A 57,671-nucleotide genomic window follows, 5' to 3' on the forward strand; every position below is an offset into this window, starting at 1 on the left:
CGCACCCGCGCGGGCGACGCCTGGGAGAAGCGCAACGCCGCCGAGGCGGCCAAGCCCGCGGGCGTACTGCTCGGGCTGCCGAAGATCGGCGTACCCGAGCCGCTGCCGGTGGCCGCGGGGAGCGGCTGCGGCTGCGACTGACCGACGGGAGCGCGCCCGACGTGCAGGTCCTCGCCATGACCGGTGTGCGTGGCGCGCAGATCGGGGGCTGACCCCGGGCGGCCGTCGCCCGCTACCCTGCCGATCATGCTTGTCGCCGCAGCAGTCTGCCCCTGCCCGCCGCTCCTCGTGCCCGAGGTCGCCGCGGGTGCCGCCCCCGAGCTGGACACCGCCCGGGACGCCTGTGCCGACGCGCTGGGCGTGCTCGCCGCGGCCCGGCCCGACCTGCTCGTGGTGGTCGGGCCCGCGGAGAAGTCCGGGCGGGGCGTGTTCCCGCAGGGCAGCCGGGGATCCTTCCGGGGCTTCGGCGTCGACGTCGACGTACGGCTGGGCAGCGGCGAGGCCGGTGAGCGGGAGCTGCCGCCCTCGCTCGCCGTCGGGGCCTGGCTGCTGGCGCGCACCGGCTGGGCCGACGCGCCGATCGAGGGGCTGGGCGTGGGCGAGCCCCTGGAGGCCGAGCGGTGCGTGCGTACCGGCCGGGAGATCGCCGGCCGGGCCGCGCGGGTGGCGATGCTGGTCATGGGCGACGCCAGCGCCTGCCGCACTCTCAAGGCGCCCGGCTACCTCGACGAGCGGGCGGCCCCCTTCGACGCCGAGGCGGCCCGTGCGCTCGGCACCGCCGACCTCGCAGCGATCATGGACCTGGACGCCGACCTGGCCTGCCGGCTCAAGGCATCGGGCCGGGCTCCCTGGCAGGTCCTGGCCGGCGCGGCCGAGGGCGCGGGCCTCGCCGGTGCACTGCTCCACGACGACGCGCCCTACGGGGTCTGCTACCTCGTGGCCACCTGGTCCTGAACGCCCCGGGAAACGGCGGACGGCCGGGAGTCGGGTGACTCTCGGCCGTCCGCCGATCTGCGTGGTGCGCCCGGCTCAGGGAGCCGGTGGCCGGTCCTCCGGCCGGGTCGGGGCGGTGGGCTCGTCCGGGTGCACAAACCGGTCCATGGCGTCCTTGGCCCTGCCCGTACCCGTCTGGATCTTGTCGCTGTACTTGCCCTTGGTCTTCTCGTCGACGACCCGCGCGGCCTTGTCGATGCCGTGCTGGAGCTTGTCGATCTTGTCCTCGTGCTGCTGCGCGAGATCAGAGACCCGGTCCCTGGCCGGGCCGAGCTTGGCCTTCAAATTGTCCAAAAGACCCATGGCTACCTTCCCTGTGGCTTCCCTCGCGGGCCGCTATGTGCGGGCGCCCTCGCCGACCTCGTTGTCGGCGGCCTCCTTGGCGGACTGCTGCTGGGGGATCTCGGTGCTCTCGGCGCCGGTGGCCGCGACGGGTTCGGGTGTGGTCCGTGCCGCCACGCTCCCGCCGCCGTCCTCACCGGGCCCCTTCGCCACCGAGGCCCCGGCCGCCTCCTCCGCCATGTTCTCCGCCGCGCCCTCCGGTGCGTTCTCCGTCGCGAACCCGTCCGGCTCGGCGGTGGCCGGTGCCTCGGTGTCCGGCTCCTCCGTGACCTTCGGCTTCTTTCCGAGGAACCGTGCAAAAACGCCCATATCCACTCCATACGTTACTCGTGCGAGCGAAATCCCGCGTGACCCGGTGCGTCCGTTTGCGCCACCGCGGTCACCGCCTTTCTTCGGCGGCGGGAACCTCGCAACGGGCAACGAAGGCGGACACGGACTGTCACGTAACTCGTTCGAGAGCCGCCGCCGAGGTTTGCGAGACTGGTGCGGTGAGCAGCGCACCCCCCGCCCCCCGTGTCATCGCCGTCGTCGGCCCCACCGCGGCCGGAAAGTCCGACCTCGGCGTCTTCCTGGCCCAACGGCTCGGCGGCGAGGTCGTCAACGCCGACTCCATGCAGCTGTACCAGGGGATGGACATCGGCACCGCCAAGCTGACGCCCGAGGAGCGCGCCGACGTCCCGCACCACCTGCTCGACGTCTGGGACGTGACCGTCACGGCCTCCGTCGCCGAGTACCAGCGGCTCGCCCGGGCCCGCATCGACGCGCTGCTCGCCGAGGGCCGCTGGCCGATCCTGGTCGGCGGTTCCGGGCTCTACATCCGCGGTGCCGTCGACAACCTGGAGTTCCCCGGCACCGACCCCGAGGTCAGGGCCCGTCTGGAGGAGGAACTCGCACTGCGCGGCTCCGGTGCCCTGCACGCCCGGCTGTGCGCCGCCGACCCGGAGGCGGGCCGCGCCATCCTGCCCAGTAACGGCCGCCGTATCGTCAGGGCCCTGGAGGTGATCGAGATCACCGGCCGGCCCTTCACCGCCAACCTGCCCGGCCACGACTCGGTCTACGACACCGTCCAGATCGGCGTGGACGTGGCCCGCGCCGAGCTCGACGAGCGCATCGCCCTGCGTGTCGACCGGATGTGGGAGGCCGGGCTCGTGGACGAGGTGCGCGCCCTGGAGGCGCGGGGGCTGCGCGAGGGCCGTACGGCGTCGCGTGCGCTCGGCTACCAGCAGGTCCTCGCGGCGCTCGCCGGGGAGTGCACGGAAACGCAGGCGCGCACGGAGACCGTCCGTGCCACCAAGCGCTTCGCGCGCCGGCAGGATTCGTGGTTCAGGCGCGACCCCCGGGTGCACTGGTTGAGTGGGGCCGCAGCGGACCGCGAGGAACTTCCGCGGCTGGCTCTGGCGTTGCTCGAACGACCGGTCACAGCCTGATCACGTCCTGGCATCGGGATGCGCCACCGGTCATCGGGGCCTCCGGCGCCGTGCCATCATCGAGCTTCGATCGCAAGTGGAGTCCTAGTTGGGAGGGCGCGTGGCGATGGAGGCCGGCCCTCGCGACACCGCACGAGACACCGAGCACGTCGTCGTGGAACCGGGTGATCCGGACGAGGGCGAGGACCGACTGACACCGGACGGTCCGGACGACACGGTGGGCGGCGGGGTGACCGCCGACGGCCCGGAGCCGGAGGAGATGTTCACCAGCGGCCCCGAGGTCGAGGTGGAGCTCCGCCCGCAGCGGCGGCTGCGCCTGTGGCAGCTGGCTCCGATCGTGGGTCTGGCCGCGGTGGGCTCCCTGATGTTCGCCTTCCCGCTGGCCTTCGACTTCGGCGACAGCGGCGCGGTGATCGCGATGCTGGGTCTGCTGATCTGCTCCTGCGCGGCCGGCTGGGGCATGATGGCGGCGCGCCGGGTGGGCTACACCCTGCCGGGCTTCCCGGTGAAGGGCTCGGGCCGCAGGCCCGACTGGCGCGTGGTGATCGGTTACGTGGCTCTGGTCGCGATCGTGGTCGTCCTGGCCGTGTGGCGAGTGGCGCGACTGCGCTGAGGCGCCCCCTGGCGGGCGCGGGGCCGTCTCGGGCCACGGCCGCGCCGGGTGGGGGCACGTTCAGCCCCCGCCGACCCGCGGCCGGACCACCACGCAGCGCTCCCGTACCCTCGAAGGATGCGCATCCCCTTCCTCAAGGGCCACGGCACCGAGAACGACTTCGTGATCGTTCCGGACCCGGACAACGCCCTGGACCTCACCCCGGCCGCCGTGGCCGCCCTGTGCGACCGCCGGTCAGGCATCGGCGCGGACGGCGTGCTGCACGTCGTACGGAGCGCCGCGCACCCCGAGGCCAAGGGGATGGCCGCCGACGCGGAGTGGTTCATGGACTACCGCAACGGCGACGGCTCGATCGCCGAGATGTGCGGCAACGGCGTCCGCGTCTTCGCCCGCTACCTCCAGCACGCAGGCCAGGTCACGGAGGGCGACGTCGCCGTCGCCACCCGCGGTGGTGTGAAGGCCGTCCACATCGCCAAGGAGGGCGACATCACGGTCGGCATGGGCCACGCCCGGCTGCCCGAGGGCGAGGTCACGGTGAGCGTCGGCGACCGCACCTGGCCGGCCCGGAACGTGAACATGGGCAACCCGCACGCCGTCGCCTTCGTCGCGGACCTCGCGGACGCCGGCGACCTCTACACGCCGCCGCCCTTCAGCCCGCCCTCGGCCTACCCCGACGGGGTCAACGTCGAGTTCGTCGTCGACCGCGGCCCCCGTCACGTCGCGATGCGCGTGCACGAGCGCGGCTCCGGCGAGACCCGCTCCTGCGGCACCGGCGCCTGCGCGGTCGCCGTGGCCACCGCCCGCCGCGACGGCACCGACCCGGCCGTTTCCGGAACCCCGGTGACGTACACCGTGGATGTGCCCGGCGGACGCCTCGTCATCACGGAACGGCCCGACGGCGAGATCGAGATGACCGGGCCCGCCGTGATCGTGGCCGAGGGCGGGATCGACGCCGAATGGCTGGAAAACGCCGCCCGCTGAACCGGTTGGACGACGTGAACCGTGGTCCGGGCCGTCGTACAACACCCGGATCCACGGCCCGTGTTGCCTCTGGTGGCAGGAAACATCGGCCACCCCCCGAACAGGTGGCGCAAAAACGTAAACCTCCAAGTCGTCGCTCGAATGGGTGATCCGTTTCACGCTCGGCGGGAGGCGGTCAGTCGGGCGTGTTGGGCTCGGTAGCATCAAGCACCGGCACGGACGGGGGAACGTCACCAATCCCTGAGCCATGTATGCCCTGGGGCCCAGTCCGCCGGTCACGAGCCGGAGGTGCCCATGAGTGCGGAGGCCACGAACCCTGCGACGCCCGGACCTGTAGTGCCCACAGCGGCCCGCAGGAAGGCCCGCCCACGGATCGACCTGCGCCGGCTCGGCCGGGCGGCGCTGCTCGGCAACGCGGCCCGCGGCAAACTCCCCGACGCCATCGGCCATGTCGCGGAGGCCCACCGCGCCCACTACCCCGACGCCGACCTGGAACCCCTGCGGCGTGCCTACGTACTGGCCGAGTCCTCGCACCGCGGCCAGATGCGCAAGAGCGGTGAGCCCTACATCACCCACCCCCTCGCGGTCACCCTGATCCTCGCCGAACTGGGCGCCGAGACCACGACCCTGACGGCCTCACTGCTCCACGACACCGTCGAGGACACCGACGTGACCCTCGACCAGGTGCGGGAGCAGTTCGGCGAGGAGGTCCGTTATCTGGTCGACGGGGTGACGAAACTCGAGAAGGTCGACTACGGGGCCGCCGCCGAACCCGAGACGTTCCGCAAGATGCTCGTCGCCACCGGCAGCGACGTCCGGGTGATGTCGATCAAGCTCGCCGACCGGCTGCACAACATGCGCACCCTCGGTGTGATGCGCCCCGAGAAGCAGGAGCGCATCGCCAAGGTCACCCGTGACGTCCTCATCCCGCTCGCCGAACGGCTCGGCGTGCAGGCACTGAAGACCGAGCTGGAGGACCTGGTCTTCGCCATCCTGCACCCCGAGGAGTACACCCGCACCAGGGATCTGATCGCCGAGAACGCGGCCCGCGCCGACGACCCCCTCGCCGAGATCTCCGACGAGGTGCGCGGGGTGCTGCGCGAGGCCGACATCCCCGCCGAAGTGCTCATCCGGCCACGGCACTTCGTCTCCGTCCACCGCGTCAGCCGCAAACGCGGCGAACTGCGCGGCGCCGACTTCGGCCGGCTGCTGGTGCTGGTCAACGAGGACGCGGACTGTTACGCCGTCCTCGGTGAACTGCACACCTGTCTGACCCCGGTCGTCTCGGAGTTCAAGGACTTCATCGCCGTACCGAAGTTCAACCTCTACCAGTCGCTGCACACGGCGGTCGCCCGTGCCGACGGGCAGGTCGCCGAAGTCCTCATCCGCACCCACCAGATGCACAAGGTCGCCGAGGCCGGCGTCGTCGCCCTCGGCAACCCCTACGCCCCGGCCGCCGACGCGGCCGTCTCCGACGCCCCGGCCGACGGCGAGCGCGCCGACCCGACGCGTCCCGGCTGGCTCTCCCGCCTCCTCGACTGGCAGAAGGCCGCCCCCGACACCGACACCTTCTGGTCCACCCTCCGCGAGGACCTCGCCCAGGACCGCGAGATCACCGTCTTCCGCCCGGACGGCGGCACCCTCGGCCTGCCCGAGGGCGCCACCTGCGTCGACGCCGCCTACGCCCAGTACGGCGAGGACGCGCACGCCTGCATCGGCGCCCGGGTCAACGGCCGTCTGGCCACCCTCAGCACCGTCCTCAAGGACGGCGACACCGTCCAGCTGCTGATGGGCCAGGACCCGGCCTCCGAACCCTCCCGGGAGTGGCTGGAGCACGCGCACACGCCCGCCGCGCGCATCGCGATCCAGCGCTGGCTGGCCACCCATCCGGACAGCGCCGAAGAACCCCACGCCCCGGTGACCGTACCCTCGCGCCCGGCCCCGGAGCCCCAGGCCGTCACGCCGCGCACCGCCAGCGCCGTGGTCGTCGACCGGCCCGACGCGACCGTACGGCTGGCCGGCTGCTGCACCCCCGTACCGCCCGACGAGGTCACCGGCTTCGCGGTGCGCGGCGGAGTGGTCACCGTGCACCGGGTGGCCTGCGCCTCGGTGGCCCACATGAAGGGCACCGGCCGGCCCGAGACCGTCGTCAGCTGGGGCGACAGCACCGCCTGCCGGGTCACCCTGGTCGCCGAATCGTTCGGTCGTCCGCATCTGCTCGCCGACCTCACCGAGGCGATGGCCCAGGAGGGCGCCGAGATCGTCTCGGCGACCGTCGAACCCCCCACCCAGCAGCGGGTCCGCCACACGTACACCGTCGAACTGCCCGACGCGGCCCACCTCCCCGCCCTGATGCGTGCGATGCGCAACGTGGCCGGGGTGTACGACGTGGACCGAGCGCAACACCAGTAAGTACCCGTTCGAGTGGATTAGGTGGGCCGCGTCGCCGTGACCCGGTAGCGCGCTGGTAGCGGTGATCCATGTCGCTCACCCTCCGCGCCCGTCGGCCCCGGCGCCGGCACGCCGCGCTGCTCGCTTCCGCCGTCTCCGTCGCCCTGCTCGGCGCGAGCGCCCCGCCGGCGCCGCTGGGCATCGGCGACCGGCTCTTCCCGTACCTCGGAAACCCGGGGTACGACGTGGCGTCGTACGACCTCTCCTTCACCTATCCCGGCAGCAACGACAAGCCGCTCCAGGCCGTCACCACCATCGACGCCTGGGCCACCACCGACCTGGACCGGATCAACCTGGACTTCGCGCACGGCAAGGTCGAGTCCGTGCAGGTCGACGGCCGGGCCGCCACCTTCGACAGCGCCGGTGAGGACCTGGTCGTCACCCCGGACCAGCCGCTGCGGCGGGGCGGCTGGACGCGGATCACCGTCAAGCACACCAGCGACCCGGTGGCGGCCAAGGGCCAGGACGGCGGCTGGGTGCAGACCACCGACGGGCTCGCCATGGCCAACCAGGCCGACGCCGCCCACCTGGTCTTCCCGTGCAACGACCACCCGTCCGACAAGGCGATGTTCACCTTCCACGTCACCGCCCCGAACGGCTACACCGCGGTCGCCAACGGCCTGCGCACCGAGTCCGTCCGGGTTGGCGGGCAGACCACCTGGACCTACCGCCCCCAGCACCCCATGGCCACCGAACTGGCCCAGGTCTCCATCGGCCGCTCCGCCGTACTGCACCGCACCGGACCGCACGGCCTCCCCGTCCGGGACGTCGTCCCGAGCGCCGACGCCAAGAAACTGGAGCCGTGGCTCGCCAAGACCCCGGACCAGATCGCCTGGCTGGAGGGCAAGGTCGGGACCTACCCCTTCGAGACGTACGGCGTGCTCATGGCGCAGGCGTCAACCGGCTTCGAACTGGAGACCCAGACTCTCTCCCTCTTCGAGAAGGGTCTGTTCACCGAACCCGCGTATCCCAAGTGGTACATCGAGTCGATCATGGTGCACGAGCTGTCCCACCAGTGGTTCGGCGACAGCGTCAGCCCGCGCGTCTGGTCGGACGTCTGGCTGAACGAGGGCCACGCCACCTGGTACGAGGCGCTGTACGCGGAGGAGAAGGGCAAGCAGCCCATGATCAACCGCATGAAGGCCGCCTACGGCGCCTCCGACCGCTGGCGCGCCGCCGGCGGGCCGCCCGCCCGGCCCAAGGTCCCCGTCCCCGGCCAGAAGATCAGCATCTTCCGCCCCGGCATCTACGACGGCGCCGCCCTCGCCCTCTACGCCCTGCGCCAGGAGATCGGCAGACCCGCCTTCGAGCGGCTGGAGCGGATCTGGGTACAGCGCCACAAGGACGCCAGTGCCACCACCGCCGACTACGTCCAGCTCGCCTCCGCCGTCGCCAACCGCGACCTCACCGGCTTCTTCGACGCCTGGCTGTACGGCGAGAAGACCCCGCCGATGCCCGGCCACCCGGACTGGAAGCAGACCCCGGCACCGGCCAAACACACCAGGAAGTGACCGCCGGGCGACCCCCCGAATAACACGGTGCCGCACGAGTGCGTACCGTGCGACCATCATGAGGTCGGCACCGTACGGGTCACGGGGAATCTCCCGGGGTACTCGTACGTTGAGAAAGTGAACGCCGATTTCGGCATCCCAGCTACGTAAGGACCCAATGACCTCCTCTTCTTCCCCTTCCCAGGACACCAGGCGCCTCGCGCAGGACTACCCCGAAGGTCTTCGGGCCGATGCCCTGATGGAAGAGGACGTCGCCTGGAGCCACGAGATCGACGGAGAGCGGGACGGCGACCAGTTCGACCGCTCCGAGCGCGCGGCCCTGCGCCGCGTGGTGGGCCTCTCCACCGAACTCGAGGACGTCACCGAGGTCGAGTACCGACAGCTGCGCCTGGAGCGGGTCGTGCTGGTCGGGGTGTGGACCACGGGCACCGTGCAGGACGCGGACAACTCCCTCGCGGAGCTGGCCGCCCTCGCCGAGACGGCGGGCGCGCTGGTGCTCGACGGTGTCATCCAGCGCCGCGACAAGCCCGACGCGGCGACCTACATCGGCTCCGGCAAGGCCCTGGAGCTGCGCGACATCGTCGTCGAGACGGGCGCGGACACCGTCATCTGCGACGGTGAGCTGAGCCCGGGCCAGCTGATCCAGCTGGAGGACGTCGTCAAGGTCAAGGTCATCGACCGGACCGCCCTGATCCTGGACATCTTCGCCCAGCACGCCAAGTCCCGGGAGGGCAAGGCGCAGGTCGCGCTCGCGCAGATGCAGTACATGCTGCCGCGACTGCGCGGCTGGGGTCAGTCGCTGTCCCGGCAGATGGGCGGCGGCTCGGGCGGCGGCCTCGCCACCCGTGGCCCCGGTGAGACCAAGATCGAGACGGACCGGCGGCGGATCCGCGAGAAGATGGCGAAGATGCGCAGGGAGATCGCGGAGATGAAGACCGGCCGCGACATCAAGCGCCAGGAGCGCAAGCGCCACAAGGTGCCGTCCGTCGCCATCGCGGGCTACACCAACGCGGGCAAGTCCTCCCTGCTCAACCGCCTCACCGGCGCAGGTGTCCTGGTCGAGAACGCCCTGTTCGCGACCCTGGACCCGACGGTCCGCCGCGCGGAGACCCCGAGCGGCCGGCTCTACACGCTGGCCGACACCGTCGGCTTCGTGCGCCATCTGCCCCACCACCTGGTCGAGGCGTTCCGCTCCACGATGGAGGAGGTCGGCGACGCCGACCTGATCCTGCACGTGGTCGACGGCTCGCACCCGGTGCCGGAGGAGCAGCTGGCCGCCGTGCGCGAGGTGATCAGGGACGTCGGTGCCACCGACGTACCCGAATTCGTGGTGATCAACAAGGCGGACGCGGCGGACCCCCTGGTCCTCCAGCGGCTGCTGCGCAACGAGAAGCGCTCCATCGCTGTCTCGGCCCGCACCGGCCAGGGCATCCAGGAACTGCTCGCCCTGATCGACGACGAGCTGCCCCGCCCGTCGGTCGAGATCGAGGCGCTCGTCCCCTACACCCACGGCAAGCTGGTCGCCCGCGCCCACAACGAGGGCGAGGTCCTCTCCGAGGCGCACACCGCCGAGGGCACCCTGCTCAAGGTCCGGGTCCACGAGGAACTCGCGGCGGAACTGACGCCGTACGTGGCGGCTCCGGCTGCGTGACAGGCCGTAGCGAATGGGCCGCCCCCCTTTTTCGGGGGCGGCCCATTCGCCTGCCTGGGGGCGCGGGGAACCGTGCGGTCGACCACGATGACGAGTGACCCGCCGACGCACCTCGTCCATCGCGGCGCGAGGGCGGGACTCACCCCCTCACCGATCAGCGAACTCCTTGCTGACCCCCTCGTACACGCCCTTGGCCACGTCACCGAACCGCGGCCCGGCCAGCCACCCCGAACCCACCGGTCCGATCGACGTGTTGGACACCAGCGCCGCCTTCCCGTCGGCACCCGTCTCCACCCAGCCGCCGCCCGACGCCCCGCCGGTCATCGTGCAACCGATCCGGTACATCGTCGGCGCCGACGCATCCACCGACAGCCGCCCCGGCTTGTCCGCGCACTGGTACAGCAGCGACCCGTCGTACGGCTTCGCCGCCGGATACCCGGTGGCCGTGATGCGCGACACCTTCGGCACGGCCGGACCGGCGAAGTTCACCGGAAGCGCCGAACCGACCGTCTCCTCAAGGGACTTGCCGCCACTGCCCTGCTCCGGTGTCACATGGATCACGGCGTAGTCGTACGACGCGCCGTCGCCGCCCGTCTCCCCGCCCTGGTCGATCCACTGCTGCGAGGTCTGCGCCCCGTCACCCCACCAGACCCCGTACGGCGCTATCCGGGAGCGCGTCGCCTGGGTGAGCGCGGTGCCCGTCAGCCCCTGATCGTTGTACGACGGCACGAACGCGATGTTGCGGTACCAGCCGCCGTTCTTGCCGGCGTGTACACAATGGCCCGCCGTCCACACCAGGTTGGACTTGCCCGGGTGTGCCGGGTCCTCCACCACCGTCGCCGAGCAGACCATCGTGCCCTCGGGGGAGTCGAAGAACACCTTCCCCGCGGTGGCCGCGTTGGCGTGGTACGCCGGCCGCACGGCCTTCGCCTCGACCGGGTCCGGCGTCGGGTCCGTCACCCCCTGGTCACCCGAGAGGTCGTTGTCGTCGACGCCCTTGTCCTTGTCCGGGTCGTCGGCGTCCCGCATCCGGTCCGGGTCCCACAGGCCCTTGATGATGGGGTTGATGAAGTCGTTGGCCTCGCGCAGCCAGTCGTCCCTGTTCCAGTTCCGCCAGGCGCCGTTCTTCCACTTGTCGACGTCGATCCCGTGCTCTTTGAGCTTGTTCTTGATGTCGTCCGGGATCTTGATCTTGCCGTCGCCGGTGTCGGCCGTGGCGGACGCGGCCGCCGGGCCGCCCGCGTTGTCGTCGCCGGAGCTGTCGCAGGCGGTGGCGGTCAGTGCCAGCGCCGAAGCGAGGGCGACGGCCGCCAGCGCCCGGGGCGCGCCCCTTCGACGGGTGAACGACGGCCGGATGGATCGCATGCTGGTGACTCCCCCTGTCGGTAAGGAACTTCAGCGTCACACTATGCGGTCGCTGTGCGGGCCCACCCATGGAAGGGCAACGGTTTCGCTACGGGCGGGCCGGGCACTGTCCCTCGTGCTCCGCCCGGCGCACCAGCCCCGCCGGGGCGCTGTCATCGCCGTGCAGGGCGTGCCGCGAGAGCGGCCCACCGCGGCCCTGGTGCTCTCCGGTACCACCCCGCGGCACGCCCGCGGCACCTGGGTCGAACTGGCCTCCCGGCGCAGACTTCGGCGCGTTTCGGAGGCGACGGCCACGCCGAGGGCGGCGGGGGCGCGAGCCGGTCACCTACCGCATGCCACCGCCGACCGTCTGCCTGCCGCGCCGGCGGACCAGTGGGCCGGGTGCGGACGCCCACGCTCGGAGCGGATGCGCACGCTCGCAGCGGAGACGGCCCGTCGGTACCCGCGTCTTCGTCGGGCGCCGCGCCGGGGCCGGCGCCGGTGTTCGTCGGTCCGGTCTCGGCAAGGATCTTGAGGCAACCCGTAACCCGTCGGCCGGTCGAGGGTTGGTAGCGGTGGGGGTCCCGCTGCCTGTGCCCGGTGCCCACCGATCAACTCGCCTCTGGACAGCGGGGAGGACAGCGAGCCGTGGCCGTTACGGAGTCGGTGACCGGGGAGACGTCCGGGGGAGCGCACGAGGCGCACGAGGGGATCCTGAGACGTCAATCGTCGCGCGAGTCGCGGGCGCGGACGTATGCGCGCGCCCTCCCCATCGTGCCGGTGCGGGCTCGCGGCCTGACCATCGAGGGCGCGGACGGCCGCCGCTACCTGGACTGCCTCTCCGGCGCCGGTACCCTCGCGCTCGGCCACAACCACCCGGTCGTGCTGGAGGCGATCCGCAAGGTCCTCGACTCCGGCGCCCCGCTCTCCGTCCTCGACCTCGCCACTCCCGTCAAGGACGCCTTCATCACCGAACTGTTCCGGACCCTGCCGCCCGGCCTCGCGGATCGCGCCCGCGTGCAGTTCTGCGGGCCCGCCGGGACGGACGCCGTCGAGGCCGCCTTCAAACTGGTCCGAGCCGCGACCGGCCGCACCGGCATCCTGGCCTTCACCGGCGCCTACCACGGCATGACCAGCGGCGCGCTGGCCGCCTCCGGCGGGGCCTGCGACGTACGGGTCGCCCGGCTGCCCTACCCCCAGGACTACCGCTGCCCATTCGGTGTCGGCGGTCCGGGCGGCGCCGAACTCGCCGCCCGCTGGACCGAGTCCGTCCTCGACGACCCCAAGTCCGGCGTCCCCTTGCCCGCCGGGATGATCCTCGAACCCGTCCAGGGCGAGGGCGGCGTGATTCCGGCACCCGACGACTGGCTCCGGCGGATGCGACGGCTCACCGCGGACCGCTCCATCCCGCTCATCGCGGACGAGATTCAGACCGGGGTGGGCAGGACCGGCGCTTTCTGGGCCGTCGAGCACAGCGGGGTCACCCCCGACGTGATGGTCCTTTCCAAGGCCATCGGCGGCAGCCTCCCGCTCGCCGTCGTCGTCTACCGCGACGACCTCGACGTCTGGGAACCCGGCGCCCACGCGGGCACGTTCCGCGGCAACCAACTCGCCATGGCCGCCGGCACGGCCACCCTCGCCCACGTCCGGGAGAACGGTCTCGCCGAACGCGCGGGCCGGCTCGGCTCCCGCATGCTCTCCCATCTGCGGACCCTGCAATCGGAGTTCGCGTGCGTCGGCGATGTGCGGGGGCGTGGGCTGATGATCGGGGTGGAACTGGTGGACCCGGAGCGAGACCGGGGTCCGGGGGTCGCGCAGGACGGATACGCACGGGCCGTGGCGGAGGACGAGTGGCGCGTGGGGGCCCCGCGGGACGGTGAGGGCGCGGTGAGCGGGAGGGACGGTGCGGGCCGGCACCGGCCGCTTCCGGCCGCTCCCGAACTGGCCACCGCGGTGCAGCGCGCATGTCTGGACCGCGGACTGATCGTCGAGCTCGGCGGTCGCCACGCCGGTGTCGTACGGCTCCTGCCGCCCCTGACCATCACCGACGAACAGGCCACCGCCGTCCTGGACCGCCTCGCCGACGCCGTGGCCGCGGTGGCCCGCGACCCGGCCGCCCACGGCGTCGGACTGCCCCGCCGGCCCGACGGCCGCAAGGAGCCGGCCGGCTAGCCCGCCCACCCGGAGCAGGCCGACCGGCCGCCGGCCCCGAGACGGACGAGCCGAACGGCCCGCTCGGAGGGGACCGGCCCCCCGGACCACGTGGACGGCGCACCCCACCGAACCCTGCCCGGCCGACCCGCACTCCGGTGCTCCCGGACCGCCGTGAACAGGCCGGCTGCCCGCCGCCGAACCGAATCAGCCGCCCGATGTGCGCGAACCGAGCGGCCCGACCCGACCGGGCCGCGCCTGAAACCCCACATCGTCCACCCCTCTCTCGCAAGGACAACCAGCACCCGACCCACCCCCGAGACAGCCGAGTTCGCCGTAGGCGACGGCCGGCGACCGACGGCCGGCCCCGCACCGCCCAGCCCCGAGGAACGCCTTGAACGCCACACCCGCCCCAGACGACCACGCAGACCAAGGTCCGCAGGGACGCTCCGTTCCGCTCGCCGAGTCGGTTCCCCAGCAACGCAGTCGCGCCATCCCGCCCGAGCAGCCCCACGACGAGACCGGGGACCTTCTGGAACACCCCGACCCGCACGTCGCCGCCCAGGCCGCCGCCGTGGAGAACCTGCTGCGCTGCTGGGTGCGCGAGACGAACTTCCCCGCACCCGACACCGGCACCCTCCGCATCCCCCTGCCCGCCAGCGGTACGGCCCTGATCACTCCGGTCCGCCACTGGTCCCCGACCGGCTGGCACCGCTTCGGCCCACCCCGCCTGGCCGGCGTCCCCGCCCCACCCGTCGACGCGCTCACCCTCGCAGCCCTGCTCGGCAGGGAGACGGCGGGCGCGGCTGGGGGCATGGCAGGCCGACCCGAGACTGTCCCCGGTCCGATCTACGGCGTCCCCGGTCAGACCGATGGCGGCGCCCGTCCGGTCGACGGTGTTCACGGCCAGGCCGGTGGCAGCGCCGGCAAAGCCGACGGCGCCGGTCCGGTCGACGGCAACCTCGCCCGACCCGATGGCGGCCTCCTCCGTCTCGGCGGCGAACCGCCCCGCCTCAACGGCGGTCCCTTCCAGCCCGACGACCGACCCCGCCTCGCCGAAGACGCTCCCCGCGCCCAGGCCGCCGCCCCCGACGCTGGCGACCTCGTGGCCCGCGTCGCCGACTCCCTGCGCCGCACGGTCACCTTCATCGCGGACCGGCGAGCCCGCCCCGCCGACGGCCCCGACCGGTTTCTCGCCGCCGAGCAGGCCCTCCTGCTGGGCCATCCACTGCACCCGACCCCCAAGAGCCGCGAGGGGCTGACCGACTCCGAAGCCCGGCTCTACTCGCCGGAGTTGCGTGGCTCCTTTCCCCTGCACTGGATGGCGGTCGCCTCCTCCGTGCTCGCCACCGACTCGGCCTGGACCGAGCGCGGCCGCCCCGTCCCCGTGCCGCACCTCATGGAAGGCCTGGCCGGTACGGCCCTACCCCTGCCCGACGGCTGTGCCGCCGCCCTGCCCCTGCACCCCTGGCAGGCCCGTGAGGTCCGCCATCGCGAGTCGACGGCCGCCCTGCTCGACGCCGGACTCCTACGCGACCTGGGCCCCCTCGGCGCACCCTGGCATCCCACCTCCTCCGTACGAACCGTTCACCGCACCGGCGCCCCCGCGATGCTCAAGCTGTCGCTGGGGCTGCACATCACCAACTCGCGGCGGGAGAACCTCCGCAAGGAGCTCCACCGCGGTGTGGAGATGCACCGTCTGTTGCGCACCGGCCTCGCCAAGCAGTGGCAGACCGTCCACCCGGGCTTCGACATCGTGCGCGACCCCGCCTGGCTGGGCGTGGACGGCCAGGACGGCCGACCGGTGTCCGGACTGGACGTGGTGATCCGGCACAATCCGTTCACCCCGGCCGAGGACGTGTCCTGCCTCGCCGGCCTGACCGCACCCGTCCCCGTCGACTCCCGGGCGGGGGACGGCGGTACCCGGCCGAACCGGTCCCGGCTCGCCCAGGTGGTCGCCCGGCTCGCCCAACGCACCAGCCGCCCCGTCGGTGCCGTCAGCGCCGAGTGGTTCCTGCGATACCTGGAACAGGTCGTCCGCCCGGTGCTCTGGCTCGACGGCGAGGCCGGTATCGCCTTGGAGGCGCACCAGCAGAACACCCTGCTTCTGCTGGACACCGACGGCTGGCCAGCCGGCGGGCGCTACCGGGACAACCAGGGCTACTACTTCCGCGAGTCCCGGCGGACGGAACTCGACGCCCGGCTGCCCGGCGTCGGAGAGCACAGCGACACCTTCGTCTCCGACGAGGTCGTCGACGAACGCCTCGCCTACTACCTCGGCATCAACAACGTGCTCGGTCTGATCGGCGCGTTCGGCTCACAACGGCTCGCCGACGAACGCCTGCTGCTGGCCGCCTTCCGGCGGTTCCTCACCGACGTGGGTTCCGGACCCGCCCGGCTGCCCACCACCCTGCCCGGTCGCCTGCTCGACTCACCGGTCCTGCGCTGCAAGGCCAACCTGCTGACCCGGCTGCACGGCCTCGACGAACTCGTCGGCCCGGTCGACACCCAGTCCGTCTACGTGACCATCACCAACCCCCTCCACCCCTGACCGTCCGACCCAGGCCGTCCTGCCCACGCCGACTTCATCTCCGGCCCTCCGCCCGTCCGACCTCTGCCCCTTCGACCATCCCCGGCGTCGACCAGGTGCTTCCGACAACTGCCCTCCACCCACCGTCGGCCACCGACCGTCCGCCTCCCATCGCCCGTCATGCACCGACCTTCAATCACCGACCTCCATTCACCTCGCCGACCGAGGAACATGACCCACCTCGTCTCCTGAGAGGAGCGCACCATGCCTCCCACCGACGCGAGCGCCGACGCAGGCCCCGTACCGGTCCACCCCGTCCATCCCGCCCGCTCAGGTCCCGCCGAAGACACCCGGGACTGTGAGGACACCCTGGACCTCCGGCTGCCCGCCGATCTCCTCGCCCTCTTCGCCGGGAAGGTGAACTCTGCCGCGCCCAGCCACGACGGACAGACCTCCTCCCAAGACCAGCTCGGCCCACTGGACACGCTCGACCTGCTCGATCAGCCGGCCAACTGGGGTCCCACCGAGACCCCCGTCGGCACCTTCCACCTCGTGCCGGCCCACGTCGAACGCGACCTGCCGATCATCAGCCGCTGGATGAACGACCCCGCCGTCGCCGCGTTCTGGCAGCTGGCCGGTCCACAGGCGCAGACGGAGGACCATCTGCGCGCCCAACTCGCGGGAGACGGACGCAGCGTGCCCTGCCTGGGCAGCCTCGACGGCACGCCGATGAGCTACTGGGAGATCTACCGGGCCGACCTGGACCCGCTGGCCCGCCACTACCCGGCCCGCCCGCACGACACCGGGATCCACGTCCTCATCGGCAACGCCGCCGACCGTGGGCGCGGACTGGGATCCGCCCTGCTCAGAGCCACCGCCGATCTCGTACTCGATCACCGCCCCGCCTGCGCGCGCGTCGTCGCGGAGCCCGATCTTCGCAACACCCCCTCCGTGGCCGCCTTCCTCGGTGCGGGCTTCCGCTACGCCACCGAGCTCGACCTGCCTGCCAAACGAGCCGTCCTCATGATCCGGGACCGGTCCCTACGTCATCTGATGTAGCGCTGAGTGATGGCGCGTACACATGTAGTACGAAGCGGCCGCCGATCAAGTTCCCGGGTCCCGGAAGAATTCGGCAGAGCCTGCGTTCCGGCCATCCAGGACGACTGGAGGACATGAGGACATGAGGACATGAGGATGAGGACGGCAGGAAACGACACGGGCGAACACCCTGGCCTGCCCTTCCCTGCGCGGCGCCGCCACGGTGTCCTCGCGGTCCCGGCTCAGCCCACCCGTCCAGGAGCGCCCCGCTTGATCCCGCCCCTCGTCCTCGCCTTGATCGCCCGATTGTCAGTGCCGGGCCGTAGGGTGGTCGCGCTATGACGAAGCCCTCACTCCCTGAACTCCTGCATGCCGCTGTCACAGCTGTCGGCGGTACGGAGCGCCCCGGCCAGGTGACCATGGCCGAATCGGTCGCCGAAGCGATCGACGACGGATCCCATCTGCTGGTCCAGGCCGGCACCGGCACCGGAAAGTCGCTCGGCTATCTGGTGCCCGCGCTGGCCCACGGGGAGCGGGTCGTCGTGGCGACGGCGACCCTCGCCCTGCAGAGACAGCTCGTGGAGCGGGATCTGCCGCGTACCGTCGACGCCCTGCACCCGCTGCTGCGCCGGCGCCCGGAGTTCGCGATGCTCAAGGGCAGGTCGAACTACCTGTGTCTGCACCGGCTGCACGAGGGTGTGCCGCAGGACGAGGAGGAGGGACTCTTCGACCAGTTCGAGGCGGCGGCACCGACCAGCAAGCTCGGCCAGGACCTGTTGCGGCTGCGGGACTGGTCGGACGAGACCGAGACCGGTGACCGTGACGGACTCACTCCGGGAGTCTCCGACAAGGCCTGGGCCCAGGTGTCGGTCTCCTCGCGGGAGTGCCTGGGCGCGTCCAAGTGCGCCTACGGCGCCGAGTGCTTCGCCGAGACGGCCCGTGAGCGGGCCAAGCTCGCGGACGTCGTCGTCACCAACCACGCGCTGCTCGCGATCGACGCCATCGAGGGAGCCCCGGTGCTCCCGCAGCACGAGGTGCTGATCGTGGACGAGGCACACGAACTGGTCTCGCGGGTCACCGGCGTCGCCACCGGCGAGCTCACCCCGGGTCAGGTCAACCGTGCCGTCCGGCGCGCCGCCAAACTGGTCGACGAGAAGGCCGCCGACCAGCTCCAGACCGCCGCCGAGGGCTTCGAGCGGCTGATGGAGCTGGCCCTGCCGGGCCGCCTGGAGGAGATCCCGGAGGATCTCGGCTACGCCCTGGCCGCCCTCAGGGACGCCGCCCGCACCGTGATCTCCGCGATCGGGACGACCCGCGACAAGTCGGTCCAGGACGAGGACGCGGTCCGCAAGCAGGCCCTGGCCTCGGTGGAGGCGGTGCACGACGTGGCGGAGCGGATCGTGAACGGCTCGGAGTGGGACGTCGTCTGGTATGAACGCCACGACCGTTTCGGGGCCTCCGTGCGGGTCGCCCCGATGTCGGTCTCGGGCCTGCTGAGGGAGAAGCTCTTCGCGGACCGCTCGGTCACCCTCACCTCCGCGACCCTCAAACTCGGCGGCGACTTCAACGGCGTGGGTGCCTCCCTGGGCCTCGCCCCCGAGGGCACCGAGGGCGACGACCTCCCGCAGTGGAAGGGCGTCGACGTCGGTTCGCCCTTCGACTACCCGAAGCAGGGCATCCTCTATGTCGCCAAGCATCTGTCACGCCCCGCGCGGGACGGCGACCGCGCCGACATGCTCGATGAACTGACCGAACTGATCCAGGCGGCCGGAGGCCGCACCCTCGGCCTCTTCTCCTCGATGCGGGCCGCTCAGCAGGCCGCCGAGGAACTGCGCGTCCGGATCCCCGAGTTCCCGATCCTGCTGCAGGGTGAGGAGACCCTCGGCGAGCTGATCAAGAATTTCGCGGCGGACCCCCGGACCTGTCTCTTCGGCACGCTGTCGCTGTGGCAGGGGGTGGACGTCCCGGGCCCCAGCTGCCAGCTCGTCGTCATGGACAAGATTCCGTTCCCGCGCCCTGACGACCCGCTGATGAGTGCCCGACAGAAGGCCGTCGAGGACGCCGGCGGCAACGGCTTCATGGCGGTCGCCGCCACCCATGCCGCGCTTCTGATGGCCCAGGGTGCGGGCCGGCTGGTCCGGGCGTCCGGGGACCGGGGCGTGGTCGCCGTACTCGATCAACGGCTGGCCACCGCGCGGTACGGCGGTTACCTGAAGTCGTCACTGCCCGACTTCTGGTACACCACGGACCGTAACCAGGTCCGCAAGTCGCTGGCCGCCATCGACGCGACGGCTCGACAGGCGGAGACGAACTGATCGTGGGTCGGCCTGACCCGCGCCGGGGCAGGCCGACCCACGATCCGAAGAGGCGGCCACAGGGCTCCGGACAGTGCAAGACCCCGGAACCGGCGCAGGGGTTCCGGGGCCCGATCGGAGGGCGGGCGGAATGACCGCCCGCCGCAGGCGTCAGACGCGCCGCAGTACCGCGACGACCTTGCCCAGGATGGTGGCGTCGTCGCCGGGGATCGGCTCGTAGGCCGAGTTGTGGGGGAGGAGCCAGACGTGGCCGTCCTCGCGCTTGAAGCGCTTGACGGTGGCCTCGCCGTCGAGCATGGCGGCGACGATGTCGCCGTTCTCGGCGACCGGCTGGCGGCGGACGGTGACCCAGTCGCCGTCACAGATCGCGGCCTCGATCATGGAGTCGCCGACGACCTTGAGGACGAACAGCTCGCCGTCGCCGACCAGCTGCCGAGGGAGAGGGAAGACGTCCTCGACCGACTCCTCGGCGAGGATCGGGCCGCCGGCGGCGATCCGGCCGACCAGCGGGACGTACGACGCCGCGGGCTTGCCAGCGGTGTCCGTGGGCTGCACGGACACCGCCTGGTCGGAGCCGCGGACCTCGTACGCGCGCGGGCGGTGCGGGTCGCGGCGCAGGAAGCCCTTGCGCTCCAGCGCCATCAGCTGGTGTGCCACCGAGGACGTGCTGGACAGGCCGACGGCCTGGCCGATCTCCCGCATCGACGGCGGGTAACCCCGCCGCTGCACCGAATCCCTGATCACCTCGATCACGCGGCGCTGACGGTCGGTGAGGCCCGAGCTGTCCGCCCGGATGCCTGGAGGTCGGCCCGGTAGGGAACGCTTGTGTCCCTCGGGGTTCACGGCTTCGTTCATGGCATGCACCGGGTCGAGTCGGCCCTGGGAGCGGTCCTGGGCGGTGATGGTGGCACTGTCTGCGGTCGTGGTCACGTCGGCCCCTCTCGATGGTCTCCCTGCTGGACAACGGTAGTTGCTTTCGAAAGGTTGCGCCAAACACACGTTCGAGTGAAAAAACGCGGTTCACCGTACGCGATCGCATGTCTGGGTGTATGGCTCACGCGGTACCCGGCAGACAAAAGGTTCCATCGCTGTAATCTTCACCGCCGGGCCGATGGTCCGGCGGGTGTGCTCAGTCTGCCATCCGGACCGCCGCCGGCCGGGACGGCTGTCCCCATCTGCTCCGGAGTCGCACGTGACCTCCGTGCGGCGCCCACGGTATCTCCGTATCCGCCGTAGCGGTACGTGTGCGACACGCGCAACCTGGCGATGTATCAGCCAATCACCACATCTAGTGGTTGGATTCTCGAGGCAGCCCACAAGTTGTGGTCCCCCGGGTCTCCGGTGGCTCTGAGATCGCCTATGCTTGGGGCTGCTTCGTGGGGCCCGGGTGGTCCAGCGAGGTCATTGAGTCTGCTGTGAGGAGGGTTGGAGATCATGCACTGCCCCTTCTGCAGGCACCCCGACAGCCGTGTGGTCGACAGCCGTACGACCGACGACGGCACGTCGATCCGCAGGCGCCGCCAGTGCCCCGACTGCTCCCGTCGTTTCACGACCGTGGAGACGTGCTCGCTCATGGTGGTGAAGCGGTCCGGAGTGACCGAGCCATTCAGCCGTACCAAGGTCATCAATGGCGTGCGCAAGGCGTGCCAGGGGCGGCCTGTCACCGAGGACGCACTCGCCCAGCTCGGCCAGCGGGTCGAGGAGGCGGTGCGGGCCACCGGAAGCGCCGAGCTGACCACCCACGACGTGGGGCTGGCCATACTCGGCCCATTGCAGGAACTCGACCTCGTCGCCTACCTGCGATTCGCCTCCGTCTACCGGGCTTTCGACTCGCTCGACGACTTCGAGGCCGCGATCGCGGAGCTGAGGCAGGCGGCACGGGGCCCCGTCGCGGACGACGAAGACGCGGGAACGGGGAGCCAGGAAGACGATCACGGGCCGGGCGGTGCCACTCGGACGCCCGAGCCCGTCCATCTCGCCGGCTGACGGGCGGACCGGAACCGGGCGGAGGACTCGGATCCGGTTGTCGGACGGTGATCCAGGACTTGTCGCGGGTGGCAGCTGAGGGTGCCCGCGGCGTGACTACAGAACAGCGTGTCACGGGAACATCGTGGCATTTCAGGGCGTTTTAGCCCGTAGAGGGAGGCGGCATGACAGAGACGGCGAGCGGTCCGGCACGGAGTTCCCGCGCGAAGGGGACCAAGGCCACCAAGGGGCTGCGTATCGAGCGCATCCACACCACCCCCGGCGTACACCCGTACGACGAGGTGAGCTGGGAGCGCCGTGACGTCGTCATGACCAACTGGCGCGACGGCTCGGTCAATTTCGAGCAGCGTGGCGTCGAGTTCCCCGACTTCTGGTCGGTGAACGCGGTCAACATCGTCACCAGCAAGTACTTCCGGGGTGCCGTCGGCACCCCGCAGCGCGAGACCGGCCTCAAGCAGCTGATCGACCGCATCGTGAAGACGTACCGGAAGGCCGGCGAGGACCACAAGTACTTCGCCTCGCCCGCCGACGCCGAGATCTTCGAGCACGAGCTGGCCTACGCGCTCCTGCACCAGATCTTCAGCTTCAACAGCCCCGTGTGGTTCAACGTGGGCACACCGCAGCCCCAGCAGGTGTCCGCCTGCTTCATCCTGTCCGTCGACGACTCCATGGAGTCGATCCTCGACTGGTACAAGGAAGAGGGCATGATCTTCAAGGGCGGCTCCGGTGCCGGCCTGAACCTCTCCCGGATCCGCTCCTCCAAGGAGCTGCTCTCCTCCGGCGGCAACGCCTCCGGCCCGGTCTCCTTCATGCGTGGTGCCGACGCCTCCGCCGGCACCATCAAGTCCGGTGGTGCCACCCGCCGCGCCGCCAAGATGGTCATCCTCGACGTCGACCACCCCGACATCGAGGACTTCATCGAGACCAAGGTCAAGGAGGAGGAGAAGATCCGGGCCCTCCGCGACGCGGGCTTCGACATGGACCTGGGCGGCGACGACATCACGTCCGTCCAGTACCAGAACGCCAACAACTCGGTCCGTGTGAACGACGAGTTCATGAAGGCGGTCGACCAGGGCGGCCAGTTCGGCCTGCGCGCCCGGATGACGGGCGAGGTCATCGAGGAGGTCCAGGCCAAGAGCCTGTTCCGCAAGATGGCCGAGGCCGCCTGGGCCTGCGCCGACCCCGGCATCCAGTACGACGACACGATCAACCACTGGCACACCTGCCCGGAGTCCGGCCGGATCAACGGCTCGAACCCCTGCAGCGAGTACATGCACCTGGACAACACGTCCTGCAACCTCGCCTCGCTGAACCTGATGAAGTTCCTGAAGGACGACGGCCAGGGCCACCAGTCCTTCGAGGTCGAGCGCTTCGCGAAGGTCGTCGAGCTGGTCATCACCGCGATGGACATCTCCATCTGCTTCGCGGACTTCCCGACCCAGAAGATCGGCGAGAACACCCGCGCTTTCCGCCAGCTCGGCATCGGCTACGCCAACCTCGGCGCGCTGCTGATGGCGACCGGCCACGCCTACGACTCCGACGGCGGCCGCGCGCTGGCCGGTGCCATCACCTCCCTGATGACCGGCACGGCGTACAAGCGCTCCGCCGAGCTCGCCGCGGTCGTCGGCCCGTACGACGGCTACGCCCGCAACGCGGACGCCCACAACCGCGTCATGAAGCAGCACGCGGACGCCAACACGGCGGCCGTCCGCATGGACGACCTGGACTCCCCGGTGTGGGCCGCCGCCACGGAGGCCTGGCAGGACGTGGTCCGCCTCGGTGAGAAGAACGGTTTCCGTAACTCCCAGGCGTCCGTCCTCGCCCCCACCGGCACCATCGGTCTGGCGATGTCCTGCGACACCACCGGTGTCGAGCCCGACCTGGCGCTGGTGAAGTTCAAGAAGCTGGTCGGTGGCGGCTCGATGCAGATCGTCAACGGCACGGTCCCGCAGGCCCTGCGCCGCCTGGCCTACCAGGAGGAGCAGATCGAGGCGATCGTCGCCCACATCGCCGAGAACGGCAATGTGATCGACGCCCCCGGGCTCAGGCCCGAGCACTACGAGGTCTTCGACTGCGCCATGGGCGAGCGTGCCATCTCCCCGATGGGCCACGTCCGCATGATGGCCGCGATCCAGCCCTGGATCTCCGGCGCCATCTCCAAGACGGTCAACATGCCGGAGACGGCGACCGTCGAGGAGGTCGAGGAGATCTACTTCGAGGCATGGAAGCTCGGCGTCAAGGCGCTCGCGATCTACCGTGACAACTGCAAGGTAGGCCAGCCCCTCTCCGCGAAGACCAAGGAGAAGGAGAAGGCCGAGGTCACCGAGAAGGCCGAGGCGACCATCCGCGAGACGGTCGAGAAGGTCATCGAGTACCGCCCGGTCCGCAAGCGCCTCCCGAAGGGTCGTCCCGGCATCACCACGTCCTTCACCGTCGGCGGCGCCGAGGGCTACATGACGGCCAACTCCTACCCCGACGACGGTCTGGGCGAGGTCTTCCTGAAGATGTCCAAGCAGGGCTCCACCCTCGCGGGCATGATGGACGCCTTCTCCATCGCGGTCTCCGTCGGTCTCCAGTACGGCGTGCCGCTGGAGACGTACGTCTCGAAGTTCACCAACATGCGCTTCGAGCCGGCCGGCATGACGGACGACCCGGACGTGCGGATGGCGCAGTCGATCGTCGACTACATCTTCCGCCGCCTGGCGCTGGACTTCCTGCCGTTCGAGACGCGCTCCGCGCTCGGAATCCACTCCGCCCCGGAGCGCCAGCGTCACCTGGAGACGGGTTCCTACGAGCCGTCCGAGGACGAGGTCGACGTCGAGGGCCTGGCCCAGTCGGCACCGCGCACTCAGGAGCTGAAGGCCGTCGCCTCCCCGAAGACCGAGGCCGTGGTGGCCAAGCCCGCCCCCAAGCAGGCCCACACCAGCGCCGAGCTGGTGGAGATGCAGCTGGGCATCCAGGCCGACGCCCCGCTCTGCTTCTCCTGCGGTACGAAGATGCAGCGGGCCGGTTCCTGCTACATCTGCGAGGGCTGTGGCTCGACCAGCGGCTGCAGCTGACGGGTTGACATGAAGTGAAGTAAGGGGCGTCGGCCGCGGCCGACGCCCCTTACCGCTGTTCCTGGTCGCCTGCCGTCACGGCCGGCCGAGGCCGCCCATGGCGCGGGTGAAGACCACGGGGTCGTCCTCGAAGCCGTGCAGACCGGGCCGGAAGCTCCAGTCGCCGGATCCGTCGCGTACGAACTCCGCGACGGCGGCGGCCGTCGCCCCGAGGACGGAGCCGAAGTCGTCCTCGGCCAGCACGTTGTAGCCCTCCCGGACGCGCACTTCCGGGTTCAGGACGTTCACGAACGTCCGGTGCGCGGACCGTTGTTGTATGACGGCCCCGACCACCACGCGTGTGTACCGGGCGTCGAGCCGGTCGAGTTCGAGCGTCATCACCTCGTCCCAGCCGAAGCCCTTGCCGTCCTGGCTGTCCCGGTTGAGGAAGATCGTGCCGTCCGGTGAGCGGCTGTCGAAGTGCACGAGATAGGCCGCCGTCCCGTACGGGTCGCCCGCCGTGTAGGTACCGGCGATGATGTCGAGATCGGTGGGCGGCTGCCCGGCCGGGCTGGGATCCCACTTCAGTGCGACCTCGACCTTGCTGATCGCCTTGCTGAAACCGCTCATCACGCGTCCCTTTCCCCCTAGAGGTCCCTGCCCCAACTGATCGGCTGCCAAGGCTCTTTACCCATCGTGCCACCTGCGCCGGGGCGCATGCGCGGGTGATCTCCGCCGGAGCGTGACCGGCGCCACGTCCCATGGCCTTACGATGGCGCGGTGCTGGTCAAGTGGATTCGCTGCACCGTGGTGGACCGCCGCGGGTTCGAGCGGGGGCAGCGGAAATGGGCGGGGCTTCTGGGGGAGCCGGGGTTTCGGGGACAGGGCGGGGGCTGGAGTCGGCAGCGAGCGGGGGTGGCGCACACCTTCGCCTTCTGGGAGAGCCGTGCCTTCTACGACTCCTTCATGGCGCGCTCACATGATCGTCTGGCCGCGTCCCAGTCCGGCACGTACAAGGACCAGCAGGTCAAACTGTTCGAGTACCGGTTCGATGTGAAGACCGGCTTCGAACCGCGGTTCACGGACTCCGATCTGGTCCGGGTGGCCCTCTGCCGGGTGCACGAGGAGCGCGTCGAGCACTTCACGCTCATGCAGGAGAAGGTCTGGAACCCGGCGATGGCCGGCTCGCCCGGCATGATCCGAGGCATGTTCGCGGAGGCCCCGGCGAACGAGTTCATGATCCTTTCGATGTGGCGATCGGCGGCCGAACACGGTAAATACCGCACCGAGCGGGTGGAGCGTCTGGCGTTGCGCGCCCAGACCGAGACCGACATCGCGGCCCTCACGGGCGACATCGTGGAGCTCGAACCGAGCTGGATCGTTTGATTCTCCAACCCTCGATTTGTGTGACCTACGCTGTACGGAGCCCATCCGAGTGCTCGACTTTCCGCCACTCGATCTAGGGTTTTGGCATGGCACGACCACGGCGCATCGTCCTTGTCCGGCACGGCGAGTCAACCGGCAATGTCGACGACTCCGTGTACGAGCGGGAACCCGACCACTCACTGGCCCTGACCGAGCGGGGCTGGCGGCAGGCCGAGGAGACCGGAAAACGCATCCGGGAGATCTTCGGCCGGGAGCCCGTCAGTGTGTACGTCTCCCCGTACCGCCGTACGCATGAGACCCTCCGCGCCTTCCACCTCGACCCGGACCTCATACGCGTACGCGAGGAGCCCCGGCTGCGCGAGCAGGACTGGGGAAACTGGCAGGACCGCGACGACGTCCGGCTGCAGAAGACCTACCGGGACGCGTACGGGCACTTCTTCTTCCGCTTCCCCCAGGGCGAGTCCGGGGCCGACGTGTACGACCGGGTCGGCGGCTTCCTGGAGAGCCTCTTCCGCAGCTTCGAGGCGCCGGACCACCCGCCCAACGTGCTCCTGGTGACCCATGGCCTGGCGATGCGGCTGTTCTGCATGCGCTGGTTCCACTGGACGGTCGCGGACTTCGAGTCGCTGTCCAACCCGGGGAACGCCGAGATGCGGATGCTCGTTCTCGGTGAGGACGGCAAGTACACGCTCGACCGGCCCTTCGACCGCTGGCGGGACCCGGAGGCCCCCTGGATGAGCGGCTAGGCTGACCGGGATGACCTTTTCCTCCGACACTCCGAACGCCGGGCGCCTGGACCGCGCCCTGGCCAGCCTGCGCGGACTCGCCACCGGCGACGCGCTGGGCTCCCAGTTCTTCGTTCCCGTGAACTATCCGCTGCTCCAGCGCCGCGAGCTGCCGCCGGGCACCTGGCAGTGGACCGACGACACGGAGATGGCCTGTTCCGTCGTCGCCGTCCTCGCCGCCCACCACCGCATCGACCAGGACGCGCTGGCCCACTCCTTCGCCGCACACCACGACTTCGACCGAGGCTACGGCCCCGCCGTCAACCGGCTGCTCCGGCTCGTCAGGGAGGGGGGCGACTGGCGCGAGCTGGCCGCCGCACTCTTCGACGGGCGCGGCTCGTGGGGCAACGGCGCGGCGATGCGGATCGCGCCCCTGGGCGCCTGGTACGCGGACGATCCGGAGCAGGCCACCCACCAGGCCGAGATCTCGGCCTACCCCACGCACCAGCACCGCGAGGCGGTGGTCGGGGCCATGGCGGTCGCCGCGGCGGCGGCACTGGTGGCGGCACCCGGTGGCCGGCCGACCCCCGAGGCGCTCCTCGACGGGGTCGTCGCGCTCGTCCCCAGGAGCGCCGTCGGGCAGGGCCTGCGACGCGCCCGCGACATGCTCGACTACGAGGACGCGGGCACCGTGGCGGCCGTCCTTGGCTGCGGACGGCGTACGAGCGCCCATGACACCGTCCCGTTCGCCCTCTGGTCGGCGGCACGTGCCCTCGCGGACTACGAGACGGCGTTCTGGGCGACCGCCCGGGTGGGCGGCGACGTGGACACCACCTGCGCCATCGTCGGCGGCGTGCTCGCGGCCGGCACGGCGGGAGCGCCCCCGGCCGCATGGACGGAACGGACGGAGGCGCTGCCGGAGTGGGCGCCGAAGGGTACGGGGACCGCGGTCGGCGGACTGCCGTCGGTGTAGGAAGGCCGCCGTCGGCTGTCGACGGGTCTCAGCGCATGAAAGCCGGCGGGGGACGGTCTCATGCGTGCGAAGCGTTTCGGTCCGGCTTTCGTGGTGCGCGAGAATCCCGGCTCGGAGGCTCCTGCGGTGCTGCTCGGTGCGGTGGCCTCGGCCGTCTCGGCGCCCTGGTGACTCTCGGGGACCCGGGTGGTCTCGACTCTCCGGGACCGGGCACCCTGGGCGCGATCGAGACTCTACGTCACCGGCGGGAACTCTCCGTGACTGTCGGCCGTTTTCCCGGTATCCGCTCCGCGCTCCGTCCGAGTGCGGACGGCCGGGAGGGAAGCGGAGTCGCGGGGGGCAAGGTGTCGGTGGTGTGGGTCGTAAAGGCCGTTCTGGTGGTGTCCGTGTCGCTGTCGGCCCTGATGCGGATGGCCGGACCTCTGCCTCTGCCGTCTGTCCCCTGGCGGCGGTCCGGCCATCCGCGGCTGCCCGTGGAGCCGGTGGGGTCAGCCCAGCCCGGGGCCGGCCGTGCCGGCGAGGGCTTCGAGGTCGCTCTTCCGGACCTTGATCACCAGCCAGGCGGTGAGCAGGCCGAGCGCGGCCATGGCGGCGGCGGGGATGAACGCGGTCGAGATCCCGTGCGCGAGCACCTCATGCCCCCAGGGCGCGGGCAGCTGGTGGGACCTGGCGAACTCCGCCTTCTGCTGTGGCGAACCGTCGGCGAGGAGCTTCGGCAGCTGCTTCTTCGCCTCGTCCTTGCTGGCCGAGCCGAAGACCGTGGTCAGGATGGACAGGCCCAGCGAACCGCCCACCTGCTGCATGGCGTTGAGCAGTCCGGAGGCCGCACCGGCCTCGTGCGGGGCGACCCCGGACACCGCGGTGACGGTCGCGGTGACGAAGTTCAGACCCATGCCGAAGCCGAAGATCAGCATGGGTCCGAGAACCCCGCCGAGATACGAGCTGTCCGGCTTGATGAACGTCTGCCAGGTCAGGCCGACGACCACGAGCGCGGAGCCGGTCATCATGAACGGCTTCGGGCCGAGGGCGGGCAGGAACCGCTGCGACAGCCCGGCGCCGACGGCGATCGCCACCGTCACGGGCAGGAAGGCCAGACCGGCCCGGATCGGGCTGTAGCCCAGCACGTTCTGCACGAACAGCACGATGTAGAAGAACATGCCGAACATCGCCGCGGCCAGGCTCAGCATGATCACATAGGTGCCGGAGCGGTTGCGGTCGGCGAACATCCGCAGCGGGGTGATGGGCTCCTTCGCCCTGGTCTCGATGAACACGAAGGCCAGCAGGAGGACGACCGCGACACCGAAGGAGCCGAGCGTCAGAGCGTCGCGCCAGCCCTCCTCCGCGGCCCGGATGAAGCCGTACACCAGGGAGACCATGCCCAGCGTGGAGGTCAGCGCACCCGCGATGTCGAAGCGTCCGGGATGCCGTTCGGACTCGTTGATGTACTGCGGGGTGAGGGCGACGATCAGCAGGCCGATCGGCACATTGACGAAGAACACCCAACGCCAGTCGAGCCAGTCGGTGAGCATGCCGCCGGCCAGCAGACCGATGGCACCACCGCCCGCGGAGACGGCGGCGAACACTCCGAACGCCCGGTTGCGCTCGGGGCCTTCCGGGAAGGTGGTGGTGATCAGGGCCAGCGAGGTCGGCGACGCGATCGCGCCACCCATGCCCTGGAGGGCGCGGGCTGCCAGCAGTTGCCAGGGTTCCTGGGCGAGGCCGCCGAGGAGCGAGGCGAAGGTGAACAGCAGGATGCCGGTCATGAACACCCGGCGCCGGCCGAGGATGTCACCGGCTCGCGCACCGAGCAGGAGCAGACCGCCGAAGGTGAGCGTGTAGGCGCTGACCACCCAGGTGAGGTCCGTGGTGCTGAACTTGAGTGCGTCTTGAATGTGCGGGAGTGCGATGTTCACAATCGTCGCGTCAAGTACGACCATGAGCTGGCAGGCGGCAATCACGGTGAGTGCGATGCCGGGGCGCCCCTGCCTGCGGGCCGCGCCGGGTTTCTGATCGGATATCAGTTGAGAGGTTGTCACTGTGGATCCCCCACGAAGGTGTTAGTGAACGCCCGCGTTCACTGTCGCGTCAACGGTAGTGAGTCCTCGGTAGAGAACGCAAGCGTTCACTTAAGTGCGCGTCGCGTGCCGCGTCCCCCCTTGTCGTCGCGCGCCGTGTCTGGTCCCCCGCTCCTGACTCCCCGCTCCCCTCGTTCGCTGGAGACACTCAGATGGTTACCTCGCGCTGGACTGCCGCTCCTCCCCAGGCGGCCTCCCCTCGTCGGCGCGGTGCGGTCCTCGAACGCGCGATCCTGGACGCCGCCTTGGAGCAGCTCAGTACGGTCGGCTGGAACGGCCTGACCATGGAAGGTGTCGCCGCCGGCGCGCAGACCGGGAAGGCTGCGGTGTACCGGCGCTGGGCCTCGAAGGAAGAGCTGGTCGCCGACGCACTGCAGGCGGGTCTGCCGCGTCTGGAGGAGGCCCCCGACCTCGGAAGTGTGCGCGAAGACCTGCTGGCCCTGTGCCGGCAGGCCCGGGACGCGATGTTCTCGCGCCCCGGCTTCGCCCTGCGGTCGGTGATTCACGAATGCGATCCGACGCAGGTCGAGCGGTTCCATGGCGTGATCTTCGACGGCGTCGTGGGGCCGACCACCCGGCTGATCGGTGACATCGTCGCCCGTGGCATAGAGCGGGGAGAGGTGCGCGCCGATGCGGCAAACGACTATGTCCTCGACGCCATTCCGGCCATGATGATGTACCGCAACAAGATTTCTGGAAGCGAATGGAACGATCAGGAGGTCGAGCGGATGATCGACCAGTTCATGCTTCCGCTGCTGCTGTCGCACGAGGCCTGATCCACCGCTTCGTCGGTCCCCGGCTCCCTTGGGGAAGCCGGGGTGTCGCTCGGGGATCGGCGCGGCGTACTCTAAGGGCGCCATGCCGTACGAACCGCCTACTCACACCGTCGAGCGCTCCCTCCGCGCCACGACCGGAGCGAAGGTCATCGCCGGTGTCGACGAAGTGGGGCGCGGCGCCTGGGCCGGGCCCGTCACCGTCTGCGCCGCGGTCACCGGTCTTCGCCGACCGCCCGAGGGCCTCACCGACTCCAAGCTCCTGACCGTCAAGCGCCGCACGGAACTCGCGGAGGTGCTGCGGACGTGGGTCACGGCCTACACCCTGGGGCACGCCTCGCCGGAGGAGATCGACAGTCTCGGGATGACGGCCGCGCTGCGGCTGGCTGCCGGCCGTGCTCTGGAGGCCCTTCCGGTCCGCCCGGACGCGGTCATCCTCGACGGAAAGCACGACTACCTCGGCACCCCGTGGCAGGTGCGTACGGTCATCAAGGGTGACCGATCGTGCGTGGCCGTCGCGGCGGCCTCGGTGATCGCCAAGGTTCAGCGCGACAAAATGATGGCCGAACTGGGTATCGACCATGCAGACTTCGGATTTGCGGACAACGCCGGGTATCCGTCGCCCGTGCACAAGGCCGCACTGGAGGAGCGGGGACCCACCCCGTACCACCGGTTGTCGTGGGCGTATCTTGATGCGCTGCCCCAGTGGCAGCACCTCAAGAAGGTCCGCAGCTGGGCGGAGGGAAGCGTTCGGGAGATCGAGGGTCAGCTCGGCTTCGACTTCTGACGTTCCAGTCGCACTGTTGTGCCACCCGGTTCACGTGACCTGCACCAACGTTTGATAGATATCAGCTCATGCCTCTCATTCCCGAGGAGCCTCAGATTCACGAGAGTGCCCAGGGTCCCCGCGCCACTCCGGCCAGTGGCCGTACCGCGCCGACCCCCCGTCCAGTACCCGGCCCCCGCCCCGCGGCTCCGTCGCGTCCCGGTCGTCCTGGCCCGCCGCGGCCTGCGCCGCCGGCGCAGCGCACGCCGCGTGACGTGGCCAAGCCAGGGCCGTCCGGCCCGGCCGTGCCCGCCGCGGCAGCGGCGGCCCCGCAGATCCAGCTGATCCCGGCATCGGTCGAGAGCGCTCTCGACTCCGCCGAGGAGGCGGTGGACCTGCTTCTCGACTCGGGCCGTGCCCCCGGTGACGTGCTGGTGATCACCACCGGCGCGCAGCATCCGTGGGCCGACCACGAGCTGTCCTTCGGCGAAGCCTCCTACTGGGCGCAGCACGACGCGGGCGACGACGTCTTCTACACGGACGCCGCCGTCGCCTCCCGTGCCGCGACCCGCCCCGTGGTCGTCGTCGCCGTCAACGGCGATTCCGACACCGTGGCCACCGCCCTGCCGCTGGCCCTGTCCCGGGCCGGTGCCCTGCTGATCGTCTGCGGAGACCCGCAGCAGATCAACTCGGTGCTCGGCGTCGGCGTCTGACTCCCTTCCGGCGCCTCCGGTACTCCGGAGGTACGGAAGGAGCCGTGGCGACGGACTCGCACGGTGGTGCCTCCGGCATGCCCGCACGCCGGGCGAGGAGCGTTCGCCGTCCGGCCCCCCGTTCGACGGACGGAAGATCCGGACCGCGGGCACCGGGCCGGATCTGTCGAGTGGTCGGAGACGGGGCTGCCCGTCACGGCCCGGAGTTCGTGAATGCCCCCGCAGCACGCCGTACGGCCCGTTCAGGGGGCCGTACCCGGCGGCGCGTGCTTCGGCCGGCGCCCCTGCACGGGGGCCGGCTTCAGCGGGCGGCGGCGCGGCGCAGTACCTCGGACACGGCACCTCCGGTGCGCGGTGACAGGGGCGTGGCCTCGGACAGGGCGAGAGGTTCGGGAGGCGAGTCGGCGTTCGGGCGCCGCCCGCCGCGGCCCTCACCGAGTACCTGCCAGCCGTCGTGGGTCAGTGTGATGTACGACCCGCAGCGCAGTCCGTGCAGCGTGCAGGCGTCCCGCAATCCCCACATCCAGGCACCGTCCTCCTCTGTCCAACGCGCGTCCCCCTCGCGGCAGTAGAGCAGTACGGCGGTCCGCACCGGGGTGCGGCGGCGCAGGTCGTGCGGGATCACCCGGCGCAACTGGGCCAGGAGCGCGTTGCGGAACATCCAGCCGTCGGCCGGGGCCGAGCGCCGGGTGAACGAGGCGCTGGCGCAGAGCCGTTCCTCCGGGTCGAGGACGGCCACGATCGCTGTAGTCGGCTTGGGGCGGTGCCGGGCGTGCAGTCCACTGACCACCTCACGGGGGTTGCGGAGCAGCGGTATTCCGGCGTCTGCCCACTCCGCGGGCTCGAGCAGGCGGCTGGCGGAAACGGCGGACGCGGACGTCGACAACGATGCTGCCGAGGACGGAGCGAATCCGAAGGTCACGTTCCTCCCTTCGGCTACGCGCCCACACAGCGGGCGAGATCGGATTCGGGGGAGCGCGCACCGCAGTAAGGCCCAACCGGATCACGGACGAGCCGTGCGGGGAGCGGACTTCAATTCTTCCTGCCGAACTTGATTGCGGCAACGAGCAAATGGGGCCACCGACGGTTATCTGGTGGTGCGTGGCTTATATCCCTACCCAGGGAGGCGCCGGAGAACTCTGCGACGTCCTGGTACGTCACGTGCGCAGGCCGTACCCGGTGCCGTATTCGAACAGCACCTGGCGGATCAACCCTGAACAGCCAGGACCAGCGGCAACACCCCACGCGCCCCGGACCTCCGCAGCAGGCGTGCCGCGACCGCCAGCGTCCAGCCGGTCTCGGTGAAGTCGTCCACCAGCAGCACCGGACCCTCGGCCGCGGCGAGCGCGGCGGACAGGGCGGGTGGCACGGTCAGCGCGCCGTCGAGGGCCTTCAGACGCTGGGCGCTGTTGCTGCGCGACACGTGCGGCGCCTCACCCGCGTACGTCACGGAACCCAGCAGGGGCAGTCTGCCGACCTCCGCGATGCGGGCGCCCAGGGAGTCGATCAGCCGAGGACGGGAGCGCGAGGCGATGGTGACGACACCCACCGGCCGCGGCTGTGCGTCGGCCGCGCCCGGGGCCCACCCGCCGGGGCCCTTCGCCCAGTCGGCCAGCACGTCCACCACCGCGCGCGCGACGTCGTCCGGCACGGCCGTGTCCGGGGCCTGGGGAGCGAGCAGCGGGCGGAGCCGATTGCCCCAGCCGATGTCCGACAACCGCCCCAGGGCGCGCCCCGCCGAACCCTGTTCACCGGCCGGGATGCGGCCCTTGAGATCGATGCCGATGGCAGGCAGACCGGTCGGCCACATCCGGCGGGGCTCCACCTCGACGCCCGCGCGGCCGAGGTCGACCCGTGCGGCGTCCAGCGCGGCCGTGGAGGTGTCCGCCGTGAACCGCGACCGGTCGCAGTTGTCGCAGCGGCCGCAGGGTTTCGCGCCCTCGTCGTCGAGCTGGCGCTGCAGGAACTCCATCCGGCAGTCCGTCGTGGCCGCGTACTCGCGCATCGCCTGCTGCTCGGCCGCCCGCTGCCGTGCCACCCAGGCGTACCGCTCCGAGTCGTACGTCCACGGCTGCCCGGTCGTGATCCACCCGCCCTTGACCCGCTTGACCGCACCGTCCACGTCGAGAACCTTCAGCATGGTCTCCAGCCGGGAGCGGCGCAGTTCCACCAGTGGCTCCAGCGCGGGCAGCGACATGGGGCCGCCGGCCCGGGACAGGACGTCCAGGGTGCGGCGCACCAGATCCTCCGAAGGGAACGCGAGCGAGGCGAAGTACTCCCAGATCGCCTCGTCCTCCCGGCCCGGCAGCAGCAGTACCTCGGCGTGCTCGACACCGCGCCCCGCGCGGCCGACCTGCTGGTAGTAGGCGATGGGAGAGGAGGGTGAGCCCAGGTGCACCACGAATCCGAGATCGGGCTTGTCGAAGCCCATGCCGAGGGCCGAGGTGGCGATCAGGGCCTTGACCCGGTTGCCGATCAGGTCGTCCTCGGCCTGCTGCCGGTCGGCGTTCTCCGTCTTCCCCGTGTACGAGGCCACGGTGTGTCCGCGCTGCCGCAGGAAGGCGGTGACCTCCTCGGCCGCGGCCACCGTGAGGGTGTAGACGATGCCGGAGCCCGGCAGTTCGTCCAGGTGGTCCGCGAGCCACGCCATCCGGTGGGCGGCGTCCGGCAGCCGCAGCACCCCCAGACTCAGGCTCTCCCGGTCCAGCGGACCACGCAGCACCAGTGCGTCCGAGCCGCCACCGGTGCCGAGTTGCTCGGCGACATCGGCGGTCACGCGCGCGTTGGCCGTGGCGGTGGTGGCCAGCACCGGCACACCCGGGGGCAGCTCGGCGAGCATGGTGCGCAGCCGCCGGTAGTCCGGACGGAAGTCATGTCCCCAGTCCGAGATGCAGTGGGCCTCGTCGACCACGAGCAGTCCGGTCGCCGCGGCGAGCTTGGGCAGGACCTCGTCGCGGAAGTCCGGGTTGTTGAGACGCTCCGGGGACACCAGGAGGACGTCGACCTCACCTGCCGCGATCTCCGACTGGATCGCCTCCCAGTCCTCGGTGTTGGAGGAGTTGATGGTGCGGGCGTGGATGCCGGCCCGGGCCGCGGCGCCCACCTGGTTGCGCATGAGCGCCAGCAGGGGGGAGACGATGACCGTCGGACCGCTGCCCGCGGCCCGCAGCAGCGAGGTCGCCACGAAGTACACCGCGGACTTGCCCCAGCCGGTGCGCTGCACCACCAGGGCTCGGCGCCGGTCGGCGACCAGCGCCTCGATGGCCCGCCACTGGTCCTCGCGCAACCGGGCCGTGCCCGTGTCGTCGCCGACGAGACGGGCGAGGACGGCATCCGCCCGCGACCGGAGTTCCGCGTTGTTCGTGTGCTCCATGCGTCCCATACAACAGGACGGGACCGACAGCCGGGCGGGCTGTGGACGGGCGGGGCGGCGTTGGTGTGTCCCTGATTGGACTTATCCACAGGAAAACCGGAATCACGATATCCGCGGGATCGTCGGCGCATGACGAATCACAGCGAAACCACCGGACCCTCCGACAACGGCGACATCAACGGAGGCGGGGAGCCGCTCGGCCGTCCCGCCCACGACACCCAGATCACCCTGCGCACCCCGGCCGAACTGGCCGACGCGCTGCCCTATCTGCTCGGGTACCGGCCCGAGGACAGCATGGTTCTGGTCGCCCTGCACGACCGGGGCGGCCGCGGCCGGTTCGGCGGACGGGCCCGGCTCGGCATCCCGGCGCACACGGACGACTGGGAATCGGCCGCCCGTCAGCTGGCGCAGGGCCTGATGACGGGCAGCGAACGCCGCGGAAGCCGCCCCGAGCAGATGGTCGCCTACGTCTGTCAGGAACCCGCACCCGGCGAGACGGGCCGGGACGTCATGCGCCGGCTCGCTCCGTTGGCCCAGCTGCTGCGCACCGAGTGCGGCCGCCTCGACGTGCCGGTGATCGAGGCGCTGTGCGTCTCGGAGGGCCGATTCTGGTCGTACTGCTGCCCGGCGGACGAGTGCTGTCCTCCCGAGGGCGCCCCCATGGGCCTGCCCGGCACCTCCGTGCTCGCGGCCGCCGCCACCTACGCCGGCATCCAGGTGCGCGGCACCCTGCGCGAGCTGCGGGCCAGGCTGCAGCCCCGGGAATCCGGTGCCGCGCTGGAACAGGAGACCGCCCTGGACCGCGCGGGAAGCGCCATGGTGCCCCGCATTCTCCACGACGCCTCCCGGGCGGACGTGGCCGACGAGACACTCGCCCTCGCCGAGCAGCTCATGAGCCGGTACGCCGCGGCGATCCCCGTGTCCGGCATCCACCAGGCGGACCTCCGCGACGACGCCCTGATCACCCACAGCGAAGCCGCCCTGCTGATCCTCGGACTCCAGGACCGCACCACCCGCGATCGGGCAGCCGCCTGGATGGAGGGCGACGAGGCCGGACCCGCCCTGCGCCTGTGGCGGGCCCTCGCCCGCCGCTGCGTCGGTGCGTACGGCGAACACGCCGCCGCGCCCCTGACGCTGGCCGGCTGGGTCGCCTGGTCGACCGGTGACGACCTGGAGGCGCGGGAGGCACTGGCGATGGCCCTGGGCGCGGATCCCGAGTACCTCTTCGCCAGGCTGCTGCACCAGGCCTGCAACGAGGGTCTGGACCCCGAGTCGATCCGCCGATGCCTGCGCACGGGGCGCACGGGGCACGAGCCGGCGGTCGACGCGGAAGCCGCCGGTGACGGCGCCCCGGCCGACGCGGGCGACAGCCACGAGCCGACCGCCGCCTCCGAAGTCAGGCGTCGCCGCCGTCCGCGCACGGAAGACAGTCCCGACCCGCGGCGGCCTCGGGCGGAGGGCACCCGTCCGACGGGCTCAGGTCGCGCCCGGACCCGCCCGGGTGCGTCCAGGCCCGGTGACGGCACACGCACCCGGGCGACGCAGAAGACCGACACCCGAGGCGGTCGGGCTGCGCGGGCGGACTCACCCGCCCGGAAGGGCCACGCCGAGGGTGACGAATGAACGAGGGCCGGGCAGCGGCTGCATGCGGACGGGCGTGGGCAGGCGCTGTCCGCAACTGGACAGGAAACCTCACCGGACCGGACCGGACCGGAACGGTTCCGGACCCGCCTGCCCGCCCGCCCGCCTGCCCGCCTGTGCCGCATCGGCCAGCAGTTCTTCGGTGCCGGGAAGTGCGGGCCGACCAGCCCGCACGGTGTCATCTCGCGCAGTTGTCCGGCGGGTTCGACGGACGGGGGCGTGACCAGGAGGAGCCCTCCTCCGTTCACCTGAGTGGCGGAACGCCTGGACGGGTCGTGCCGCCGCCCGTCCACGCCCCCTGTCCCTCCGGAACCTCTCATCCGGCGCCGAGCACGTCCCAGGCGCACCGAGCGCAGAAGGTGCCTGCCATGCATCAGCCGAGTCCGCCCTCCACCGCTGACGGCAACCGTCGACTCCGGGACGGCCCCCCAGCCTGGCTCCCGTGGCCGGAAGGCCCGTCGGGGCAGCCCACCCGCACGCCTCGGGTCACGCCCTCACGATCGACGCCGGGGGCGAAGGGCACGGGGCCCATCGGTGGGCTGCCGCCCACGCACAACGCGCTGATGTGCGTCGCACTGCCCGGCCTCGCCATCTCCGCGGAGCAGGGTCAGTTGACCGGCGCCGGCCTGGAGGGGTTCTACCGGGCGGGCCGGCGGCTGCTCGCACGCTGTCAGGTCCGGGTTGCCGGCCGCGAACCGCTCCCCGTGCAGGCGCGGATGGCCGGCGCGGACTGCGCACACTTCGTGGGAACCCTGCGGGCCTCCCCGGCAGCCGGCCCGGATCCGGACGTCGTCGTGGAACGGGCCCGGCACGCCGACGGCACCGAGCGCATCACCCTGCGCAGCTCCGCGCGCCGTTCGCGGCGTCTCGCACTGGAGGTGGCGCTCGGAACCGACCTTGCGGAGCTGAGCGCCATCGCCTCCGGCAGCCCCGGACCCGAACTCCCGGCCAGCGTCCACGACTCCGGGCTGCGCTGGACCACCCCCACCGGCAGCTCGTCGGTCACGGCGGACCCGCCCCCCACCGACGCGCTGGCCTCCGCGGGGCTGCTGCGCTGGGAGTTCGAACTGGCCCCGGGCGCGACGGTGAGCGTGGAACTACAGGTGCGTCCGGACAGCACGGGCCCCCTGCGTGCCGTGGGACGCGCCGCGACCAGCCCGCTGGCACCCGCCAGGGCCGCGGGTGACGATCCGAGAGCCGCGGCGCTGCTCAGGACCAGCATCGAGGATCTCCAGGCGCTGCTGCTCCGTGACCCTGCCCATCCCTCCGACACCTACCTCGGGGCCGGGGCACCCTGGCGCTGTGGCCTGGCTCCGGCCGAGGCGCTCGCCGCCGCCCGGATGACCCTGCCCCTCGGCACCCGCCTCGCCGCGGGCACCCTGCGCATCCTCGCCCGCACCCAACTGCGAGGTCCGGGGCCGCACGCCGGCATGATCCCCGGCCCACGCCGTGACGCCGGCACACATCTGCCCCCGGGCTGCACGGGCACCGAGGCCACCCTGCTCTTCCCCGCACTGCTGGCGGAGGCCCGCCGCTGGGGGCTGCCGGACCAGGAGATCCGGGAGTTGCTGCCCGCGGCCGAGCGCTGCCTGACCTGGCTGCGCACCACGGTGGGCGACCACACCTATCTCTGCGACCCCCAGCCGGGCGGCCCAGCGCGCAGTGAGACCCAGGCTCACGCCCACCGGGCCGCGCTGCTCGGCGCGGACCTCCTCGACGCGTACCACCGGCCCGGCGGCGCCGGGCTGCGGCAGTGGGCGGGGGAGCTGAGGACGGTGTTCCAGTCGGACTTCTGGACCGAGGACAGAAGCGGCGGCCGTCCGGCGGCGGCGCTGACTCCGGACGGCCGACCCCTGACCCACCTCGGCTCCGCCGCCGTCCACCTGCTCGACACCGGCCTGCTCGGCGGCGGCAGACCGGCCGTAGGTCTGCTCGACAAGGTGCGGACGGAGCAGCTCGCCCGGCTGCTCGGCGGTGCGGCCATGTACTCGGGGTGGGGGCTGCGCGGACTCGGGGTCAAGGAGGCGGGACACAACCCGTTCGGGCACCGGGCCGGAGCCGTCCGGGTCCAGGAGACGGCACTCGCCGTCGCCGGTCTGGCCTCCGCGGGCTACGAGAAGGAGGCGGGCGGGCTGCTGCGCGGCCTGCTGGCGGCGGCCGAACACTTCGGTTACCGACTGCCCGAGATGTTCGCAGGCGAGCAGCGCACCGACGGGAGCGCTCCCCTTCCGCACCCCGCAGCCTGCCGTCCGGCAGCCACGGCGGCCGCCTCCGGGGTGCTGCTCCTCACCACGCTCGCCGGTATCCGCCCCGATGCCCCGGCCGGGACCGTCACGCTGCGGCCCGTCCACAGCGTGCCCCTGGGCGAACTGGGTCTGACCGGCCTGCGGGTGGCGGGCGCACCCTTCTCGATACGGGTCAGCCGGCTCGGCCTGGCAATGGTCGAGGAGGCCGCGAGCGGCCTGCAGTTGGGGGCGTGACGGCCGGGACGCCCGGGCGAGGACGGGCGACGTCATCGGCGTGACGAACGGGTTGCCGGACGTCGGACGCGCGCCGGGACGGACCGCGGGGCGGCGTGTATCGGCGCGAAGTGGATCAGCAGTCGAAGCGGGCGACGAAGGGAGTGTTTATCGTCAGGCAGACGACTATGATCACCGCATGCCCTACGACCCGTCAGCCTTTCCGCCCTTCGCTGTCACCGTGGACCTGGTCGTGCTGACTGTGCGCCGCCACGCCCTGTGCGCGCTGGCGGTACGCAGAGGCGAGCAGCCGTTCCAGGGGCGTTGGGCGCTGCCGGGCGGCTTCGTGCGGGCCGACGAGGATCTGTCGCAGGCGGCGGCGCGGGAACTCGCGGAGGAGACCGGGCTGTGCGCGCACGTCCCCGACGCCCCCGCCCAGGACGGCGGTGCCCATCTGGAGCAGCTGGCGACCTACGGCGACCCCAAGCGCGACCCCAGGATGCGCGTGGTCAGCGTCGCCCACCTCGCCCTCGCTCCCGACCTCCCGGCACCTCGGGCCGGCGGCGACGCCAGTAACGCGCGCTGGGCACCGGTGGAGGAACTGCTCGCGCAGGGCGGGTACGGCCGGGACGGCGAACCGGTCGCCCCGCTCGCCTTCGACCACGCCCAGATTCTGTCCGACGGGGTGGAGCGGGCCCGCTCCAAGATCGAATACTCGTCCCTGGCCACCGCGTTCTGCACGCCCGAGTTCACGGTCGGTGAGCTGCGCCGGGTCTATGAGGCGGTGTGGGGTGTGGCGCTCGACCCGCGCAACTTCCACCGCAAGGTGACCGGCACGCCCGGCTTCCTCGTCCCCACCGGTGGCACGACCACCCGGCAGGGGGGCCGTCCGGCCCAGCTCTTCCGCGCCGGTGGTGCCACCCTCCTCAACCCGCCGATGCTGCGACCGGAGGTCTGACCGCCCGACAGCGCGAACACCGCCGAGATTGAACCCTTCTATACCTGGAAAAACGGTCATTCCGCGCTATCTTCCCTAAGGTGATCGAGGCCTTCGGACTGACCAGCAATGCCCGTAAGGCGCACCCGCCCGCCGTCGACGACGTGACCTTCGAAGCGTGCGCGGGTCGCGTCACCGCACTCCTGGGCGAGGCGGGCGCGGGCAAGACCACGGCGCTCAGGCTGATGCTCGAACTCGAACAGGGCCGTGGACTCACCTATTTCAAGGGTCGCCCCCTGCACCGCATCGCCCACCCCTCGTGTGAGGTCGGCGTCCTCCTCGGTGACGTTCCGGGTCACCCGGCCCGCTCCGTACGCGGGCACCTGCGCATGCTGTGCGCGGCGACCGGGGTCCCGGTCCGGCGTGCCGACGAAGTGCTCGAAGCGGTCGGGCTCGTCAGCCTGCGCGAGGAGCGCCTGGGCACGCTGTCGCGCGGCATGGACCGCCGGCTGGGCCTGGCCTGCGCGCTGCTCCCCGACCCGCACACCCTCGTCCTGGACGAACCCGCGCACGGTCTCTCCGCCCGTGAGGGCCAGTGGTTGCACCGCATGCTCCAGGCGCACGCCGCGCAGGGCGGCACGGTTCTGTTCGCCACCTCCGACCCCAAGGAAGCCGCCCGCGCCGCCGACCGCGTGGTCACCCTGGAGGCCGGCAGGCTCGTCGCGGACCAGGAGGCCAGCGACTTCGCCCGCACCCGGCTGCGGCCACGCGTAGCCGTCCGCAGCCCTCACGCCGCGCGGCTCGCCGCGCTCCTCGCCAAGGAGGCCCGCACGGCCCACCGCTCGGTGGAGGTCGTCAGCGAAGGCGGCAACCGCCTGTCGGTGTACGGCAGCACGACGGCCGAGGTCGGCGAGGCCGCGTTCCGCCACGGCATCCTTGTCCACCAACTCGCGGACGAGGTCGGCGCCATGGGCGCGGGCGCGGGAACGGAGCCGCCGACGGACGCCGTACGACGGCAGCGGGACGCGAACGAGCCGGCGGCGGAGGGGCAGCAGGCGGCCGACGGAGCACCGGCCGCCGACCGGCGGGACACACCCGGAGTCGATCGACGTCCGGACGCGAGTGGTTCTCCGGTCACCCCGCAGCCTCGGACATCGGCCGGACGGAGGTCGGTGAGTCAGTCGTGCACCGCCGACCAGGAGCCGGGCGAGGACCTGCCCGCGAAGACGGCGGAGCACTCCGCCACGGCCGAGCAGCGGCACGAATCCACCGGAGCGGGTGCCGAAGGGCCGGCGGTCCCGGCCGGGTCTCCGCACGCCGAACCTCCGGGCGGCACCAGCGGCACCGAGACTCCGGCCGCAGCGCTCTCGGCCCAGTCAGCAGGCGCCTCCGCGGCCGCCCGGCCGGCGTCGGCCGGCACCGCGTCCGCGCCGCCTCCGGCCCTGGCCACCCCAGCCGAGTCGCCGAGCCAAGCCGCGGCCCCCGAGCTGATCTCCGCCACCGTCCCCGCCCAGCCGCCGTCCACTGCCGACTCGGCCCAGCCGTCCGCCGCCCCGTCCGCCCACCCGTCGGCGGTGACCGCCTCGGCCCGGCCACAGGCGTCGGCCGCCCCCGGCCAACCGCATACCTTCGCCGTATCCCCCCAGCCGTCCCTCCGTCCCCTTCCGGACGATCCCACCGCCCGCGCCGCCACCTCCAAGCCTTCGACGCGCGCCGCGTCCGGCGAGGCGCCGGCCACCCAGCTCGCCCTCGACCGGCCGCATTCCGGTGCGGCCGCGACCGCCGAGGTCTCCGCCGGGCAACTCCGCGGGAGGTCGCAGCCAAGCGGCCCCGCGGCGGCCGGTGGCGTGCCCGCCACCACTCCGGCCGGGCACGTGCGGCGGTCTCGAGCCGCCGCTCTCGACCACTCGTCACCGCTCCCGCCCCCCATCGCCGTCCGTTCCGCCCCCAGCCCCCTCCGCCCCCTGCGCTACGAAATCCGCCGGGCCGCCGGGATCGGAGCCGGGTTCGTCACCTGCGGTGCTGTCCTGGCGGTGTCCGCCGTCATCGCCGTCCTGCTCGCCCGGCTCGGGCACACCCCGCAGGCCCGGCTGTTCGCCGCATGGCCGCGGGAACTGCCGCTGCCGCCCGCGGCGCTCGGTGCGGGACTGCTCGGGGCGCTGGCCTTCGGAGACGAGTTCCGCCATCCTGCGCTGGCGGCGGACCGCGGCACCGTGCCCAGGCGGCTGGGGCTGCTCACCGCCAAGCTGGCGGTCTCCGGCGCAACCGCCGTGCTGCTCTCGTTCCTCACCTTGGGCTGCGACGCCGAAATGCTCTATCTCGTCTACGGCCGGGAACTCGCGAGAGTTCCGTCGGACTGGCTTTCGATGACCGCCAGTTGGTTCGGACTGGTCGTCGGCTGTGCCTGGGCCGGCGTGCTGGCGGCAGGCGTCTTCCGGTCCACCACGGCCGGTCTCGCCGCGGTGCTCGCCGTACCCGTACTCGTCGTGCCGGTCGTACACAAGGCGCTGCAGGGGTCGGGTGTACGGATGGCCGCCGGACTTCCGATGCGGATGCGGGAGACGTTGCTGCTGCAGTGGCCCTTCGGAGGTGAGCGCTATCTGCTCGCGGCGGTTCGTATGCTGGCCCAACCCGTGGGCGGGGCAATGGCGTTGTCGCTGACCGCGCTGCTCTGTGCCTACCTGTTCACCACCCTGCGGACCAGGCTCCGGTAACCCTGGACCGGCCGATACCGATCCCTCCGCGTACACAACTCCGCGCAGAAAGGCCATTTCTTTCTGATAAGGCGTCAATTGCGATGGGGTGAGCGATCACCCTTTCGTGTGCTTTTCACCAAAGACCTCAAGGGAGTTGGAGGCAGCGCCGACAAAGGATCCGTGAGTACCCTTGCGCACACCATGATGACCGCCGCCCGCTCCGCAGACTCTGGTCTGGTCGGCCCGGGCGAACTCGACCGCTACCCGTACGTGGATGCCCCCGTCACCGATCGTGTCGGCGCTCCCTCCTGGGAGGGCCCGGACCCGGAGCTGGGCCGTGTGGGGCGACGTGCCGCGGGCAGCCGCGGCCGCGGACTGCACGGTCAACTCGTCCAACAACTGGGTCAGATGATCGTCTCCGGCGACCTGGGGGCGGACCGCCCGCTGGTGCCGGAGGAGATCGGCCAGCGATTCGAGGTCTCGCGGACCGTCGTCCGTGAGTCCCTCCGGGTCCTGGAGGCCAAGGGCCTGGTCAGCGCCCGCCCGAACGTCGGCACGCGCGTGCGTCCCGTCAGTGACTGGAACCTCCTCGACCCCGACATCATCGAATGGCGGGCCTTCGGGCCGCAGCGTGACGACCAGCGCCGCGAGCTCAGCGAGCTGCGCTGGACGATCGAGCCGCTCGCCGCCCGGCTCGCCGCTGGCCACGGGCGTGAGGACGTCCAGCAGCGCCTGTCCGACATGGTCGAGATCATGAGCCACGCGATGGCGCAGGGCGACGCGCTGACGTTCTCGCGCGCGGACGCCGAGTTCCACTCGATGCTCATCCAGATCGCGGGCAACCGCATGCTCGAGCACCTCTCCGGCATCGTGTCGTCGGCCCTCCAGGTCTCCGGCGGCCCCGTCACCGGCTGTGAGCGGCCGAACGAGACGTCCCTGGCCCAGCACGCGCGGATCGTCGACGCGCTCGGCACGGGTGACGGGACCGCGGCCGAGTCGGCCATGCGGCAGCTTCTCACCGTCCACCCCGAGGTCGAGCGCGTGGTTCCCGCCCCGCGTGAGCACTGACCCGCATCGAGAGCGGTGCGCTCGGTCGGTTCTGCGCTCCGGTAGCGCCGTCGGCCCGTGGCCCCGCTTCCGCCGGACCCCGCCGGATCCCTCAGGGCTCCGGCGGGGTCCGGCGGCGGGACGGGCGCGCAGCGGCCGCAGGACGGAGGCCGCGACGGAAGGGCGGCCTGTGACGGGCTCTGTGGCGGTCGAGTGGCGTACGCGGTGTCGTCCGGCAACCTGAAGAGATCACCGACGGCTACTTTTGTCGCTATCTGACCGTTTTTGAGCGGCTATGGGGTGTGACTCGGGCCACGTAGATTGGGCGTAACGCTCTTGCGGACAGCGCGATGACCTAATAGGTGACAGCCGCGGAGGGAATACGGACGCCATTCATGGCGCTGTATATCTTCTCGGCCCCCCGCCCGCGCCGTCGGCCCATCCCCAAGCCGGCGGTCGGCTCCAGTCCGCCCAGGACGGGGCCGGAAGCCGTTTTCCAACGTTCCGAGAGGTTGTTCGTGTCGGCCAGCACATCCCGTACGCTCCCGCCGGAGATCGCCGAGTCCGTCTCTGTCATGGCTCTCATTGAGCGGGGAAAGGCTGAGGGGCAGATCGCCGGCGACGATGTGCGTCGGGCCTTCGAAGCTGACCAGATTCCGGCCACTCAGTGGAAGAACGTACTGCGCAGCCTCAACCAGATCCTTGAGGAAGAGGGTGTGACGCTGATGGTCAGTGCCGCGGAGCCCAAGCGCACCCGAAAGAGCGTCGCAGCGAAGAGTCCGGCCAAGCGCACCGCCACCAAGACCGTCGCGGCGAAGACGGTGACCACCAGGAAGGCCACCGCCACGGCCGCTCCTGCCGTGTCCCCTTCCGTCGCCGACGACGCGGCCGAGGAGGAGGCGCCCGTGAGGAAGGCCGCCGCCGCCAAGAAGGCCGCCCCCGCCGCCAAGAAGGCCGCCGCGAAGAAGACCGCGACCGCCGCGAAGAAGGCGGTGCCGGCGAAGAAGACCGCCGCCAAGAAGGACGACGCCGAACTCCTCGAGGAAGAGGTCCTCGAAGAGGCCAAGGCGGGCGGCGAGGAACCCGAGGGCACCGAGAGTGCGGGCTTCGTCCTGTCCGACGAGGACGAGGACGACGCGCCGGCACAGCAGGTCGCCGCGGCCGGTGCCACCGCCGACCCGGTCAAGGACTACCTCAAGCAGATCGGCAAGGTCCCGCTGCTCAACGCCGAGCAGGAGGTCGAACTCGCCAAGCGCATCGAGGCCGGTCTGTTCGCCGAGGACAAGCTGGCCAACGCCGACAAGCTCGCCCCCAAGCTCAAGCGCGAGCTGGAGATCATCGCCGAGGACGGGCGCCGCGCCAAGAACCACCTGCTGGAGGCGAACCTCCGTCTGGTGGTCTCCCTGGCCAAGCGCTACACCGGCCGCGGCATGCTCTTCCTGGACCTCATCCAGGAGGGCAACCTCGGTCTGATCCGCGCGGTCGAGAAGTTCGACTACACCAAGGGCTACAAGTTCTCCACGTACGCCACCTGGTGGATCCGTCAGGCGATCACCCGCGCCATGGCCGACCAGGCCCGCACCATCCGTATCCCGGTGCACATGGTCGAGGTCATCAACAAGCTCGCGCGCGTGCAGCGCCAGATGCTTCAGGACCTGGGTCGTGAGCCCACCCCGGAGGAGCTGGCCAAGGAACTCGACATGACCCCCGAGAAGGTCATCGAGGTCCAGAAGTACGGCCGTGAGCCCATCTCCCTGCACACCCCGCTGGGCGAGGACGGTGACAGCGAGTTCGGTGACCTCATCGAGGACTCCGAGGCCGTCGTCCCCGCCGACGCCGTCAGCTTCACCCTCCTGCAGGAGCAGCTGCACTCGGTGCTGGACACGCTGTCCGAGCGCGAGGCCGGTGTCGTCTCCATGCGGTTCGGTCTCACCGACGGCCAGCCGAAGACCCTCGACGAGATCGGCAAGGTCTACGGCGTCACGCGCGAGCGCATCCGTCAGATCGAGTCCAAGACCATGTCGAAGCTGCGCCACCCCTCGCGTTCGCAGGTGCTGCGCGACTACCTCGACTAGGCCGCAGCCGTACGTCGTCGAAGGCCCGGTCTCCCTACGGGGGGCCGGGCCTTCGGGCTGCGGGTCGCGATGCGCTGGATGACTCTGGGTGTCCCGGTACCACCCAGAGTGAGGAGCGTGCATGCGCCGTCCCTTTGCCCCGGTCCTGATCCGGCCGCTGATCCTGGCGGCCGTCGCCGCCGCGATACCGCTGGCCGGCCAGCCTCCGGCAGCCGCTGACAGCGTCGTCGTGGGCGGGTTCCCCGTCGACGTCTCGCAGACTCCCTGGACGGTCGCGCTGTCCAGTCGTGACCGGTTCGGAGGTACCCGGGCCGGCCAGTTCTGCGGAGGGGTGGCGATCGGCCGGACCACCGTGCTGACCGCCGCCCACTGCCTGGCCGACGACGTGATCGGGGGACCCGCCGGCCCGGTGCCTGACCTCAAGGTCATCGCGGGCCGCACGGACCTGCTCTCGACGCAGGGCCAGGAGATCCCGGTGACCGTCGCCCGGGTGAATCCACGCTACGACCCCGACGCGAACACAGGCGACTTCGCCGTCCTCACCCTCGCGCGGCCGCTGCCGGCCGACGCCGTCGTCAAGATGGCCGCCGAGGGCGACGGCGCCTACCGGCCCGGGACGGGTGCCCTGGTCTCCGGATGGGGTGACATCACGGGCGGCGGCGACTACGCGCGCCGGCTGTACGCGGCGCGGATCCACGTGCTGCCCGACGAGGAGTGCGCGCGCGCCTATCCCGGCGGCGCCGACGGCACCTACCGCGCGGATTCCATGGTGTGTGCGGGCGAGGCCCTGGGCGGCCCCGACGCCTGCCAGGGTGACAGCGGGGGACCGATGGTGGCGCAGGGGCGGCTGATCGGACTCGTGTCGTGGGGCAGTGGCTGTGGGCGCCCGGGCAGTCCCGGGGTCTACACGCGCGTCTCAGAGGTCGTACGGGCTCTGGGGCCCGACGGTGTCCTCAGCGGCTCACGAAGGCCGCACACGCACTCCTGAGGGCTGCTGTGGGCACATGACGACGGGCGGCCGCTCCCCAGGGGAGCGGCCGCCCGTTCACCGGTCAGGGCCGGAGCTGGCTCGTCGTGGGTGCGAGAGGTCAGCGCTCATCTTCGGAGGCGGTGTTCGGAACGGAGGTCAGCCGCTCCGTCTCGTCCTGTATCTCAGCGGCGATCTTCTTGAGTTCCGGCTCGAACTTGCGTCCGTGGTGGGCGCAGAAGAGCAGTTCTCCGCCGCTGAGCAGCACGACGCGCAGGTATGCCTGGGCGCCGCAGCGGTCGCAGCGATCGGCGGCCGTCAGGTGGCTCGCGGGGGTCAGAACAGTAGTCACGTCGCCTCTTCTCTAGCTCGACGAGCTGTCGTACCAGGGTCAACATCCAACCAGCCCGAAAACGTTCCCGCTCGGGGCTTCTCCTCGAAAAAAATCTTTCGAGGTGGCCGTCTGCTGCCGGTTGGCGGCGAATGTGCCGTATTGCGTCGTCTTCGGTGCTTACGGGTTCGCGCGGTTCATTCGGTCTCATCCTCCCGGCGGGGTTGCCGGTTGTTTGTGAGGACGTGCCCGGAGCCTAAATGGTTCATGCCTCGAAGGGAACGTGATATGTACTTCACTCCATGGAGGGATCGAACATGCATACGACCCTGGACTAGGGTGAGTTCGGGACGAGGGTGGCGTTACAACGGCTCTACCAGGCCTCGGTACCCTCTGAACGGCGACCGAAGCCGGCCCCTTACCCAAAAGGGGCACCAGTGAAATTCAGCGAGGAGCGAACCGCGTGACCGCCGATACGTCCGTGCCGTCCACAGCGCTGCTGGCAGGAGCAGACCGGGACGGCTCCAACTACACCGCGCGGCACCTGCTCGTCCTTGAGGGCCTCGAGGCAGTGCGCAAGCGCCCCGGTATGTACATCGGATCGACCGACAGTCGCGGTCTGATGCACTGCCTGTGGGAGATCATCGACAACGCCGTGGACGAGGCCCTGGGCGGCTACGGCGACCACATCGAGGTCATCCTCCACGACGACGGTTCCGTCGAGGTCCGGGACAACGGCCGCGGCATCCCCGTGGACGTCGAGCCGAAGACCGGTCTGTCCGGCGTCGAGGTCGTGATGACCAAGCTGCACGCCGGCGGCAAGTTCGGAGGCGGCTCCTACGCGGCCTCCGGCGGTCTGCACGGCGTCGGTGCCTCCGTGGTCAACGCGCTGTCCGCGCGGCTCGACGTCGAGGTGGACCGCGGTGGCCAGGTGCACGCGATCAGCTTCCGCCGCGGCGTCCCGGGCGCCTTCGCGGGCGACGGCCCGGACGCGAAGTTCGAGGCCAAGAGCGGGCTGCGCAAGACCAAGAAGATCCCCAGGACCCGCAGCGGCACGCGCGTGCGGTACTGGGCCGATCGCCAGATCTTCCTCAAGGACGCCAAGCTCACCCTGGAGATCCTTCACCAGCGGGCACGCCAGACGGCGTTCCTGGTGCCCGGCCTGACCATCGTCGTCCGTGACGAGTACGGTCTGGGCGCGGACGGCAGCAAGGGCGAGGAGTCCTTCCGCTTCGACGGCGGCATCAGCGAATTCTGCGAGTACCTGGCCACCGACAGGCCGGTCTGCGATGTCCTCCGTTTCTCCGGACAGGGGACCTTCAAGGAGACCGTCCCGGTCCTGGACGACCACGGCCAGATGACCCCCACCGAGGTCACCCGCGAACTGGGCGTCGACGTGGCGCTGCGCTGGGGCACCGGTTACGACACGACCCTGAGGTCGTTCGTCAACATCATTGCCACGCCCAAGGGCGGCACCCACATGGCCGGCTTCGAGCAGGCCGTCCGCGAGACCCTCAACGAGGTGCTGCGCGCCAAGAAGCTGCTGCGTGTCGCCGAGGACGACATCGTCAAGGACGACGCCCTGGAGGGCCTCACCGCCGTCGTCACCGTCCGGCTCGCCGAGCCGCAGTTCGAGGGCCAGACCAAGGAGGTGCTCGGCACCTCGGCGGCCCGCCGGATCGTGAACAACGTGGTCACCAAGGAACTCAAGGCGTTCCTCACCTCCACCAAGCGGGACTCGGCCGCCCAGGCCCGGGTCGTCCTGGAGAAGGTCGTCGCCGCCGCGCGGACCCGCATCGCCGCACGTCAGCACAAGGACGCGCAGCGCCGGAAGACCGCCCTGGAGTCCTCGTCCCTGCCGGCCAAGCTGGCCGACTGCCGCAGCGACGACGTCGAGCGCAGCGAACTCTTCATCGTCGAGGGAGACTCCGCGCTCGGCACGGCGAAGCTGGCCCGGAACTCGGAATTCCAGGCGCTGCTGCCCATCCGGGGCAAGATCCTCAACGTGCAGCGGTCCTCGGTGACGGACATGCTCAAGAACGCCGAGTGCGGCGCGATCATCCAGGTCATAGGAGCGGGCTCCGGCCGCACCTTCGACATCGACGCGGCCCGCTACGGCAAGATCATCATGATGACCGACGCCGATGTCGACGGCTCCCACATCCGCTGCCTGCTGCTGACGCTGTTCCAGCGCTACATGCGGCCCATGGTCGAGGCGGGGCGGGTCTTCGCGGCGGTGCCGCCACTGCACCGCGTCGAGATCGTCCAGCCCAAGAAGGGCCAGGACAAGTACGTGTACACGTACTCGGACCGCGAGCTGCGCGACAAGCTCATGGACTTCCAGAGCAAGGGCATCCGGTACAAGGACTCCATCCAGCGCTACAAGGGTCTCGGCGAGATGGACGCCGACCAGCTGGCCGAGACGACCATGGACCCGCGCCACCGCACCCTGCGACGGATCAACCTCTCCGACCTCGAAGCCGCGGAGCAGGTCTTCGACCTGCTGATGGGCAACGACGTGGCTCCCCGAAAGGAGTTCATCTCCGGCTCGGCGGCGACGCTGGACCGGTCGCGGATCGACGCGTAGCCGGTGCGCCGGGCCTTGGCCGAGGGGTCGGGGCCCGACGCCGGGACGGTGAGCCGCCGGCCGGCGGTGGGCCGGCGAGCCGGACGTGGGTGAGTGCGGCGAGCGCGGGCAGCGGCGGCAGGCCGCGTGGTGGCGAGGCCTGCCGGTGGCGTGCATGCGGGGTGAGCGTGTCCCAACGGGGGCACGCCCGACTGCCACGCCCGTGATCGGGTAACCGACCGACGGGAGCGCACCCGCCCGGGTCGGTCCCTCGGGCCGCCGCACCCTCGGCCTGAGCCGGTAGAGGCCCACCGGCCGTCCCCCGAGACGCCGCCCGGTCCGCCGCATCCTCCACCCGCGGAACCGCCGCACCGACGCCTGCCGAACCACCGCACGACCACCCGCCGTACGAAAACAACGCCGTCTGTCGAACCACCGCGCGGCACCGGCGGGCATCAGCCATCCGGACAGGCCCGCACAGGGGTCTCCACCCGAGGGTGGAGAGATCCCGCTCGGTGGATTCCACCCGTGATCCACCCACGCTCCGATCTGCTGACCTGCACATTTCCGTAGCGTCGTTGGTGTCGGCGGCTCCCGCTCCCGGCACCGCCCCTTCCCGCTCACGGAGGCTCTGATGGCCGGGCTCGTCAATGCGTTGCTGATCGTGGCAGTCGTCGTCGTGGTGATCGTGCGCCAGTTCCGCGCCCGCCCGATCGACACGGGCCGGCGCTGGTGGGTGCTGCCCGTGATCCTCGCGGTCGTCGCGCTGCGCGAACCCGGGATACTCGACGCCCATCACCGCACCGAGTCCGCCCTGCTGCTCGCTACGGAACTGCTGGTCGGACTGGGGACGGGCGCCGCGTGGGCCTGGACCACCCGGGTCTGGACGGAGCCCGACGGGGTCGTGTGGACCAAGAGCACCAAGGCCAGCGCGATGGTCTGGTTCCTCGGGATAGCCGTGCGCGTCGGTCTCGTCGCCCTCGGCGCGTTCATCGGCGTCCACCAGGACAGCTCGGCCCTCATGCTCGGACTGGCGGTCACTCTCCTGGTTCGCGCCGGCATCCTCGTCTGGCGTGCGCAGTCCCTCTCTCCCGTCCCGTCCACCGGCGGCGCCGCCCGGGCGTACGGTGACGGCATGGTCCGTGTCACCAGGAAGGAAGGCGTGTGACGGAGAGCGTCTGGATGAGCTGGCCCTCGCGTGAGGCGCTGGGCCGCGCGGGGATCTCCCAGCCCCGGCGCATGCTCGCCTGGGCCGTACGACTGATGGTCCTCGCCCTGCTCCTGTGGAGCGCCTTCAACCAGTCGCACGTCCGCGGCTGGGAGATCGCCGCGGCCGTGGCGGGGGTCGTCGTGGCCGCAGTGGCCTCCTGGGGCTTCTTCCGGACCACCTACGCCCACCGCCTCCTGCCGTCCCTGGTCCTCATCGGCGTCCTCCTGGCCATCGCGGTCGCGGCGGAGGCCAACGGATTCCGGGGACCGGCCCTGGTGATCTGGTGCGGCTGCGGCATCTCCGCCCTGGAGCGGCTGCCGATCGCGATCGCGGTCCCCGTCACGACGGTGGCCCTGGCCTCGTACTCGGCCTTCAACAACGACGTGTGGCTGACCACCGCTGCCACCGTCGTCGGCCTGGCTCTCGCCGGTTACGTGATGAGACTCGACGCCGAGGCCCGGGGCCACGCTCAGCGGCTGCTGACCCAGGAGCGCGCGGCGAGAGCGGCCGAGGCGGAGTCCGCGGCGCTGGCGGAGCGGGCCAGGATCGCGCGGGAGATCCACGATGTGCTCGCCCACAGCCTCTCGGCCCAGATGGTGCACCTGGAGGCGGCGCGGTTGCTGATCGAGCGCGGTGCCGACCGGGAGCAGATTCTCGAACGGGTCGTGGCCGCCCGGGCAATGGCCCGGGACGGACTGGCCGAGACCCGCCAGGCGCTGTCCGCCCTGCGCGGTGAGCTGACCCCGCTGGAGGAGTTCCTCTCGGAGATCGTCGCTTCGACCGACGGCGCCGAGGTCACTGTCACGGGTGAACGCCGGGCTCTGTCGGCGGAGGCGTCGCAGGCCGTACGCCGCGTCGCCCAGGAGGCGCTGACCAACGTCCGCAAGCATGCCCACGGTGCCAAGGTCCACGTGCGGCTGGACTACCAGGAGCACGAAGTGACCCTGGACGTGAGGGATTCCGGCGGCCGTCCCGGCGATCTCACCGCCGCGGGCAGCGGGTACGGTCTGCTGGGTATGCGGGAGCGGGCCGAGTTGATGGGCGGTTCGCTGGAGGCGGGGCGTGACGACGAGGGGTTCGCGGTGACGTTGAGGGTGCCCGTATGACGGAGGGGGAGAAGAAGCCCGCGCGGGTGGTGGTCGCGGACGATCAGACCGTCGTCAGGGAGGGCATCGTGATGCTCCTCGGCCTGCTGGCCGGCGTCGAGGTCGTGGGCGCGGCGGGCGACGGGGAGGAGGCCGTGCGACTGGTCGCCGAACTCGCTCCGGACGTGGTGCTGATGGATCTGCGGATGCCGCGTTGTGACGGAGTGGAGGCGACCCGGCGGATCAGGACGGAGTACCCGGGGACGCAGGTCGTGGTGCTCACCACGTTCGCCGACGACGAGTCGCTGTTTCCGGCGCTGAAGGCCGGTGCCCGTGGCTATCTCACCAAGGACGCGGGCGGCGACGAGATCGTGCGGGCGGTGCACAGCGTGCTCTCCGGGGACGCGGGACTGTCCCCGAGCATCCAACGGCGGCTGCTGGAGCGGCTGTCGCAGCCCGAGCCGGCGGCGGCCGTGGCCACCGAGGCACCCGACGGGCTGACCGCGCGGGAGACCGAGGTCCTGGTGCTGATCGCCGAGGGGCTCACCAACCAGGAGATCGCGCGCCGCCTGCATGTCTCCACCGCGACCGTGAAGACTCACATCAACAACCTGTTCGCCAAGACGGGGCTCAAGGACCGGGCCCAGGCGGTGCGTTACGCCTACGGCAAGGGACTGGCGCGGCCACCAGCGGATTGAGTCACCTGATGGGGTGAAGAGCCGCGGGAAGAAGTGTCGGGGATCTTCCCGATCTGTCCATCCTGGGGCATGCAGTCAAGCAATGGTCGTCACCGCGACGGCGGGGGCGGTCCCGAGAGTTCGGCCGAGCAGCACGAGCGCCAGGGCGAGTTCGGCGCGGCCTCCCGAGAAGTCAGGTACGAGGACCCCTGGTACGACGCCCTGGCGTCCGGCTGGGGCGAGCTGGACGGCACCGGGGTGCCTGCTCCGGGCGTACCGGCCGCGCGGACGGAGCGGGAGGGGGCGGCGGTCCGCGCCCGCGACGTGTACCTGGAGGTGCAGCGCAGTGCGGCCTTCCAGGAAGTGCGCAGCCGTTACCGGAGGTTCGTGGTGCCGGGCGTCGCCGTCTTCCTCACCTGGTACGTCGGGTACGTGGTGACCGCGACGAGCGCGCCGGGGCTGATGGCCAGGCCCGTCGCGGGGGCGGTGAACGTGGCGATGGTCGCGGGCCTCGGGCAGTTCCTCACCACGTTCCTGCTCACGTGGGCCTACGCCCGGCACGCGCGGTTGCGCAGGGACCGTGCCGCGCTGGAGCTGCGCTGGGACACGCAGGAGCTGACCCGGGGCGCGCGGGGTGGTGAATGATGACGGGGCATCACCAGACGCTGGCTCTGCTGCTGTTCAGCGCGTTCGTCGCGGTGACGCTCGGGATCACGACGTGGGTGAGCCGGCGACGGCATGGTTCCGCGGAGGAGTTCTATGCCGGCGGGCGGCTCTTCTCCCCGATGGAAAATGGCTTTGCCATCGCAGGCGACTACATGTCGGCGGCCTCGTTCCTCGGCGTGACCGGGCTCATCGCACTCTTCGGCTACGACGGGCTGCTGTACGCGGTGGGCTTTCTGGTCGCCTGGCTGGTCGTGCTGTTCCTGGTGGCCGAACTGGTCCGTAACTGCGGGCGGTTCACGCTCGCCGACGTGGTCGCGGCACGGATGCGGGAGCGGCCGGTACGGATCGCCGCGGGAACTTCCTCGATCACCGTGTCCGTTTTCTATTTGGTGGCGCAAATGGTGGGAGCGGGCAGCCTGGTGGCGCTGCTGCTCGGACGGACCAGCGAGGCCGCGCAGGTGTGGACGGTCATCGGGGTCGGCGCGCTGATGGTGATCTATGTGTCGTTGGGAGGGATGCGGGCGACCACCTGGATCCAGATCGTGAAGGCGGTCCTGCTGCTGGGCGGGACGGTGGTGCTGACCGTGCTGGTGATGCTGCACTTCCACGGCAATATCGACAGGCTGCTGCTCACGGCGGCGGAACGCAGTGGACACGGGAAGGCCTTCCTGGCACCGGGCCTCAAGTACGGCGGCGGCTGGAGCGCGCGGTTCGATTTCATCAGCCTGGGGCTGGCGCTGGTGCTGGGCACGGCCGGGCTGCCGCACATCCTGTCCCGCTTCTACACGGTGCCGACGGCCAGGGCGGCCCGGCGGTCCACGGTCTGGTCGATCGGGCTCATCGGCGGCTTCTATCTGATGGCGATCGTGCTGGGGTTCGGGGCCGCCGCCGTCGTCGGCCCGGACGCGGTGCGTGCGTCGAACGAGGCGGGAAACACGGCGGTCCCCCTGCTGGCGCTTGACCTGGGCGGCGGCGAGGGCTCCACCGGGGGAACCGTTCTGTTCGCGGTCGTCGCCGCCGTCGCGTTCGCGACGATTCTGGCGGTGGTCGCCGGGATCACCCTTTCCTCCTCGGCGTCCGTCGCCCACGACCTGTATGCCTCGCTGCGCAGGCCGCGCGCCAAGCAGCGCGGCGAGGTGGCGGTGGCGCGGACGTCCGCGGTCGGCATCGGGGTGGTCGCGATCGCTCTGGGCCTGCTGGCCCGCGACATGAACGTCGCCTTCCTGGTGGGGCTGGCGTTCGCGGTGGCCGCCTCGGCCAACCTGCCCGCGTTGCTGTACTCACTGTTCTGGCGGGGGTTCACCACCCGCGGCGCGGTGTGGGCCGTATACGGCGGGCTGATCCCGGCCGTGGGCCTGGTCGTGCTGTCCCCGGTCGTCTCCGGAAGCCCGGGCGCGCTGTTCCCGGCCGTGGACTTCCAGTACTTCCCGTTGCAGAACCCGGGGATCGTCTCCATCCCGCTCGGCTTCCTCGCCGGGTGGCTCGGCACGGTCACCTCGGACGAGGTGCCGGACGAGGCCAAGCACGCGGAGACCGAGGTGCGGTCGCTGACCGGGGCGGGGGCCGTCTGACCCGCGTCGCGGCCGCTACGGCGCCACCCAGGCGTACCGGTGTTCCGGGCGGCCCGTGTCGCCGTACTTGAGGGAGAGGCGGAGCCGGCCCGCCTGTTCCAGGTGGCGGAGGTAGCGCTGGGCGGTGGACCGGCTGAGGCCGGTCTCGGCGGCGACCTCGTGGGCCGAGAGCGGATGTTCGGCGCGGTGCAGGACGCCGCAGATGAGGTCGGTGGTGGGTTCGGAGTGGCCGCTGGGCAGCCCGGGCGCGGACGGGGCCGGTGAGGTGCGCAGCGCGCCGAAGATCCGGTCGACCTGCTCCTGGCCGGTCAGCCCCCGGCCGCCGACCCGGTCGACGGTGCGGCGCAGCGCCGCGTAGGAGTCGAGGCGGGTGCGCAGGGCGGCGAAGGTGAACGGCTTGACCAGGTAGTGCAGGGCGCCCAGCCGCATCGCCCTCTGGACGGTGGTCACGTCGCTGGCGGCCGTGATCATGATGACGTCGGTGCCGTGGCCCTGTTCCCGCATCAGGTGGACGAGTTCGAGGCCGGTCCGGTCCGGCAGATAGTGGTCCAGCAGGACCAGGTCGATGGTGCCGCGTTCCACGGCGGCCAGGGCCTGGGCGGCACTGTGTGCGCGGGCGGCCACCCGGAAGCCGGGAACCTTCCCCACGTACTTGGCGTTTATCTCAGCGACGCGGAAGTCGTCATCGACCACCAGGACGTCAATCATCAGGCCTCTCCTTCAAGGCCGGCGAGCGTTAAGCCCGTGTTTCGTCTGCGCAGTTCTAGCGCGCGCAAAACGAGCACAACAGGTGCTTGCGAGCAAAAGAACGGCTTGCGCCCAGAAGACTGCTGTTGTGGTCCGGGCCACACCTACCGTCCCGGCTCATGAGCGCAGACACCAGCCCCGCCATCGAGCTGCGGGGCGCGAGCAAGATCTTCAAGACCCCGTCGGGGGGTCTGCACACGGCTGTCCACGACCTCGACCTCACCGTGGGGCGTGGTGAGTTCGTGGCCGTCGTAGGGCCGACGGGTTGCGGCAAGTCCACCACGCTGACCCTGGTCAGCGGGCTGGAGGAGCCCAGCCGGGGCGAGGTGCTGGTGGCCGGCGCGCCGGTGGCCGGCGTCGGCGACAAGGTCGGTTTCGTCTTCCAGCAGGACGCCACCTTCCCCTGGCGGACCGTGCTGTCGAACGTGATGGCCGGTCCCCGCTTCCGGGGCGTGCCGAAGGCGGAGGCGAAGGAGAAGGCCCGCGCCTGGCTGGCCCGGGTCGGACTCGCCGCCTTCGAGGACCGTTATCCGCACCAGCTCTCCGGCGGTCAGCGCAAGCGCGTGGCGCTCGCGGCGACCTTCGTCAACGACCCCGAGATCCTGCTCATGGACGAGCCGTTCTCCGCGCTCGACGTGCAGACCCGGGCCCTGATGTCGGACGAACTCCTTGAGCTGTGGGAGGGCACCGGCGCCTCGGTCGTCTTCGTCACCCACGACCTGGAGGAGTCCATCGCGCTGGCCGACAAGGTCGTCGTCATGACCGCCGGGCCCGCGACCGTCAAGCAGGTCTTCGACATCGACCTGCCCCGCCCCCGCAAGGTCGAGTCGGTGCGTCTGGAGCCGCGGTTCATCGAGATCTACCGCGAGATCTGGGAGTCCCTCGGCGAAGAGGTCCGCATCACCCGCGAGAGGGGTGCCGCTCATGTCGCCTGAGATCCTCAGCACACCGGTCGTCGAGACGGCCAAGGCCCCGGACCGCGCGCGGTCGCGGGCCCAGGCCGCCCGCAGACGCAAGGTGATCGTGTTCGCCGTGCGGGTGCTGCTCCTGGTGGCCGTCCTCGGGCTGTGGGAGGTGCTGTCCCGGGCCGAGGTCATCGATCCGTTCAACTTCTCGATGCCGTCGAAGATCTGGGACCAGATCTGGACCTGGGTGAACCACGGCACCGCCCTCGGCTCCCTGGGCGAGCAGATCTGGTACACGCTCTACGAGGCGCTGCTCGGCTGGGTCATCGGGGTCGTCGCCGGTGTGGTCTGCGGTATCGCCCTGGGCCGTATCGCGTTCCTCGCCGATGTCCTCGGTCCCTACATCAAGGTGCTCAACTCGATCCCCAGGATCGTGCTCGCCCCCATCTTCGTGATCTGGTTCGGGCTCGGCGCCTCGTCCAAGGTCGCCTCCGCCGTCGTCCTGGTCTTCTTCCCGGTGTTCTTCAACGCCTTCCAGGGCGCCCGCGAGGTCGACCGCAACCTGGTCGCCAACGCCCGGATCCTCGGCGCGAGCGACCGCAGGGTGACCCTCCAGGTCGTCATTCCCTCCGCCACCTCCTGGATCTTCACCAGCCTCCACGTCAGCTTCGGCTTCGCCCTGATCGGCGCCATCGTCGGCGAGTACATCGGTGCCACCAAGGGCATCGGCCTGCTCGTCGCGCAGTCGCAGGGCACCTTCAACGCGGCCGGTGTCTACGCCGCGATGGTCATCCTCGCCGTCGTCGCACTCGCCGCCGAAGGGCTGCTCACGTTCGCCGAGCGCCGCATCTTCCGCTGGAAGCCGTCGGACTCCGACAGCTGACCTGCCCCCTCGCCTCCTCCCCGCACCGCCCTCTCACAAGGACGTGAACCGTC

Annotated in this window: 45 protein-coding genes (1 of these 45 only partly in view); 35 read left to right on the forward strand and 10 right to left on the reverse strand. The window is 71.1% G+C overall.

The annotated features are described in order from the left end of the window. Together miaB and ACZ4O3_RS00245 are read left to right on the forward strand one after the other, a co-directional pair. Positions 1–141 carry the final stretch of a tRNA (N6-isopentenyl adenosine(37)-C2)-methylthiotransferase MiaB gene (gene miaB, locus ACZ4O3_RS00240; RefSeq protein ID WP_384993140.1) on the forward strand. It extends 1,389 nt beyond the left edge of the window, so the window shows 141 of its 1,530 coding nt (coding positions 1,390–1,530); the start codon falls outside the window, past its left edge; its stop codon occupies positions 139–141. Between the two features lie 105 nt (positions 142–246). Continuing rightward, entirely contained in the window at positions 247–954 is a 708-nt protein-coding gene (locus ACZ4O3_RS00245; protein WP_467720642.1) for a class III extradiol dioxygenase subunit B-like domain-containing protein, read from the forward strand. 75 nt (positions 955–1,029) lie between these two features. On the opposite strand, the gene ACZ4O3_RS00250 is transcribed toward ACZ4O3_RS00245, so the two are convergent. Continuing rightward, complete coding sequence (locus ACZ4O3_RS00250) at positions 1,030–1,296, reverse strand: antitoxin (protein WP_384993134.1); 267 nt, start codon at positions 1,294–1,296, stop codon at positions 1,030–1,032. A gap of 33 nt (positions 1,297–1,329) precedes the next feature. After that, the gene (locus ACZ4O3_RS00255) at positions 1,330–1,644 is read right to left on the reverse strand and encodes a hypothetical protein (RefSeq protein WP_467720643.1); all 315 of its coding nucleotides are present in this window, start codon (positions 1,642–1,644) and stop codon (positions 1,330–1,332) included. Positions 1,645–1,823: 179 nt separating this feature from the next. Between ACZ4O3_RS00255 and miaA the strand changes: the two genes are divergently transcribed. From miaA to hflX, 6 genes are all read left to right on the forward strand, one after another. Continuing rightward, complete coding sequence (gene miaA / locus ACZ4O3_RS00260; RefSeq protein WP_467720644.1) at positions 1,824–2,762, forward strand: tRNA (adenosine(37)-N6)-dimethylallyltransferase MiaA; 939 nt, start codon at positions 1,824–1,826, stop codon at positions 2,760–2,762. A 106-nt stretch (positions 2,763–2,868) separates the two neighbouring features. After that, positions 2,869–3,375: a hypothetical protein gene (locus ACZ4O3_RS00265; RefSeq protein ID WP_362720928.1), complete on the forward strand. Its 507-nt coding sequence runs from the start codon at positions 2,869–2,871 to the stop codon at positions 3,373–3,375. A 117-nt stretch (positions 3,376–3,492) separates the two neighbouring features. Next, positions 3,493–4,356, forward strand: a complete 864-nt coding sequence (gene dapF / locus ACZ4O3_RS00270; protein ID WP_467720645.1) for a diaminopimelate epimerase — start codon at positions 3,493–3,495, stop codon at positions 4,354–4,356. 294 nt (positions 4,357–4,650) lie between these two features. Next, positions 4,651–6,768, forward strand: a complete 2,118-nt coding sequence (locus tag ACZ4O3_RS00275) for a RelA/SpoT family protein (RefSeq protein ID WP_467720646.1) — start codon at positions 4,651–4,653, stop codon at positions 6,766–6,768. 68 nt (positions 6,769–6,836) lie between these two features. Next, positions 6,837–8,318, forward strand: coding sequence for a M1 family metallopeptidase (locus ACZ4O3_RS00280; protein WP_362729570.1), 1,482 nt, complete (start codon positions 6,837–6,839; stop codon positions 8,316–8,318). 157 nt (positions 8,319–8,475) lie between these two features. Further along, a complete protein-coding gene (gene hflX / locus ACZ4O3_RS00285; RefSeq protein ID WP_362729572.1) occupies positions 8,476–9,969 on the forward strand; it encodes a GTPase HflX in 1,494 nt (497 codons plus the stop codon). Between the two features lie 147 nt (positions 9,970–10,116). On the opposite strand, the gene ACZ4O3_RS00290 is transcribed toward hflX, so the two are convergent. Further along, the gene (locus tag ACZ4O3_RS00290; RefSeq protein WP_467720647.1) at positions 10,117–11,334 is read right to left on the reverse strand and encodes a trypsin-like serine peptidase; all 1,218 of its coding nucleotides are present in this window, start codon (positions 11,332–11,334) and stop codon (positions 10,117–10,119) included. A 627-nt stretch (positions 11,335–11,961) separates the two neighbouring features. Between ACZ4O3_RS00290 and ACZ4O3_RS00295 the strand changes: the two genes are divergently transcribed. The 4 genes from ACZ4O3_RS00295 to ACZ4O3_RS00310 all read left to right on the forward strand — a co-directional run bounded on the left by ACZ4O3_RS00295 (position 11,962) and on the right by ACZ4O3_RS00310 (position 19,347). Next, entirely contained in the window at positions 11,962–13,485 is a 1,524-nt protein-coding gene (locus ACZ4O3_RS00295) for a diaminobutyrate--2-oxoglutarate transaminase family protein (protein ID WP_467720648.1), read from the forward strand. 373 nt (positions 13,486–13,858) lie between these two features. Beyond that, positions 13,859–16,015, forward strand: a complete 2,157-nt coding sequence (locus ACZ4O3_RS00300) for an IucA/IucC family protein (protein ID WP_467720649.1) — start codon at positions 13,859–13,861, stop codon at positions 16,013–16,015. A 243-nt stretch (positions 16,016–16,258) separates the two neighbouring features. Next, a complete protein-coding gene (locus ACZ4O3_RS00305) occupies positions 16,259–17,053 on the forward strand; it encodes a GNAT family N-acetyltransferase (RefSeq protein WP_467720650.1) in 795 nt (264 codons plus the stop codon). Positions 17,054–17,370: 317 nt separating this feature from the next. Continuing rightward, complete coding sequence (locus ACZ4O3_RS00310; RefSeq protein ID WP_467720651.1) at positions 17,371–19,347, forward strand: ATP-dependent DNA helicase; 1,977 nt, start codon at positions 17,371–17,373, stop codon at positions 19,345–19,347. A gap of 150 nt (positions 19,348–19,497) precedes the next feature. Here the strand turns inward: ACZ4O3_RS00310 and lexA are convergent, their stop codons facing one another. Continuing rightward, positions 19,498–20,277: a transcriptional repressor LexA gene (gene lexA / locus ACZ4O3_RS00315; protein ID WP_362579448.1), complete on the reverse strand. Its 780-nt coding sequence runs from the start codon at positions 20,275–20,277 to the stop codon at positions 19,498–19,500. A 504-nt stretch (positions 20,278–20,781) separates the two neighbouring features. Between lexA and nrdR the strand changes: the two genes are divergently transcribed. Together nrdR and ACZ4O3_RS00325 are read left to right on the forward strand one after the other, a co-directional pair. After that, positions 20,782–21,333 (forward strand): transcriptional regulator NrdR, encoded by a 552-nt coding sequence (gene nrdR / locus ACZ4O3_RS00320; protein WP_362718077.1) that lies wholly within the window; start codon positions 20,782–20,784, stop codon positions 21,331–21,333. 164 nt (positions 21,334–21,497) lie between these two features. Then, a complete protein-coding gene (locus ACZ4O3_RS00325; protein WP_362718074.1) occupies positions 21,498–24,392 on the forward strand; it encodes a vitamin B12-dependent ribonucleotide reductase in 2,895 nt (964 codons plus the stop codon). Positions 24,393–24,467: 75 nt separating this feature from the next. On the opposite strand, the gene ACZ4O3_RS00330 is transcribed toward ACZ4O3_RS00325, so the two are convergent. Then, a complete protein-coding gene (locus tag ACZ4O3_RS00330) occupies positions 24,468–25,001 on the reverse strand; it encodes a TerD family protein (protein WP_362718071.1) in 534 nt (177 codons plus the stop codon). Positions 25,002–25,151: 150 nt separating this feature from the next. Between ACZ4O3_RS00330 and ACZ4O3_RS00335 the strand changes: the two genes are divergently transcribed. The 3 genes from ACZ4O3_RS00335 to ACZ4O3_RS00345 all read left to right on the forward strand — a co-directional run bounded on the left by ACZ4O3_RS00335 (position 25,152) and on the right by ACZ4O3_RS00345 (position 27,455). Further along, positions 25,152–25,757 carry a YdbC family protein gene (locus ACZ4O3_RS00335; RefSeq protein WP_362718068.1) on the forward strand — a complete coding sequence of 202 codons (606 nt, stop codon included), beginning with the start codon at positions 25,152–25,154 and terminating at the stop codon, positions 25,755–25,757. An 86-nt stretch (positions 25,758–25,843) separates the two neighbouring features. Continuing rightward, a complete protein-coding gene (locus ACZ4O3_RS00340; RefSeq protein ID WP_362718065.1) occupies positions 25,844–26,503 on the forward strand; it encodes a histidine phosphatase family protein in 660 nt (219 codons plus the stop codon). A gap of 10 nt (positions 26,504–26,513) precedes the next feature. Next, positions 26,514–27,455 (forward strand): ADP-ribosylglycohydrolase family protein, encoded by a 942-nt coding sequence (locus ACZ4O3_RS00345; protein ID WP_362718062.1) that lies wholly within the window; start codon positions 26,514–26,516, stop codon positions 27,453–27,455. A 488-nt stretch (positions 27,456–27,943) separates the two neighbouring features. On the opposite strand, the gene ACZ4O3_RS00350 is transcribed toward ACZ4O3_RS00345, so the two are convergent. After that, positions 27,944–29,491, reverse strand: coding sequence for an MFS transporter (locus tag ACZ4O3_RS00350; protein WP_467720652.1), 1,548 nt, complete (start codon positions 29,489–29,491; stop codon positions 27,944–27,946). A gap of 191 nt (positions 29,492–29,682) precedes the next feature. Between ACZ4O3_RS00350 and ACZ4O3_RS00355 the strand changes: the two genes are divergently transcribed. From ACZ4O3_RS00355 to ACZ4O3_RS00365, 3 genes are all read left to right on the forward strand, one after another. Further along, positions 29,683–30,306 carry a TetR/AcrR family transcriptional regulator gene (locus ACZ4O3_RS00355; RefSeq protein ID WP_362718056.1) on the forward strand — a complete coding sequence of 208 codons (624 nt, stop codon included), beginning with the start codon at positions 29,683–29,685 and terminating at the stop codon, positions 30,304–30,306. A gap of 82 nt (positions 30,307–30,388) precedes the next feature. Then, positions 30,389–31,090, forward strand: a complete 702-nt coding sequence (locus ACZ4O3_RS00360; protein WP_467720653.1) for a ribonuclease HII — start codon at positions 30,389–30,391, stop codon at positions 31,088–31,090. A 68-nt stretch (positions 31,091–31,158) separates the two neighbouring features. Continuing rightward, on the forward strand, positions 31,159–31,782 hold the full coding sequence (locus tag ACZ4O3_RS00365; protein WP_384993084.1) for a hypothetical protein: 624 nt from the start codon (positions 31,159–31,161) through the stop codon (positions 31,780–31,782). 301 nt (positions 31,783–32,083) lie between these two features. On the opposite strand, the gene ACZ4O3_RS00370 is transcribed toward ACZ4O3_RS00365, so the two are convergent. Then, positions 32,084–32,704: a hypothetical protein gene (locus ACZ4O3_RS00370; protein ID WP_362721042.1), complete on the reverse strand. Its 621-nt coding sequence runs from the start codon at positions 32,702–32,704 to the stop codon at positions 32,084–32,086. 285 nt (positions 32,705–32,989) lie between these two features. Then, on the reverse strand, positions 32,990–35,155 hold the full coding sequence (locus tag ACZ4O3_RS00375) for a RecQ family ATP-dependent DNA helicase (protein ID WP_362721039.1): 2,166 nt from the start codon (positions 35,153–35,155) through the stop codon (positions 32,990–32,992). Between the two features lie 129 nt (positions 35,156–35,284). Between ACZ4O3_RS00375 and ACZ4O3_RS00380 the strand changes: the two genes are divergently transcribed. From ACZ4O3_RS00380 to ACZ4O3_RS00410, 7 genes are all read left to right on the forward strand, one after another. Then, positions 35,285–36,778: a DUF4192 domain-containing protein gene (locus ACZ4O3_RS00380; protein ID WP_467720654.1), complete on the forward strand. Its 1,494-nt coding sequence runs from the start codon at positions 35,285–35,287 to the stop codon at positions 36,776–36,778. Positions 36,779–37,359: 581 nt separating this feature from the next. After that, positions 37,360–39,276 carry a glycogen debranching N-terminal domain-containing protein gene (locus tag ACZ4O3_RS00385; protein WP_467720655.1) on the forward strand — a complete coding sequence of 639 codons (1,917 nt, stop codon included), beginning with the start codon at positions 37,360–37,362 and terminating at the stop codon, positions 39,274–39,276. A gap of 178 nt (positions 39,277–39,454) precedes the next feature. Then, positions 39,455–40,213, forward strand: coding sequence for an NUDIX hydrolase (locus tag ACZ4O3_RS00390; RefSeq protein WP_362721031.1), 759 nt, complete (start codon positions 39,455–39,457; stop codon positions 40,211–40,213). An 80-nt stretch (positions 40,214–40,293) separates the two neighbouring features. Next, positions 40,294–42,906, forward strand: a complete 2,613-nt coding sequence (locus ACZ4O3_RS00395; protein WP_467720656.1) for an ABC transporter ATP-binding protein — start codon at positions 40,294–40,296, stop codon at positions 42,904–42,906. A gap of 162 nt (positions 42,907–43,068) precedes the next feature. Then, positions 43,069–43,956, forward strand: a complete 888-nt coding sequence (locus ACZ4O3_RS00400) for a FadR/GntR family transcriptional regulator (RefSeq protein ID WP_384993071.1) — start codon at positions 43,069–43,071, stop codon at positions 43,954–43,956. A gap of 497 nt (positions 43,957–44,453) precedes the next feature. Continuing rightward, positions 44,454–46,010: an RNA polymerase sigma factor gene (locus ACZ4O3_RS00405; RefSeq protein WP_362730620.1), complete on the forward strand. Its 1,557-nt coding sequence runs from the start codon at positions 44,454–44,456 to the stop codon at positions 46,008–46,010. Between the two features lie 121 nt (positions 46,011–46,131). Next, positions 46,132–46,998 carry a serine protease gene (locus ACZ4O3_RS00410; RefSeq protein ID WP_467720657.1) on the forward strand — a complete coding sequence of 289 codons (867 nt, stop codon included), beginning with the start codon at positions 46,132–46,134 and terminating at the stop codon, positions 46,996–46,998. A 100-nt stretch (positions 46,999–47,098) separates the two neighbouring features. On the opposite strand, the gene ACZ4O3_RS00415 is transcribed toward ACZ4O3_RS00410, so the two are convergent. Further along, positions 47,099–47,329, reverse strand: coding sequence for a DUF7455 domain-containing protein (locus ACZ4O3_RS00415; RefSeq protein ID WP_351326738.1), 231 nt, complete (start codon positions 47,327–47,329; stop codon positions 47,099–47,101). A 442-nt stretch (positions 47,330–47,771) separates the two neighbouring features. On the opposite strand from ACZ4O3_RS00415, the gene ACZ4O3_RS00420 reads away from it, so the two are divergent. The 6 genes from ACZ4O3_RS00420 to ACZ4O3_RS00445 all read left to right on the forward strand — a co-directional run bounded on the left by ACZ4O3_RS00420 (position 47,772) and on the right by ACZ4O3_RS00445 (position 55,083). Then, the gene (locus ACZ4O3_RS00420) at positions 47,772–49,895 is read left to right on the forward strand and encodes a DNA gyrase/topoisomerase IV subunit B (RefSeq protein WP_467720658.1); all 2,124 of its coding nucleotides are present in this window, start codon (positions 47,772–47,774) and stop codon (positions 49,893–49,895) included. Positions 49,896–50,508: 613 nt separating this feature from the next. Further along, positions 50,509–51,042 carry a DUF1453 domain-containing protein gene (locus ACZ4O3_RS00425; protein ID WP_362718341.1) on the forward strand — a complete coding sequence of 178 codons (534 nt, stop codon included), beginning with the start codon at positions 50,509–50,511 and terminating at the stop codon, positions 51,040–51,042. Next, positions 51,039–52,190 (forward strand): sensor histidine kinase, encoded by a 1,152-nt coding sequence (locus tag ACZ4O3_RS00430; protein WP_362718338.1) that lies wholly within the window; start codon positions 51,039–51,041, stop codon positions 52,188–52,190. The genes ACZ4O3_RS00425 and ACZ4O3_RS00430 overlap by 4 nt, the downstream gene beginning before the upstream one ends. After that, positions 52,187–52,867, forward strand: coding sequence for a response regulator transcription factor (locus tag ACZ4O3_RS00435; protein ID WP_362718336.1), 681 nt, complete (start codon positions 52,187–52,189; stop codon positions 52,865–52,867). The genes ACZ4O3_RS00430 and ACZ4O3_RS00435 overlap by 4 nt, the downstream gene beginning before the upstream one ends. A gap of 69 nt (positions 52,868–52,936) precedes the next feature. After that, positions 52,937–53,491, forward strand: a complete 555-nt coding sequence (locus ACZ4O3_RS00440; protein ID WP_467720659.1) for a DUF485 domain-containing protein — start codon at positions 52,937–52,939, stop codon at positions 53,489–53,491. After that, the gene (locus tag ACZ4O3_RS00445; protein WP_467720991.1) at positions 53,491–55,083 is read left to right on the forward strand and encodes a solute symporter family protein; all 1,593 of its coding nucleotides are present in this window, start codon (positions 53,491–53,493) and stop codon (positions 55,081–55,083) included. The genes ACZ4O3_RS00440 and ACZ4O3_RS00445 overlap by 1 nt, the downstream gene beginning before the upstream one ends. Before the next feature lie 15 nt (positions 55,084–55,098). Here ACZ4O3_RS00445 and ACZ4O3_RS00450 read toward each other — a convergent pair whose 3' ends face one another. After that, the gene (locus ACZ4O3_RS00450) at positions 55,099–55,791 is read right to left on the reverse strand and encodes a response regulator (protein ID WP_362718328.1); all 693 of its coding nucleotides are present in this window, start codon (positions 55,789–55,791) and stop codon (positions 55,099–55,101) included. A 158-nt stretch (positions 55,792–55,949) separates the two neighbouring features. On the opposite strand from ACZ4O3_RS00450, the gene ACZ4O3_RS00455 reads away from it, so the two are divergent. Beyond that, the gene (locus tag ACZ4O3_RS00455) at positions 55,950–56,765 is read left to right on the forward strand and encodes an ABC transporter ATP-binding protein (RefSeq protein WP_384993048.1); all 816 of its coding nucleotides are present in this window, start codon (positions 55,950–55,952) and stop codon (positions 56,763–56,765) included. Further along, positions 56,755–57,618 (forward strand): ABC transporter permease, encoded by an 864-nt coding sequence (locus tag ACZ4O3_RS00460; RefSeq protein WP_362718322.1) that lies wholly within the window; start codon positions 56,755–56,757, stop codon positions 57,616–57,618. Before ACZ4O3_RS00455 ends, ACZ4O3_RS00460 begins: the two co-directional genes overlap by 11 nt. The last annotated feature ends 53 nt before the right edge of the window (positions 57,619–57,671 follow it).

It is taken from the genome of Streptomyces sp. NPDC026515 (assembly GCF_055567595.1).

Bases quoted from the DNA above. Each gene is read 5' to 3' on its own strand.
- ACZ4O3_RS00390 (WP_362721031.1), top strand. From the start codon at position 39,455: ATGCCCTACGACCCGTCAGCCTTTCCGCCCTTCGCTGTCACCGTGGAC.
- ACZ4O3_RS00435 (WP_362718336.1), top strand. From the start codon at position 52,187: ATGACGGAGGGGGAGAAGAAGCCCGCGCGGGTGGTGGTCGCGGACGAT.
- dapF (WP_467720645.1), top strand. From the start codon at position 3,493: ATGCGCATCCCCTTCCTCAAGGGCCACGGCACCGAGAACGACTTCGTG.
- ACZ4O3_RS00290 (WP_467720647.1), bottom strand. From the start codon at position 11,334: ATGCGATCCATCCGGCCGTCGTTCACCCGTCGAAGGGGCGCGCCCCGG.
- ACZ4O3_RS00305 (WP_467720650.1), top strand. From the start codon at position 16,259: ATGCCTCCCACCGACGCGAGCGCCGACGCAGGCCCCGTACCGGTCCAC.
- ACZ4O3_RS00265 (WP_362720928.1), top strand. From the start codon at position 2,869: ATGGAGGCCGGCCCTCGCGACACCGCACGAGACACCGAGCACGTCGTC.
- ACZ4O3_RS00245 (WP_467720642.1), top strand. From the start codon at position 247: ATGCTTGTCGCCGCAGCAGTCTGCCCCTGCCCGCCGCTCCTCGTGCCC.
- ACZ4O3_RS00385 (WP_467720655.1), top strand. From the start codon at position 37,360: ATGTGCGTCGCACTGCCCGGCCTCGCCATCTCCGCGGAGCAGGGTCAG.
- ACZ4O3_RS00250 (WP_384993134.1), bottom strand. From the start codon at position 1,296: ATGGGTCTTTTGGACAATTTGAAGGCCAAGCTCGGCCCGGCCAGGGAC.
- ACZ4O3_RS00275 (WP_467720646.1), top strand. From the start codon at position 4,651: ATGAGTGCGGAGGCCACGAACCCTGCGACGCCCGGACCTGTAGTGCCC.
- ACZ4O3_RS00410 (WP_467720657.1), top strand. From the start codon at position 46,132: ATGCGCCGTCCCTTTGCCCCGGTCCTGATCCGGCCGCTGATCCTGGCG.
- ACZ4O3_RS00425 (WP_362718341.1), top strand. From the start codon at position 50,509: ATGGCCGGGCTCGTCAATGCGTTGCTGATCGTGGCAGTCGTCGTCGTG.
- hflX (WP_362729572.1), top strand. From the start codon at position 8,476: ATGACCTCCTCTTCTTCCCCTTCCCAGGACACCAGGCGCCTCGCGCAG.
- ACZ4O3_RS00255 (WP_467720643.1), bottom strand. From the start codon at position 1,644: ATGGGCGTTTTTGCACGGTTCCTCGGAAAGAAGCCGAAGGTCACGGAG.
- nrdR (WP_362718077.1), top strand. From the start codon at position 20,782: ATGCACTGCCCCTTCTGCAGGCACCCCGACAGCCGTGTGGTCGACAGC.
- ACZ4O3_RS00380 (WP_467720654.1), top strand. From the start codon at position 35,285: ATGACGAATCACAGCGAAACCACCGGACCCTCCGACAACGGCGACATC.
- ACZ4O3_RS00310 (WP_467720651.1), top strand. From the start codon at position 17,371: ATGACGAAGCCCTCACTCCCTGAACTCCTGCATGCCGCTGTCACAGCT.
- ACZ4O3_RS00345 (WP_362718062.1), top strand. From the start codon at position 26,514: ATGACCTTTTCCTCCGACACTCCGAACGCCGGGCGCCTGGACCGCGCC.
- ACZ4O3_RS00355 (WP_362718056.1), top strand. From the start codon at position 29,683: ATGGTTACCTCGCGCTGGACTGCCGCTCCTCCCCAGGCGGCCTCCCCT.
- ACZ4O3_RS00325 (WP_362718074.1), top strand. From the start codon at position 21,498: ATGACAGAGACGGCGAGCGGTCCGGCACGGAGTTCCCGCGCGAAGGGG.
- ACZ4O3_RS00460 (WP_362718322.1), top strand. From the start codon at position 56,755: ATGTCGCCTGAGATCCTCAGCACACCGGTCGTCGAGACGGCCAAGGCC.
- ACZ4O3_RS00440 (WP_467720659.1), top strand. From the start codon at position 52,937: ATGCAGTCAAGCAATGGTCGTCACCGCGACGGCGGGGGCGGTCCCGAG.
- ACZ4O3_RS00455 (WP_384993048.1), top strand. From the start codon at position 55,950: ATGAGCGCAGACACCAGCCCCGCCATCGAGCTGCGGGGCGCGAGCAAG.
- ACZ4O3_RS00445 (WP_467720991.1), top strand. From the start codon at position 53,491: ATGACGGGGCATCACCAGACGCTGGCTCTGCTGCTGTTCAGCGCGTTC.
- ACZ4O3_RS00365 (WP_384993084.1), top strand. From the start codon at position 31,159: ATGCCTCTCATTCCCGAGGAGCCTCAGATTCACGAGAGTGCCCAGGGT.
- ACZ4O3_RS00340 (WP_362718065.1), top strand. From the start codon at position 25,844: ATGGCACGACCACGGCGCATCGTCCTTGTCCGGCACGGCGAGTCAACC.
- ACZ4O3_RS00360 (WP_467720653.1), top strand. From the start codon at position 30,389: ATGCCGTACGAACCGCCTACTCACACCGTCGAGCGCTCCCTCCGCGCC.
- ACZ4O3_RS00450 (WP_362718328.1), bottom strand. From the start codon at position 55,791: ATGATTGACGTCCTGGTGGTCGATGACGACTTCCGCGTCGCTGAGATA.
- ACZ4O3_RS00330 (WP_362718071.1), bottom strand. From the start codon at position 25,001: ATGAGCGGTTTCAGCAAGGCGATCAGCAAGGTCGAGGTCGCACTGAAG.
- ACZ4O3_RS00280 (WP_362729570.1), top strand. From the start codon at position 6,837: ATGTCGCTCACCCTCCGCGCCCGTCGGCCCCGGCGCCGGCACGCCGCG.
- ACZ4O3_RS00375 (WP_362721039.1), bottom strand. From the start codon at position 35,155: ATGGAGCACACGAACAACGCGGAACTCCGGTCGCGGGCGGATGCCGTC.